Raw genomic sequence first — 57138 nt, 5'->3', positions numbered from 1 at the left:
TAACTGTCGCTTCCATCTCAAGAGGATTGTTTTTTAAGGAGTTAACTTTTTCCTTACTAAAAACAAGCTCCATTTCCTCATCAGCTCGTTCTACATAGTCGAGTTTTTCATATTGTTCAGCTGAAATCCCTAAACGGCCGGGGGATGTTTTTTTAATATCCTCGTATTGCTCTCGCCATTCTGCCAATTTTTCATCTGTAATTGTTTCCGGTTGCTGTTGTTCAGTGGATTTTCCAGATTCAATCGGTTGCTCATTCATGGCAAAGCTTGCACCGACAACCGTGGCTAAAAAAATAAAGGCCGCTCCTAGCATAAAACTTGTTTTCTTTCGAATAGGTTGTGGAACAGGACTGAATTCCGAGCTTTTAGAGACCTCTTGCTCCAATGAGGTAGGAACTTCTTTCTCAAGTGGCAAAGGAGGCATAAACCGGTGATAGGATTTCTCGAGCATCGAAAATCGTTGCTTCTGTTGCGCTTGGTTTAAATTGAGTTTTTCTTGAATGGTTTGCATTCCTACAGTTATCAACTCTTCTATTTGTTGTTCAGTTTTTTCTATGATGAGACAAGTAGTTGTTAACGAATAGTGATGGAAATGAATAAACACAATAGAAATTCGTTGATCTATTTCTAGATTTTGCAGCTCCCTATGCAAGTCATTGTCTTCTTTAAAACCAAGAACATTGGGTTCTTCACTGTTTTCAACTTGGAAGTCTCGTTGGTATAGCTGGTCAACCATTAATTGAGACAATCGAACTTCTGCTTGATTTTCCTCAATTTGATGAAGCTCTTTTTGAAATTGTAATAGACAAAGTCGTTGAAATTCCGGTAACTCTCTTACAGGCACGCCTAATTGAAAGGCAAGTCGACCGAAGCTCGGTAATTTATAGTCAATCCATTTACTGAATGCTGCATTATCGCCTTTTGGGGCATTGTTATAGTCATCTTTCGTTAAAGACATGCTTCCACTCCTTCCCGTTGGAATAATCACTTTTTTTTGGTCAATAAATCATAATACGATTCTAGTAGAAGAACGTTTCAAAAACTGCTATTTTTTTTAGTGCTGCTCGTGTAAAATGAGGAAATCTATAAGAAATAGGAGTGATGAGTTTGAAAACACGTGACCAATGGAGCTCTAAGTTTGGATTTATATTAGCGGCAGCAGGAAGTGCTATCGGCTTAGGAGCGATTTGGAAATTTCCATATGAAACCGGTGCCAATGGCGGCAGTGTCTTTATCTTGCTGTTTATCCTTAGTACTGTGTTAATCGGCTTGCCCGTTTTACTTGCTGAATTTGTGATTGGCCGAAGAGGTCAGGCAGATGCAGTTAGTGGCCTCAAAAAACAAGCCCCCGACAAACCGTGGTATTTAATCGGCTGGTCTGGATTTTTCTTTTCATTTTTAATTTTGTCTTTTTACAGCGTTGTTGGGGGTTGGGTATTATCATACTTAGGCCGCTCAATTCTGTTTCAGCTGTCTGGTTTAGAAGACAGTGAATTTGCCGACTTGTTTGTTGGTATCATCACCAATCCATGGGAAGTGCTAATTGCACAAGCTGCGTTTATGGGGCTAACGGTTTGGATAGTAACAGGGGGAATTAAGGGCGGTATCGAGCGTGCGAGCAAAATTATGATGCCAGCTTTACTCATTTTCTTCGTCGTGCTAATGATTCGTTCATTAACACTTGATGGTGCTATGGAAGGCGTACGTTTTATGTTTGTTCCTGATTGGTCTTTCTTTAATTTCGAGACTGCCTTAGTTGCACTTGGCCAAGCGTTCTTCTCGTTGAGCGTAGGTGTTGCGGGAATGATCACTTATGCCTCTTATTTATCAAAATCAGAAAACTTAACACGTTCTTCTGTCAGCGTTGTGTCGTTGAACATCATCATTTCAATTATGGCGGGGTTAATTATCTTCCCAGCAGTGTTCGCTTTAGGCTACACACCTGACCAAGGTCCTGGATTGGTATTCATTATTTTACCAGCCGTTTTTGACCAATTGTTTATGGGTCAATTTTTGATGATTATCTTCTTTGTCCTTTTACTGTTTGCAACCTTGACATCTTCTATTTCTATGTTGGAAATTGCGGTTTCTATCGGCGTTAAAAGTAAATATGACCGTCGTCGTCGTATCGCAATCATTTTCGGCTTAATGATTTTCATCGTAGGAATTCCAAGTGCCTTATCTTTCGGTGTAATGCCGCAAGAAGTTTTCTTTGGAATGACGTTCTTTGATCTAATGGACACATTAACAAGTAGAATCGGCTTACCTCTTGGTGCATTGTTTACTGCATTATTTGCAGGCTATGTGTTAACAAAAGAAGATGCACATAATGAATTGTCTCAACAAAAAGTTTGGGTCGATATTTGGCGCGTATTAGTTCGCTATGTAGCACCAGCTGCTATTCTTGTGGTCTTTATCCGTGGTCTTATCGCTATTTTTTAATCTAAATAGTCCGAAAAACGCCATAACTTAAAGCTACCGTAATGTTTCTCTACATGCTAATATGTATTATAGAAGAAAGTTTCATATGAGAAGGAGTGCATGAATATGAATAAAGAGTTACACGCACAATTAAAAGCGCTTCGCGAAGAACGCAACTTATCACTAGACGAACTTGCATTAAAAACACGCATTGGGATTGCTAGACTTCAAGCTTTTGAAAGTGGTGAAGAAGTTCCTTCAACCCAGAACATTATGATCCTTTCAAACGCTTTAGAAGTACCTGCATCTAATTTAGTGGATGGCTTGTAATCTTAGAAACCCATTAAAAAAGAGCGTCCGGCAAAAATTTGCCGGACGCTCTTTTTGTTTTAAATGATGTGTTTTGCTTCAAATTTAAGTGCGATTAATTTGTAGGAAATGTCTACACATTGTTCTAAAGGAATCCACTTCCCATATGAATACTCATAACTCGTTTGAATGGTTTTTGCCAGTTCTGATGGATGGTCAACAACTTGTAATTGCATGATGACATTACCAATTTCCTGACCATATGATTCGGAGCCTATAGCAAATGGATCCCAATATTTCATGATTTCAACAGCTTTTCTGTTCATTTCATTCATACTCATCGGTTTCACCTAACATTTCTCTAGCGTTAAGGGCTATAATAGCACATAAAGTAAAAATAAAGCTGCAAAGCATCCTACAAGCCTTTTATCTTATTGCTGAAGAATTTCGATAGATTCGATAGTGACCTCTTCTACCGGCTTTTCACTAACTGTTTCAACCTCTGCGATAGCGTCTACTACATCTAGCCCTTCTATTACTTGACCAAAAACAGTATGCCCTCCGTCAAGCCAAGGCGTACCTCCTTGTTCCAAATAAGCATCTCGAAGTTCTTGTGGATACTCTTTTTTGAACATATCTTCTGTAACTTCAGGCGCTTGGACAATGAAAAACTGGCTACCATTTGTTCCTGGTCCTGCGTTTGCCATAGACAAAGCTCCTCGAATATTTACAAGGTGATCGTTAAATTCATCTTCAAAAGGTGCACCGTAAATACTTTCGCCGCCCCCACCCGTGCCAGTCGGGTCTCCTGTTTGTAGCATGAAGTTTTCAATAACGCGGTGGAAAGTCAACCCATCGTAATAGCCTTCTTTTGCATGAGTCAAAAAGTTTTCAACTGCCTTTGGTGCTATCTCTGGAAATAGTTTGATTTTCATCATTCCCATCGATGTGTTGAGTTCAACTAACGCTTCATCTTCAGCAACTTCTTGTGACAACTGCGGATAGCCTTCTACTTGAACCTGACTGTTTTCTGTCGTTGTTTCCGTTTTAGTTTCTTCTTCTTGAGCTGAACATGCGCCAAGTAAAAATGCCACTAAAATTGGTACTATGATTGTTTTTTTCATCTTTTTCACCCCGCCTTATTTTAGCATAAATACAGAAAACTAAAAATCAGCTTTTTCAACTCAAGATAAGACAACTTTCAAACTTACTTTTCCGAATAAATCGATAGTTTTCATTTCTTTCTTCGTGTGACGAAGTAATATATAATAGGAACAATTGCTCCTTTCAGAAAGAAGGGTTCCATATGGATACACAAAAAAAGAATTTCTTTATCATTATGTTCACTAACTTCCTTGTTGCCGGCAGTACCACGATGATTATGCCATTCTTATCTCTTTATATAGAGTCGCTCGGCAATTTTTCGGATGAGTATGTACAACGCTGGTCTGGTTTAGTATTTGGTGTAACTTTTGTTGCGGCTTTAATTATGTCTCCCGTTTGGGGACGTATTGCTGACAAATACGGCTTTAAGCCCATACTAATCATTAATGGTTTTGGTATTGCTATCAGTATTTTTTTGATGGGGACAGCTGATTCTGTTATAGGATTGTTTATGATTCGCTTATTTATGGGTTTGGTTACTGGATTTATCCCTACTTCTTTAGCTTTTGTTAGCTCACAAACTTCTAAAGAAAGCGCAGGAAAAACGCTTGGGACACTTCAAATGGGTAGTGTTTCAGGGACATTATTTGGACCAGTTCTCGGAGGTTTGATGGCTGATGCTTTTGGTTTTAAGTATACGTTCTTAATAACTGCAACCATTATCACCATTGCTGCTTTGTTTGTTGTATTTGGTTTACGAGAAATTAAACGCGTTAAAGTAAAAGGTGCACATGTGTACGCTCCGAAAACTATTATTAACGGCATTTTAAATCACCGGTTAATGCTTAACGTCATGATCATCACAGCGTTAATTCAAATTGGGAACTTTAGCATCCAACCTTTACTTTCACTGTACGTAGCAGAACTAACAGCAGGCAGCGCTCAAGTAGCGTTTCTCGCAGGGGTTACATTTAGTGCCACCGGTGTTGGTAATTTACTGTTTGCCCGGCGTTGGGGACGCTTGGGTGATTCTGTTGGCTACGAAAAAGTACTTGGTTTATTGCTCGTACTAGCATTTGTCTTTATCATCCCTCAAGCTTTTGTTACTGACCTTTGGCAATTAATTGTTTTACGCTTATTCTTCGGAGTAGCAGTTGGTGGAATGATTCCAACTACTACTGCATTAATGCGCCGAGAAGCGCCGATTGAGATTCAAGGTGAAATTATGGGCTATAATACGAGTTTCCGTTTTCTTGGGAATATTATTGGTCCTGTTTTCGGCGGTATTGTTAGTGGATTTATCGGTATTTCTTCTGTCTTTATCGTGACGAGTATTTTATTTATCTTTGCTTTTGTCTTTCTTCGTGTAACACTTGCAAAACCACAGCAAGATTTTGAAGACGTACTGCTTGAGCAAGAATTAAAGAATACGTAAAAACCTGTAGACAACTCGAGTTGTCTACAGGTTTTTTATGCTTTTTTTCGAAATCCAAAATTTTTTTTAATCGGGTTTCTTCCTATTTCTAAAGATTATAAAAAGTGTATGGAATCTGATGGCATTAATTGATGAGCGGTGCAAAACCACGCGATTTGCGTTATAATTTCTAATTAGAAACTCATCACGTTTATGCTGGAAGGAGGATTCATTTGTCATTTGTATTATTAATCTTTTTACCTTTGCTGGCAGCCTTGTTTGTTCCGCTGTTATTTAAGAAAGTTGGAAAGATCCATACTGGCTGGTTTGTTTTAATTATTCCTGTCGTTTTATTCAGTTACTACGTCTCATTGCTTCCTACAACAATTCATGGCGGTAATTTAGTGTCTGAATTCCAATGGATTCCTTCGCTTGATATCGCATTCATCGCGTATATCGATGGACTGAGCCTCTTGTTCACTTTGCTGATTACAGGTATCGGCGCATTAGTGGTGCTATATTCCATTTTTTATTTGGACAAACACCGTGAACAATTACATAATTTTTACGTTTACTTGTTAATGTTCATGACGGCAATGCTTGGTATTGTCCAAAGTGATCACTTAATCACTCTTTATTTATTTTGGGAATTGACATCGATTTCGTCATTCTTATTGATTGGTTATTGGTATACGCGTGACCGCTCACGTTTTGGTGCATTAAAATCAATGATGATTACCGTGTTTGGTGGATTGATGATGCTTGGGGGATTTGTATTACTAAGTATTATGGGTGGTACGTATTCAATACGCGAATTGATTCCGCAGGCAACTGAACTGGTGTCACATGACTTCTTTATTTGGGCGCTCGTCTTAGTGTTGTTCGGTGCGTTTACAAAGTCGGCACAGTTTCCGTTTTACATTTGGTTACCGGATGCAATGGAAGCGCCTACTCCTGTTAGTGCCTATTTGCACTCTGCGACAATGGTTAAAGCCGGATTGTACTTAGTTGCTCGGTTGACACCGATCTTTGCGATATCTGGTACGTGGATGTGGCTGGTCGCAAGTGTCGGACTATTCACTATGTTCTGGGGTTCGTTTTTCGCTTTAAAACAAAAAGACTTAAAAGGAATTTTGGCATTTTCAACCGTGTCACAACTGGGCTTGATTATGTCATTGCTCGGGGCTTCAGCTGCGGGTTACCATATCGACAATATTGCCGAAACAACTTTTAAGTATGCTGGGTTTGCAGCAATTTTCCATTTGATCAACCATGCCGTATTTAAAGGCAGCTTGTTTATGATTGCCGGTATCGTTGATCACGAAACCGGTACGCGAGACATTCGCAAACTCGGTGGCTTGATGAGCTTGATGCCCATCAGTTTTACAGTGGCTGTGATTGGCGCATTTTCGATGGCAGGTTTGCCTCCGTTTGGTGGATTTTTGAGTAAGGAAATGTTTTTGACTGCGATGCTGTCGTTAACAGAATTTGATTTGTTTTCTATGGACGTTTGGGGTATCTTGTTCCCGGTTGTTGCATGGCTTGGATCTGTTTTCACGTTTATTTACAGTTTCTATTTCGTATTCCACACATTTGCGGGCGAACATAAACCAGATCAATTGCCAAAACCTGCTCATGAAGCACCTATTGGTATGCTCATTTCACCTGTATTCTTAGCACTACTTGTTGTCGTGATTTTCTTTATCCCGAATCTTATCGGTGATTGGCTTGTTAAACCAGCCGTTTTGGCTATGCAGCCGTTCCTTTATGATTCACCAGAAGAAATTAAGATCCATGTTTCTGCCTGGCACGGATTTAATCCTGAGTTCTTTATGACACTTGGCATTTTCGCTATCGGATTCCTAATGTTTTGGACATTGCGTAAATGGCAGAAGAGTTACGATCTCTTCCCAGAAGCTATATCATTAAATGCACTTTACGACAATATGGTGTTTTTGAGTGATACCGGTGCAAACCGATTCTCAAGAATTTACATGACTGGTTTTATCCGTTCGTATTTGGTGTATATGTTTAGTTTCGTCATCTTCATTGTTCTTGGAACTCTATTCTTAACGGATGCATTTGCTATAGATTTCACGAATCTTGCACCCGTCGGATTTTATGAGATTGTTATTTTGATCGCATTAGTTGGTTCCACATTTACGATTCTTTTCTCTAAGTCTAGACTCACAGGAATTATTGCACTTGGTGCTGTTGGTTATTCAATTGCCTTGCTCTTTGTTATTTTCCGTGCGCCTGATTTGGCTTTAACACAACTCGTTATCGAAACAATTTCTGTTGCCTTGTTCTTGTTGGCGTTTTATCATTTGCCACAGATCAGCCGAAAAGAAGAACGCATGCGCTTCAGGTTTGGAAACGCACTTGTTGCAATAGGTGTTGGTGTAACAGTAACCTTGGTTGCCTTGTCTTCTCTGTCACAAAAAGCCATGCCTTCTATTTCCGAATTCTATAAAGAAACGGTTTATAAAGAAGCAGGCGGCGGAAATATCGTCAATGTCATTTTAGTTGATTATCGCGGATTTGATACATTGTTTGAAATTGCTGTATTGGCTATTACAGGTATTGGTATTATCACGATGATCAAACTGCGCTTGACGAAAAAGGAGGATCAGCATGAGAACAAATGATGTAATGCTTCAAACGGCCACAAAAGTAGTGACCTTCATCATTTTGATGTTTGCTGTCCATATATTCTTTGCAGGACATTATACACCCGGTGGAGGCTTTGTTGGCGGGTTATTGACTACTAGTGCCATTGTGCTGTTGATGCTATCTTTTGATATTTCAACAGTGAAAAAAATATTGCCTATCAATTACGTGACGATGACAGCTATTGGTTTATTAATAGCTCTTGCAACAGCATCTGGGGCAATTATCTTTGATGTTCCTTTTTTCACACATGCTTTTGGTTATTTTGATTTACCGCTTTTCGGTAAAACTTCCCTGCACTCAGCAATGTTGTTTGACGCAGGAGTTTACTTGGTTGTTGTTGGAGTTACGATGACCATTATTCAAACGATTGGAGAGGATGAATAATGGAAATAATTATGTCGGTTGCTATTGGGTTTCTCTTTATGGCAGCTGTTTACTTAATGCTTTCAAAAAGCTTAATCCGTATCATTATCGGTACAGGGTTATTGAGCCACGGTGCTCACCTTTTACTATTAACGATGGGTGGACTTGGTGGAAACTCTCCTCCTGTTGTAGCCCATGGAGTGAGTGTCAGCGATTACGCAGATCCTCTTCCTCAAGCATTGATATTGACAGCGATTGTCATTTCTTTTGCTGTAACATCATTTTTCTTAGTGCTCGCCTACCGGTCTTATCAGGAGCTTGGTACCGACAATATGAATTTGCTGAGAGGAACTGAAGACTATGAGTAATTTACTTTTGTTTCCAATCATCATTCCTTTGTTTTTTGCTGCTATCCTGATGATGTTCCCGAAGAACGTAAAGCTTCAGCGCGTGTTAGCTGTGGTTGGAGCTGGAGCCGCTTTACTTTCTGCTCTTGTACTTCTGGCAAAAGTTAATACAGACGGTGTCCAAGCCGTAACACTTGGTAGCTGGCCTGCACCTTTTGGTATTTCCATGGTGTCGGATCCACTTTCCGCTTTACTAGTTGTCACAGCATCCATTCTCGTGTTGCTTGTTATTTTTTATAGCATCCCAACTATTGGTTTGAGACGCGAACAATCATACTACTATCCTGCAGTACTCTTTTTGATGGTGGGTGTTAACGGTGCCTTTACAACAGGCGATATTTTCAACTTATTCGTTTTTGTTGAAGTGTTGTTAATGGCTTCTTACACATTGATCGTCCACGGTGGCGAAAAGCCCCAGTTACGTGAATCCATCAAATACTTGCTTGTGAATATCATTTCATCTGCTTTATTTGTTGCCGCTGTCGCTTTTCTTTACTCGGTTACGGGTACATTGAATATGGCGGATTTGGCAGTAAAGATTCCGCAAATTGAAGAAACCGGTATTTTAACGGTTATCGCCGTCATGTTCCTCGTGGTTTTCGGTTTTAAAGCCGCTATCTTCCCTTTGTATTTCTGGTTACCTGGATCGTATTATGCACCACCGATTCCGATACTTGCACTGTTTGGCGCGTTGCTGACGAAAGTCGGTGTTTATGCGATCATGCGTACATACACATTGTTCTTTACGATGAATGTTGGATTTACTCATGAATTGCTAGGAATTATCGCGATTCTCACAATTTTTGCTGGTTGTGTTGGTGCTCTTGCTTACTTTGATGTCAAAAAAATTATTATCTACAATATTATTATTGCAGTTGGAGTTATTTTGTTCGGAGTTGCTCAATTAAACCAACCGGGCATTGATGGATCTATTATGTATTTAATTCATGATATGATGATCAAAGCTGCATTGTTTTTCTTAGTTGGGATTATTGCTGTATTATTTGGTACAACAGATCTTCGCAAAATGGGCGGATTAATCAAAACTTATCCGGTTCTAGGGTGGGTTTATCTATTGACTGCCTTTGGCTTAGCGGGTATTCCCCCACTTAGCGGGTTCCCAGGAAAGCTACTTATTATCCAAGGAGGATTTGAAGGTCCGCAGTTTTGGGGTAGTATTGTCGTCTTGGCAACTAGCTTAATCGTGCTACTTAGTTCTGTTCGTATCTTCGTCTATGCTTTCTGGGGACAGCCAGTTGAAACGGTTCCTTTGAAAAAATCAACTTTCAATCAAATGTTTATTCCAACGGTCATCCTTGTTGCCATGACAGTGGTATTCGGGGTCGGTGCGGAACTCTTCATGCCCCTTATTTCAGGTGCGGGTGAAGTGCTGCTGAATCCATCCATCTATATTGATGCGGTCTTAAAGGAGTAGGTGACATATGGCTTTACAAATTTTATTGAATTTCTTCTTGGCCTTTGTCTGGATGTTCATGACCGTTTCCTTTAGCCCATCAGGATTCGCGATTGGTTTTCTAGTTGGCCTTGGTATCATTATTTTAATGCGCCGGTTCTTTTCATACCGGCTTTATACTTCAAGAGTTTGGGCAGTAATTTCGTTGTTTTTCTTGTTTCTTAAAGAATTATTCAAATCGAGTATGCAGGTTTTGTTTATTGTGATTAAACCGAAGATGAATTTAAAGCCTGCTATTTTCGAATTAGAAACTGAGTTAAAAGAAGACTGGGAAATTACATTGTTATCTGCGTTAATCACGTTAACGCCAGGGACACTTGTAGTCGGTATTTCAGATGACCAGAAAAGACTATATATTCACGCGCTAGACTTTGATGACATTGAAGATGCCGTCAATTCCATTAAAGATACATTCGAACGTGCGATTTTGGAGGTGAGCCGCCCATGATGACGTTTTACTGGGTTTCGCTAATTCTTGTTAGCCTAGGCTTTACTGGCCTTCTTTTCCGACTTGTTAAAGGTCCAACAATTGCCGACCGTGTCGTAGCACTCGATGCAATCGGTATTGCACTGGTATCGATTATCGCTTTGTTGTCTTTAATCATCGAGACAGAATTCTTTCTCGAAGTCATCTTGTTATTAAGCATCTTGTCCTTTATCGGAACGACCGCTTTTGCGAAATTCCTTGAGAGAGGAGAGATTTTCGATCGAAACGACCATAATTAACATTGTCATCATTGTATTAATGAGCACAGGGGTCATATTTAGCTTGGTTACGGCTCTTGGTCTTATCCGCCTGCCAGATGTTTATACACGCACACACGCGGCTTCTAAGAGCTCTACGCTTGGTGTCCTATGTGTATTGCTTGCTGCCTTTATCCACTTTTGGTTAATCGAAGGTATATTCAATACACAGCTAATTATTGCGATTGCGTTCTTGTTTATTACCGCTCCTGTAGGTGGACATTTAATCGGACGCGCTGCATATATGTCCGGCATCAGTGTTGCTGACGAAACAGTACGTGATGATATGAAAGTCGCAATCAAAAACAAAAAGGATAAACTGTTAAATAACAAAACGCCTGAAGAATAAAAAATAGCCAGCGAAAAGTATGTTACTTTTCGCTGGCTATTTTATTTCAATTTTTTATTGCTCATCTGCCATTTTTTCAACTAGCATCGCGAGTGTACGTACCATCGCGCCCGTACCACCTTTTGGTCCAAGATCGTGAGCGCTGTCTGCATCTGAAGTTCCTGCGATATCTAAATGAATCCAAGGCGTGTCCCCTGCAAATTCCCCAACAAATCCGCCGCCAAAAATCATATGACCATCGCGCCCAGGTGAGTTGTTCAAATCTGCTACATTGCTTGTGCGAATGCGTTTTTTATCACTTTCTGTTAATGGCAAGCGCCAAACAAATTCGCCACTTTCCATAGAGGCTTCTAAGAAAGTTTCAAAAAAGGCTTCGTCGTTTGTTAAGGCGCCTGTTTTGTCTTTACCTAACGCAACAATAACTCCACCTGTTAACGTTGCAACATCAACGATTTTTGTTGCTCCCAGTTGTTTCGCATAGCTAACAGAATCTGCCAATACTAAACGACCTTCAGCATCGGTATTTAAAATTTCAATCGTTTTACCACTCATGGAGGTAATAACATCATCCGGTTTGAAAGCATTGCCTGAAATCATATTGTCTGTCGAAGCAATAACAGCGATAACGTTTTGTTTTGGCTGAAGTTCACCAATGATTTTCATAGCACCTAGTACTGCCGCAGCTCCACCCATATCGCCTTTCATGCCTACAATGCCGTCTTTAGGCTTGATTGAGTAACCACCAGTATCAAAGGTTATACCTTTACCAACAAGCGCTAGTGGGTCTTCAAAGCCTTCTGATGCTTTGTATTTTAAGACAATAAGACGCGGTTCTTCGGTTGAACCTTGGTTGACAGCAAGAATTGCTCCCATACCGAGTTCTTCAAGTTCTGCTTTTCCTAAAATATCTGTTTCAAAGCCATACGTTTCCCCAAGTTCTCTTGCGTATTCGCCCATTGCTGTTGCCGTTAAAATATTTGCAGGCATATTAACAAGTGTTCGAGCATCGTTAACAGACTGGCCAAAAATAGCCCCTACTGTTGCTGCTGCTTCCACATCTTCTTGCACTTCTTCTGCTAGGAAAGTTAAGGTTTCCAATTTTACTTGGGTTTCATTTGATGTTGTTTTGTAATCATCAAAGCTATAGCCTCCCAATGTAATCGCTTCAGAAGCTAAATAAGCAACATCTTCACTGTTAATCGAGTCGTTTTCAAATGACTCCATATAAACCGCTGCGTGTTTAATTTTTTTCTTCGCTAGTTCTTTGCCGACTAAACCAAAGCAAGAACGGAGATCTTCTTCAGTTAACTTTTTCCGGTCGTTTAATCCGATAAACAATACGCGTGGAATTGCGCCAGAAAGTGTAGGATACGTAATGACAGATTTTAAATCATATGATAAATCTTGTTTTGTCCAACTTTCCAATTTGCCATCAAATCGTTTCGCGAAATCGTCCCATCCTTTGCTGTTCTCAGGATGACGGCTTAAACCGACAACGAGGATTTCTGCTCCATTGTCATATGAATGTTGGTGTAATTCGATTTGCATAAAACTCCTCCTTTTATACGTTCTCTGTAAGTGTAGCACTTAATCCGGCATTCGAGTAGTTCGTGTTACGAAGGAATAAAACAGTCCTGACATTTTCTTGTCTATGATATACTAAGAGAACATATTTAGACAGAAAGGCTGTGACACCACATGGAAATTTTCTCAAACCTCCCTCTTATGATTGCGTTATTTGCAATTGTCTTTGCTCAATTTATCAAAATTCCGATTCAGTACGCTGTAACAAGAGAACTTGATTGGAAGCTTTTTTCTTCAACTGGAGGCATGCCGAGTTCCCATTCAGCTGCGGTTACCTCTTTAACAACTGCAGTCGCTTTTGAACACGGCGTATCTTCAACGATTTTTGCGGTTTCTACTATGTTTGCAGTTATCACTATGTATGATGCTACTGGTGTCCGGTTCCAAGCAGGTCAACAAGCCTTGACTATCAACAAAATGCGACAAGACATCTATATTTTCATGGAAGAGACGAGAAAATGGCCACAGAAAAAAGAAGAAGAAAAAATTCAAGAACTTAAAACTTTGCTCGGTCATAAACCAAGTGAAGTGTTTATGGGTGCTTTAACAGGAATTGCCATTTCCTTTATCGTTTACGGCATACTTAGATAACCATTACATTAACGTAAAAATCGCCGATCCGTTTTACCGGATCGGCGATTTTTTTAAAACATTTGATAACCCATTTTGCGTAAAATTTTCATAACAAAACCTGACGTGATCGCGCCTGCCCAACCAGCAAGCAAAACAGCAATGTCACTGCCAGTCATAGATGTAATGGTGTCTCCAAGCATTGCGAAAGATTCACCTGGATTAGTGAAATAATCAAATATGCCCACATCATCCACAACCAATAAAATGACTACCGGATAAACAACAGCCATTAGCCAAGTCATCCGAAGTAACATATTCAATAAAAAACCAATTCCGAAGAACATAACATAAAAAAGCAACATCGAAATAATCAATTGCACAATCGTAAATGAACTGTTCATGAATTCTAACCTCCGTTATTCCTTTCATCAGTTTAACCGAAAAAACAAAGGCTTTCAATCCAACTGTACAGAGTTCATTGCTTTGTCACTTATGATACATAGCAGAAGCCAACTCCTTTGCAAAATTTCCACAAACAAAAAAGCGAACGGAATCTTTCTCTCCATTCGCCATCATCAAACAATTATTTTTTCCCTGAACCCGAACAGCAGGAGCACGTTTCTGAACCACCCAGTCGTAATTGAAAGTAGCCTTGTCCTGAACAATATGGGCAATTTTTGACATTTTTATCCTTTTTAAAGATTGTCATTTGAAACACCTCCTTCTATTCTTGTTTGTAATATTCTGATAATATAGCACGACTTTATCCAGAGCGCAATAGATAAAGCTTGTATGTAAACGCTATCATCAATATTTTCTTGATTTTTTTAATTTTATTTGGTTAGCTGCTATTTTCTAAAAAATAATTTGTAGTCTGAATAACCAAAAACTTTTCCTGGATCTACATGACTTATAGGTGTTAACCCTTTTTCTAATGAATAGGAAGCCATTTCAACAAGCATTACAGATGCTTCTCCACCAGTGGATAGTTCTTTAGGGGATAACCAATCTGCTGAATACAACTCAGATAATTGTGCCACTACAGGCTGTTTCTCATTTATCGCTTTCAATAAGAATATGGCCATGTTATCGCTAATTTTTTCTTGAAGAACTCCAGAACGAAATCCAATCAGTTCGATCATCTCGCAGTCAATTCCGGTTTCTTCTTTAACTTCTCTCAAAGCCGCCTGATCAATTGTTTCATTGCCTTGCACAAACCCGGCAGGCAATGACCACTTCCCATGCAGACCGCCATATCTCTTTTTTACAACGAGCCACTCGCCTTTTGAATTTACGACAAGTCCGGCTGCACCTAACCAAACATTTCCGCGCTTATTAGTTGCCACAAACATCCCTCTTTCTGCTAAAAATCGTTTAATGAAGATGCTCTAAAATTACAAAAAAAAGCTCCCCGCAAAGGGAGCTTTTGAATGTACAGCTTATAGAACGTTGAATTTACCTTTTTTCATCACGAGCATCGGTCCGCCAATCATAAATAACGCACGGTTATCAATCATTTTTTTCATGAATGAAGCTCGTTTGCCAGTTACTTTTTTGCCAAAAACAACGCCGATCGCATCATCTTCACCAAGTGAGCAAACCGTTCCTTTAAGATCTGGAACAAATTCAACTGTTGTGTCATTGCTCATTAACGCTTTTAAGTTTTTCGCCACAACTTCCCCTTGCTGCATAGCAATCTGTGCAGTTGGTGGATACGGACGATTTGTTTCTTCGTTGATCATCAATGCACAATCACCAATGATGAATACATCATCGTAACCTGGAGCACGTAGATCTTTTTCAACTTTAACGCGAGCGCGCATGTTTTCAATAGCTGTAGCTTCAATTAATTTGTTGCCACGAATACCTGCAGCCCAAACAACTGTACCAGCTTTGATGAATTCAAACTCATCTTCGCCTTTTTTGATTTTAACGCCTTCTGGAGTTGCTTCTACAACCGGCGTACCAATTGAGAATTCAATGCCTTTAGACTCTAAATGGCCGACTGCATAGTTTACTAGTTCTGGATCAAACCCAGGTAATACCATTGGTGCAGCTTCTACACATACAACACGAACTTTTTCATTTGGAACATCGTACTCTTTGCAAAGTTCAGGTACACGGTTAGCCAATTCACCAAGGAATTCGATGCCCGTAAATCCAGCTCCTCCAACGATAATCGTTAAACGGCTGTCGTCTTTTACTGGCTCTGCAGACCACGTCGCAAATTGGAATTCAATGTGCTCACGGATGTAACGTGCAGCTTTTACGTTAGCAATTGATAATGCATATTTATCAAGACCTTCAATTCCGAAAGTTTCACCTTCGAAGCCAAGAGCGATGACAATATAGTCATATGTAAATTCGCCATTATCTGTCGTAACTTTTTTGCCGACTACGTCAATTGCTTCAACAGTCGCTTGCACAAATTTTACTTTGACACTATCGATTACATCTTTAATGTCGTAGCGCACTTGCTCAGGAAGTAATGTACCTGCAGCTGCTTCGTGAAGCCATGTGCTTTCGTAATGATATTCGTTTTTGTTAATCAATGTTATGTCTGCAGCATCTGTATCCAGAACTTTTTGCAAGTTTACTACAGTAGTTAATCCACCGTAACCTGCACCTAATACTAATATTGACGGTCTTTTCAACACAATCGCAACCACCTTCAAGTCATTTTTTAATCGAATATTGTCAAAACGGTAAAACCTTGACGCATCGATAAACATCTATCCTCTATATTAGACCTATTACTCGATGATTTCAACCGAATAATACGTTTAACCTAGACTTATCCACAAGAAAAAAGCCGGTTTGTGACCGACTTTTAACAATTTTCAGGAGTACCTTCTTTTTTAGCTGTACGGAATGATGTTCCACAACCGCAAGATGCAATGGCATTTGGGTTTTCAATTGTAAATCCGCCACCCATTAAGGACTGCTTGTAATCGACCACAGTACCTTGAAGAATCGGAGCATCTTCTTTCGCAATTAAAATCGGAATATCAAATTGTTCGTAACGGTCATCTTCATTCGTTTTTTCTTTTTCAAACCCCATACCATATGTTAATCCACTACATCCGCCACCTTTAACGGCAACGCGCAAATAGGAACCTTCTTCTTCGTTGTGACGCATCATTTCTTTAATCTGGAATGAGGCTGCTTCTGTAATTTCAACTACTTCTGACAATCTGATCACCTTCCTCTGTCTCTATCATAGCAATCATTTCCATCATTTTTCAAGCCGTTGACCTTAAATTAAAAGGCTATCGAACTAAGAATAATTACTTCCATTTATATATATTGAAAAAGAGACCTAAAAGGTCCCTTAGCATTTAAAATACTTGTTCTACTTCTACGATTCCAGGAACTTCTTCCACTAACGCGCGTTCAATTCCTGCTTTTAATGTAATGGTCGAACTTGGGCAGCTTCCGCATGCGCCGAGTAAACGAAGTTTTACGATACCATCCTCTATATCAACAAGTTCACAGTCTCCCCCATCACGCAAAAGGAATGGACGTAATTTATCTAAGACTTCCATTACTTGATCTTCTAGCAAAGCTTCAGTCATTTATATCGACTCCTTTCATTATAATCATTATAATGTGATTAGCGGGAAAAAGCCACTAATGAATTCACAGGGGGTCCAAATTATGAAGAAGAAATTATCTATAGAAGTCTACGGAACCGATGTTATTTGTGCAAGTTGTGTCAATGCACCTTCGTCAATTGATACTTATGAGTGGCTAGAAGCCGCCATCTCAAGAAAATACAAAGATCAACCATTTTCAATTACCTATATCGATATTGAGAAACCGATTGAAATTGATCATCAAAAAGATTATGCACAACGTATTATGGACGATGAATTTTTCTATCCTTTAGTTTTAGTTGAAGGTGAAGTTGTTGGAGAAGGTTATGTACAGTTAAAACCTGTTTATCGCGAACTTGAAAAACATGGTTTTTCAGAAGTTGAATAAAAGCGAAGAAAGGTTTTGGAATAGACATATTCCAAAACCTTTTAGCAATCTACTTACATAAAAAACTGTAGACAACTTGAGTAAATCAAGTTTGCCTACAGTCTACGTGCTTTAAATTAACCATTATGCCATTTGTACATCCACAATACGCCAGATTTCATCAAACGGGCAATGCGGCCTGTAACTGTACGATCTGCTAAATAAGCAAATCCTTGCTTTTTCCCTAATGAACCGAGGAATCCTTTTAACTTAATTTCAGGCATTGTTTCAGGTAGTGGTTCTTCTTTCCAAATTGCTTTTAATATTTTGACGATTTGCTCTGCTTGTTCCTCTGCTAACTGTGCAGAAGGAGCCATAGGTAAAGCAGCACAATCTCCTACCACATAAACATGATCATCATTTGGTAATTGATGATATTGGTTGATTACTACTCGTCCAGTAGTGTCACATTCAAGACCCAAATCACGAACCGGTTTAACAGGCTGAATACCAGCTGTCCAAACAACTGCATCTACAGGAATCGTTTCTTCATGATTGTGGAGCAGTTTCGGTTCAACTTGCGTAATATTTGAATTTGATACCACGTCAACATTATGGTTTTCGAACCAGTTTTTCACAAAATTACTTAAGCGTTCAGGGAAATCACGTAAAATCCGAGGACTGCGGTCAAACAACTTAATGTTCAAGTCTTTTCGGCTTTCACGCAATTCACTAGCTAACTCAATCCCACTTAAACCTGCTCCTACGACACCTACTACTGCACCTGCAGGCAAGCCAAGCAAAGCTTGATAAGTCGCACGCGATTTACCGATTGTTTGAATACTGTACGTAAATTCATCAGCTCCTGGAACGTTATGATATTTATCTTCACAACCTAAACCAATAACTAAATCATCATATGCAATACGGTCACCATTTTCCATAAAAATGCACTTTTCTTGAAGACCGATTTCCAATATTTCACCATTAACAAGCGTTAAGCGCTCGTGTTCTGGAAAAGGTACACGGACTTCATGGTCCGACTCTGTCCCGGCCGCTAACGCATAAAATTCTGTCTTCATACTGTGGAAAGGGGTACGGTCAATCAGAATGATTTCGGTATCTTGTGGTAAGCTGGTTGGCAATAAACGAAGTAAGATTCGCATATTGCCGTATCCGCCTCCAAGTAAGACTAGTTTTCGCATAAAAATCTCCTTTAAATTTCGTCTGTCAGATCAATTTCTCACATATGAGTATAGCTGATTGTGATAACTTTCACAATGCTTTCGCTAGAAATCAATTAATTGACTCTAGTCGCTAAAAAAGGTAGGATTTCGTTGTAGTGAGGTGACTTAGAATGAAACCAATTGTAGAATTTTGTATTAGTAATATCGTCAATGGCGCGCAAGGTTCTTTTGAAAAACTCGAACGAGATCCCAATCTCGATGTTTTGGAATACGGCTGTTTAAGCTATTGCACAAAATGTTCCGAGTCTTTATATGCCCTGGTCAATGGCGAAATTGTGGAAGCTGAATCTCCAGATGAATTGACTAAAAAGGTCTATGAATTCATAGATGAAAATCCATTATTTTAAAACGTTAATGGTTTTTAATGCAAAGAAAATCACAGACGCACTGTGTATTTACAAAATGCACCGCAGCCCAGCAAAACGACGTTATGTCGCTAGCCGGGCTTTTTTGTCTTCACATATTCCAGTAACTAAGGTTTTCAATTGTATAAGTTGGTGGATGTTCCTTTCCTTCTACTTCCTGTGTACTACTGACACCTGTATTGACATGAATCGTATCGATTCCAAAACGGATTCCTGCTTGAATATCAGTATCGTAGTTATCTCCAATCATCACCATTTCACTTTTTTTAAATCCAGTTTCATGTTGAATCGTTTCTAGCATATGAATTTCCGGTTTGCCGATAAAAACTGGCTCGACTCCAGTTGATGCCGAAACAAGACGTGTGATTGCACCATTCCCCGGCAAAAAACCTTCTTCAGATGGAAAGGCTAAATCTTTATTGGTAGATAAAAAAACAGCACCTTTTCGAACCTCTAAACAGGCAGTTGCGAGCTTGTCGTATGTAATACTTCGATCAAGTCCGATTAATACGATATCTGCCTCTTCTTCTACTCGTTCAAGTCCTTCTTGACGCAAAGCTTGGTCTAAGCCATCCGAACCTATCATATAGACGGTTTTTTCAGGGTACCAACGTTTAATATATTTTGCTGCCGCAATTGCAGAAGACATAATGCGCTCTTTTTTAGCTGCAATACCAAACCCAGCCAGTTTATCTTGTAATTGTTGTTGGGTCTTCGATGCATTGTTTGTGATGTAAAAAGGTTCGATTTCTTGTTGCTGTAGCTGCTCGATAAACTCTGCTGCCTCTTCAACTATTTCTGATCCACGATAAACCGTTCCGTCTAAATCAAGACAATATGCTCGATACGTTTTTCTAGTTCCCATTTTTTGTCTCCGGTATAAATGCTGAAACTGGTCCAAGCTCATGAACTAAATAATATTCAACTTTTGGGCCAAATGCTTTTAACGATTCAATGTTTTCATCTAATGCTTTCACAATTGCTTGATGATTTACTTTCATAAATTCACGAACTAGCATTTTCCGCAAAGCAATTACTCGTTTAAGCGGTTGGTCCATCTCTTTAGTGATCACTTTTTCATCAACTAAGATATCGATAATATCATCGTAACTTCCAGGATCACGCATAATAAATCCGTCAATCATTGAATTTCCGACATCGATAATCGACTCGATAATGTTTGCACCTAGACGCTCTAAAGCGAGCTGCTCGCCAAATGATGTCCATTGTTGTTGCGCTTCATAAAATTCCAATAAAGCATTCATATACTGAATCGTTTCAGTGATTTTGTTACGGTCAATAAAATACATAAAAATACCCTCCAATAGGCGTTTGAAAATCTATCTTTTCTTTCTTTATCATATCATATTGCATAAAAAAAACCCTCAAGCGGATTATTCATCCGCTTCGAGAGTTTGCTCTACAACTTCTTCTGTTGGAGGAATTGCTTTTCCAACTTTTTTTATGACAAAATAGGCGCAACCAAAATTGCAGTATTCGTAAAGATAGTCCTGCAAAGTACTTATTTTTGTGTCGTAAGTCGCCTTATGGTTCGTATCTTCAAAAAAGCCTTTTAACCGTAATTGTCCATAGCCCCAGTCACCTAATATATAATCATATTTCGATAAAATTTCGCTGTAACGGGTAGTGATAGCCTCTTCTTTGAAACCTTCCCGATGGTCAATTAATATATCATATTGCCATTGATCCAATGTAATCATTTTTTCACCATCCATTAGCTGTTTATAGCAGCTGCTTGTATATCGCCTAGACGCTGACGCTCTTTAGCAGCTGCATTGACTTGCTCATCCGCATGGTAGCTGCTTCGAACTAACGGACCTGCCTGGCAATGCGAAAATCCTTTAGTCATCGCAATTTCCCATAAGTCCTTAAATTCCTTAGGCGAATAATATTTTTGTACACTTAAATGTTTTTTCGATGGCTGTAAATATTGACCAATCGTCATGATGTCGACATCGTTCGCACGCAAGTCATCCATCACTTCAATAATTTCTTCTTTTGTTTCTCCCAAGCCAATCATCAAAGAAGATTTTGTTGGAATTTCTGGATGCATTTCTTTAGAACGCTTTAATAACTCAAGTGAGCGGTCATACTTAGCACGTGCACGAACTCTTGGAGTAAGACGACGTACTGTTTCGATATTGTGATTTAAAATATCCGGTTTTGCATCCATTAGCCGTTCTAGATTTTCATAGACTCCACCCATATCAGACGGCAAGACTTCGATTGTTGTAAACGGGTTAGCACGTTTGATCGCTCGGATCGTTTCAGCAAATACCGCTGAACCACCATCCTTCAAATCGTCCCTTGCAACAGCTGTGATAACTGCATGCTTTAAATTCATCATCTTTATAGATGCTGCTACACGTTCTGGCTCCTGTAAATCCAACTCATTTGGCAATCCTGTTTTGACTGCACAAAAACGACAGGCTCTCGTACAAATAGCACCTAAAATCATAAAAGTTGCAGTTCTCCGTGTTCCCCAGCATTCATGGATGTTTGGACATTTCGCTTCTTCACAAACCGTATTCAAGTTATTTTCTCGCATCATTTTTTTTAAATCGGTATAGTTTTCATTGGTGTTTAATTTAATTTTTAACCAATCAGGCTTTCTGAGATGTTCTTTTTTATCGGTCATGTACATCTTCCCCTGTCTATCTGATTTGAATCGGAATCTAGTTCTATTCCAAATGTATCATAAAGGTGTGTTCCTCACAAGTTGCCATAGTGCCCCAACTCCATAGAAAAGCCCGGAAACTTTTCGTTTCCGGGCTACTATTTTATAGGTTATTTGTAGCGTTTGAACTACGTTTCTTTCTGCCGGTGTTAACTGCGTGAAAAATACTAGCAGCTAAGCCTCCCCAAACTAAAACCATTCCGATAACCATGACTAAAATTGAACTCGCTGACATTTGCTACTCCCCCTTTTAACTACGCTCATCGTATTCGTTTTGGTTTTTATGCCATTTAGCGATAGAGAACAAAATACCAAATACTATTGCGGCAGAAGCTACTGCTACGCCTCCAGATAAGGTGAACATATTCGAATATCCTTCATAGTTTCCAGTTTCTGTGTCAAACTCTTGAAGAATATTCATTTTCAGTAGTCCAAACATCATGTAGCCTAAAACAATCGGCGTAATGATTCCAAGGCTGACTTTCCACCATGCGCCTAGGTTGATATCTGAAATTTCGTTTGCGTGTGCTTTGAGCAAATCAGCTTTGCGGAATACCCATACTACTAGAATAACTTCTACTAGTCCTACTGCAGCAACACCAAATTGGTTGATAAAGTAATCTGCAAGATCTAGGAAGAACAAACCACCTTGAGTTGCAAATAAGATTGAAATCAATGCCGCAAGTCCACCACCAAAAAGAACCGCTTTTCTGCGTGAAATACCAAATTTTTCAGTAAAACCTGCAACGTACGTCTCTGTGATTGACATTAATGACGTTAATCCTGCAAGCGTTAAAGAAAGGAAGAATAAGAATCCAAACAATCCGTTAAAACTTGGGAACTCATTAATGATTTGTGGGAAGACCACAAATGCAAGTCCAACACCACCTGCAGCAACATCTGCAACTGCAACGCCTTCTTGCGTTGCCATAAAGCCAAGTGCTGCGAAAACACCGATACCTGCTAATAATTCAAAGCTTGAGTTTGCAAACCCTGTAATAAAAGCATTGTTTGTGATATCCGATTTTTTCGGTAAATAACTTGAGTATGTGATCATGATTGCAAATGCTACAGATAAACTAAAGAAGATATGCCCATAAGCTGCAACCCATACTGACGGCTCCATAATAGCACTAAAATCCGGTTGGAAAAATGCTTCCAATCCTAGCGCAGCTCCATCAAGCGTAACCGCACGAATAACAACAGCTAGGAAAATAATAACCAATGTTGGAATGAAAATACGGTTGGCCATTTCAATTCCTTTTTGAACTCCTGCAAGTAAAATACCAAGTGTAATGATCCACACTAATACAAGTGGGATAAAGACGCCCCAAACAACTCCACCCGTTTGACCTGGGCTCACAGTTAGTTGTAAAAATTCGTTAAACAAGAAATCTTGCGTATCTGTACCCCATGCTTGGTTGAAAGAAAATATAGTATAGCGCATAGCCCAAGCGATAATAACCGCATAGTACACAGATATAACAAAGGATACAAATACTGCCCACCAACCAAGCCATTCTAACTTTTTACCGCCCATTCGGAAAAATGACAACGGCGCTGATCCTCTATACTTATGGCCGATCGTGAATTCTAAAATTAAAATTGGTATCCCGGCAGTTAACAATGCAAATAGATACGGTATGAAAAAGGCACCCCCACCATTATCAAAGGCAACATACGGAAAACGCCAAATGTTACCTAACCCTACTGCAGAGCCGACAGCTGCCATGATAAAACCAGCACGTGTACCCCATTGCGAACGTTCCATCTCTCTTCCCCCTTAGTTTTCCCATTCTTTTTACATAAAAATAGGAATTTTGTTTGTTTTCAGATTATTAACTAATCTAAAATTAGTATACCGAGAGAGCGCTTTAATGTAAAGACACTTTCGCAATATAATTGAAAAAAACTATTGCCGCAAAAGTAAAAAGGCAGAGGATAAGCTCCTCTGCCTTACTTCTATTAATTATTTTGTTGTTTTTCAATAATAGTTGTTCGTTGCGACCAAACAACGAATAACACGACTAAAACGATTAGGACAACTCCTAATGACAACAGTAAAGAACCCGTAAACCCTATGACAATATACCCGATAGCAGCGATACCAGCAGCTGTTAATGCATAAGGTATCTGCGTTAAGACATGGTCCATATGGTTACTTCCCGCTCCTGTTGATGACAAGATTGTCGTATCAGAAATCGGTGAACAATGGTCGCCAAATACAGCACCTGCTAAAACTGCGGATAACGCTGGCAATAATAACGCAGGTTCTGCTTCAATCATAATTGTCCCGGCAATCGGTAAAAGAATACCGAATGAGCCCCATGAAGTTCCTGTAGAGAAAGCCATAACTCCAGCTAACACAAACAAAAGAACTGGCAAGATCGCTGTAGGAACATTACCGTCAGAAACAACGCCTGCTAAGTATGCGCCTGTTTCTAATGACCCAATTAAAGAAGTCAATGACCACGCAAATACTAGTATTAATACGGCGCCCATCATAGACTTGATACCGGCCCAAATACCTTTACCGATCCAGCCAACGTTGGCTGTTTTATTTGTTTTCATTTGTAGCATGTAAAGAATAATAGATGTTAAAGCACCTAATAATCCACCTATCAATAACGAAGCTGGTACATCTGTATTTTCAAAGATTAACCAAATATCGAATACTTGGCCAGCATTTTGGTAGCCAGTCCAAATCATTGCGACTACTGTTCCGACAATCAACAGTAAAATAGGAAGCAATAAATCTCTCACATGTCCATGCGAATGAGTCGGAAATTCTTCTTTCATTTCACCAGGAATCGTTTTTTCAGGATCGAAAAGCTGTCCTTTTGAAATTGCTAATACTTCATGTTTTTTCATTTCGCCAAAATCAACATCACGGATTGCAACAAAAAAGACAATGGCAAGAGAAGCAACAACATAAAAATTCATTGGTGCCATCCAAAGAAACGCTTCAAGTGCAGAATATTCTACAAAAGTTTGACCAGCTAAAATGGTGGCAATAATACCAATAATTGCTGCTCCCCAACTTGATACAGGAGAGACTACACAAACAGGTGCTGCAGTCGAATCGATAAAGTAAGCAAGTTTTGCGCGTGAAACTTTGTATTTGTCTGTAATCGGACGTGCAACTTGCCCAACAGCCAATGCATTAAAATAATCATCGATAAAGATTACCATTCCAAGAACGACTGTTAATACCTTGGCACCACGACGAGATTTAATGTGGTTTGATGCCCATTCAGCGAAAGCATGGCTACCTCCTGAAAGACTAACAAATGCTGTAATAACACCTAGTAGTAAAAGAAACAGAATGATAAAGACGTTATAGGCGTTAAAGCCACCGTCCCAAAAAATAATTGCGAATGATGTAGCAAGTTCCTGCAAGGCCTCTAGTGGTGAAAACCATGTTAGGATAATAGCTGCTGCCACAATACCTGTACCTAATGACAATAGGACACGTCGTGTTAATAAGACCATAACGATGGCAATAATCGGTGGCAAAATCGAAAAAATCGTATTCTCCAAAATAACTCCTCCTTGTTTTTGATGGGTGAAATTGAGACAAAAAAGGCTGACCTCTCCAGTTGGATTAAGTCAGCCTTCTACAATTCGTCTGTGCGATAAAACATCAAACAACCCTGTAGCCCTCCATTTAAGCAGTTGCTTAAATGACAGTGACATTCCTGTTCAGAATGACCCCAATCCACTTCCTATGACCATAAGAAATAAATTTCGGCAAAACTTCCTTTCAGATACGTTCAACGCGGTCATACTCGCGCACCCTACTGATCAGTCCTGCAGCCTCTACCCACCATTATAACTTTCCTTTTTAGCATAGCCCAAAATCACTACAAAATCAACTGAATATATATTCTACCTGTCATTGCTACTTTATCGCCTTGTTATGAAAATATTGACCAAATACATCCCGAAGAAATTCTGGCATAAAATATGTTTTCGTTGCTCTTTTCAAACTCGGAAAAAAATAGCCAAATGTCAGCATATCTAACGTAACCAATTGATACATTTGATCATGCACAACTCGTTGATTTCCGATATATAATCGGCGATCGATAAGCTCCATATTCAAATGAATCATTTTGCCAAACACCACTCCTCGAAAACCCATTCCTTTTAGCTCAAGTTGTGGCCATTCTGAATTCAAGGATTGCAAATAAATCTCTTTTAACTCTGCTCCACTTAACTCAACTACACATGGATTAATCGGATGTGGCAACATCTTATGAAAATTATAACGAGTCATCGCTCCTTCACGTATATCTTCCATGAATATTCCAGCATTGAACAATGCACAATCTGCTCCTGTAAATTCAATCATCGCTTGACCAAACAAAGTGGCAAGCTCTGAATCCTTAAACCACTCTGCTTTCAACTTTTTATCGCTATAAAATACAAGTTCATTCATTTGAATTTTTCCTTGTTCAACTAGATGTTCATCAAATCCCTCTTGTACTTCGCACAGCCCAGATACTTCAATCAACCGAGCTGAAGTTTTTTCAAATTCTTTCTCAACTGCAATATGTCCAACAAAAAAACCGAACTTCCCAGCAGCTCCGAGTAGTGTATCACCTTGCCATTTCCCATCATGAAAAACATGGTGAGTGTGTGCACCTAAAATAATATTAATCTGCGGACAAAGCTCTGCTAGTAGCTCATCGTCTTTAATGCCCAAATGTGATAAACAAACAATCAAATCGGTATCATCTTGAATTTCTTTTACTGTTTGAATAATGGACTCTTTTGCATCTGTGATTTCCCACCCCAGCTTGCGATAAAACGGAGTGAACTCGGCTGTTGCTCCAACTAAACCAATACGTGTGCCACTTGCTGTCCGAATAATTCGGTGAGACTTGGCCCATTTTGGTCGGTTACCATGCAAATCAAATAAATTCGATACCACTACATCAAATTCAGCTTGAATATATAATTCATCAAGTTCTTCTTTAGACAATGTGATGCCCTCGTTATTGCCGATTGTCACTGCATCATAATTTGCTTCGTTAAGTAATTGAACATTGCCTTTACCCGCTGTGCCTTCCGTATAAGGGTGCGAACGATCAACATGGTCGCCAATATCTAAAATCAGACAAACGTCCCCTTCTCCTTCATGCCATCTTTTTCGTTCTGCTAAAAACGATTTAATGCGAGGCCAGTTTGCAAAATGACTGTGTAAATCATTCGTATGATAAATATGAATAGTTTCGCTCATGAAAACACCTCTTTAGTTGCTAAATATTCCTTCATAGATTGAACGTAGCCCGAGCACTAGAAGCACAATTCGCAAAATGGTGACTAACATTTCCGAATTGAGACGTTTGTTTAACGCTGCTCCTATTTTTGCACCAATATAAGCACCTGGTACGACCGCGAGCGTATATATCCACGGGACGTTACCCAGTGAAATATGCGTAACCGAATTGACAAGTGCTGATAGAAAAACCATTAACATCGATGTCCCAACGGCTACATGAGGAGGAAACAAAAACAGAAGAATCATTGCCGGCACAATAATTGAACCGCCGCCGATTCCAAATAACCCGGAAGCAATTCCGACAAAGAATGTTAAGAGCAAAGCAAACCAAATCGGATAACCATAAATGTATTGTTTGTTTTCTCTGTCAATAAAAGTGGTCTTCCGACCGTTATCTACAAACCAATGGACTGCCTTGAGGTGGTCGCGCAACAACAAAAGTACCGAAAGAAACACAAGGAGAATACCAAAATACAAATTAAATGATGGCAAATCTAAATTTTTATTAATAAAAGCACCGACGATTGTCCCCGGTGCACTTCCCGCAAAAAAAATAAATCCACTTTTGTAATCCACTGTACGAACTTTCATATAGGCCAAGGTCGATGAAAGACCTGTAAAAATCATCATGATGACCGATAATCCCACAATTTTTTGTGGTGAAAGTTCAGGAAAAAAAGCAAAGCTAGTACCCATAAACAACAAGGCGGGCACTAGTATAACGCCCCCCCCTAAACCAATAAGAGCACCCAGTATGCCAGACATTACTCCGACAACTGCCATAACAACGAAAACCATTAAAATCCTCCTTCAAATAAGTCCATTTGTTTTGGTGAAAGCCCATCAAATGATAAATCATTCATCTTTTGAAACTGCTTGGCGTCACCTGCTGCATGCCCCCCTGAATTATTATTAAAAATCACGTAAACATTTTCAGTAGTCTTAGCTAATGACTTTACGGCATCACTAATATCTTCGAGCTCATCTTTATTGTAATCATATAAATAGCGAACTTCTCGCCAGTTTTGCCCATGGCCAGGGTTTAACCAGCCATGAACGTTACGACCATGAATGCGCATTAACACTTTATCATTCCTAGTAGCTATTGGTACAAGCGGAATTGATCCCTCACCCGCTTGTGGTTCATCACAAACCGAGTGGATTAAGTTGTGGTCACGTAGAAAATCCAAGGTTTTTTCGCTCATGCCATTCGCATACCAGGATTGATGGCGAAACTCAATCGCTAAGTCAAAATCTTTGAGACGCCCAATAATTTCCCGAAGCTGATCGACATTGTCTTTTTGACAATCAAACCATGGTGGAAATTGCAGTAACACCATTGCCAATTTCCCTTCTTCTTTTAAAGGTTGTACAGACTTACAAAATGCATCAAACATGGCATCACGTGACTCAAACGGATTTTCACCACGCAAATGACCAGTCATGCCTTGATAAGCTTTGACGATAAATTGGAATTGCGCAGGTGTTTCCGCAATCCATTTCCGAATATTGCGTTCCGGTTGAACTGCATAGAAAGAAGAATCCAGTTCAACAATTGGAAAATGAGCACCATAATCACTTAGTTTATCTGTTTTCTTTGAGCCCGGGCTATAGACATCCGGATGGTCTCCCCAACCCGTCAACCCTACATAAATCATTGTCCCGCCTCCATTTTCGTTATTATTTTATGATAACATAGAAAAAATAGAACGTCTTTTTTTAATAAGTATCCTATATGTCAAATGCTTTTTAACTTGAGGAGATGCGACAACCGCGAAAAAAATATGGGACCATCAAGGGATAATCAATAGTTTTGAAGCGAATCGTAATCCTGAACTGGCTATGCCGATGTCAGCATATATGCGGTATCAATTTGACTTTTTAGGTATCAAAAATCCATTGCGAAATGAACTATTAAAAAAACACTTATCAGCGTACCAATTACCTTCTCGAGAGAAATTAACAGAAGCAGTTTGGAAACTATATGAACTGCCGGAAAGAGAATATCAATACGCAGCGATTGCCTTACTAGACAGAATGAGAAAGGAGTTAATGCTTGAAGATTTGTCCTTTGTTAGGCAATTAATAGAAAACAAGTCCTGGTGGGACAGTGTAGATTCAATTGCTATACGAACTCTAGGTCATGTTGTTCGAAAAGAAAGAACTGCTGGAACACTTTTGATGGTGGAATGGTCCCAAGCAGAAAATATGTGGACAATTCGTGCTGCGATTCTTCATCAACTGAAATACAAAAAGCAAACAGATACAGCGGTACTCTCTCAAATTATTTTACAACATGTAGAATCACCTGAATTTTTTATCCAAAAATCCATTGGCTGGGCATTACGTGAATATGCCAAAACAGATGCTGAATGTGTAGAAACGTTTGTCTCTACACATGAGTTAATGCCTCTTAGTAAACGAGAAGCGTTGAAAAACATTAAAAAATAAGCTTAGGCGTACATTAAAGTATGCCTAAGCTTATTTATAAGTAATGATTTCAAGGTTTTAGAATAACCCACCAATCCCTTTTTTCGCAATTAAGGATTTTGCAGAATCCATCAATTCTTTCTTTTCGGTTTCATCAATTTTTCCATCATCATAAGCTTCTTTCGCTTGTACTAATACTTCTTTTGCTTCACTTAAGTCTGCGTTGCTTAATTTCTCTTTTAAAGCTTCGAATTTCTGACTCATGTTCCACATACCTCCTAAAGATTTATATACTGTAATGCTATACCCATTAAGCAATAATTCAAACTATAAGAACAAGCTAGTTAAATTTTTAAACAAGTCAATAAAAATAACCCTTGGCGTGAGCATTGTCACACCAAGAGTTACAGGTAAATTTATTAACCGATCGAGCCTTCCATTTCGAACTTGATTAAACGGTTCATTTCAACCGCATATTCCATTGGAAGTTCTTTTGTAAATGGTTCGATAAAGCCCATTACGATCATTTCTGTAGCTTCTTGCTCAGAAACGCCACGGCTCATCAAGTAGAATAACTGCTCTTCAGATACTTTTGAAACTTTCGCTTCATGTTCCAAAGAAACGTTATCGTTTAAGATTTCGTTGTATGGAATTGTATCAGAAGTTGATTGGTTATCCATGATTAACGTGTCGCATTCGATGTTCGAACGTGCGCCGTCAGCTTTACGTCCAAAATGAACGATTCCGCGATACGATACTTTCCCGCCTTGTTTTGAAATTGATTTCGAAACAATCGAAGAAGACGTATTTGGAGCCAAGTGAATCATTTTTGCACCAGCATCTTGGTGTTGTCCTTTACCAGCGATAGCGATTGACAATGTCATGCCACGTGCGCCTTCACCTTTCAAGTAAACCGCTGGATATTTCATCGTCAATTTCGAACCAATGTTGCCATCAATCCATTCCATTGTCCCGTTTTCGTACACAAATGCACGTTTCGTTACAAGGTTAAAGACGTTGTTTGCCCAGTTTTGAATTGTTGTATAACGGCAATAAGCATCTTTTTTCACGATAATTTCAACAACAGCTGAGTGAAGTGAATTTGTCGTGTAAACAGGAGCTGTACAACCTTCTACATAATGAACGCTTGCGCCTTCATCTACAATGATCAACGTACGTTCAAATTGACCCATGTTTTCTGAGTTAATACGGAAATAAGCTTGAAGTGGTGATTCCACTTTAATGCCTTTAGGAACATAGATAAATGATCCACCAGACCAAACAGCTGTATTCAATGCAGCAAATTTATTGTCTGCTGCTGGAATTACAGACTGCCAATATTCTTTGAAAAGGTCTTCGTTTTCACGAAGTGCAGAACCAGTATCTTTAAAGACGATACCCATGTCTTCCAATTCTACTTTCATGTTGTGGTAAACAACTTCAGATTCATATTGAGCTGATACACCAGCTAAATACTTTTGCTCTGCTTCTGGAATTCCTAATTTATCAAACGTACGTTTGATTTCTTCAGGAACTTCATCCCATGAAGTTTGGCTTGCTTCTGAAGGTTTTACGTAATACGTAATTTCATCAAAGTTTAATGAAGCCAAATCGCCGCCCCATTGTGGCATCGGCATTGAATAAAACAGTTTCAATGCTTTCAAACGAGACTTAAGCATCCATTCTGGTTCTTCCTTAATACTTGAAATTTCTCTTACGATGTCTTCAGTCAGACCTCTTTTTGATCTAAATACTGAAACATCTTTGTCGTGGAACCCATATTTATAATCACCGATTTCCGGCATTTTTTTCGCCATCGTCGTTCCTCCGTTCTATGTTACGATTTTTCTTCGTTTTGCACGCCTTTTTCCATCGCTTTCCAAGCCAAAGTCGCACATTTTATACGGGCTGGAAACTGAGAGACGCCTTGTAGCGCTTCAATATCACCAAGATCAATCGAATCATCATACTCTTTGCCAAGCATCATATCTGAAAAGATACCGGAAAGTTTTAATGCCGTATCAACTTCCTGCCCTTTGACAGCTTGCGTCATCATTGAAGCAGAAGCCATTGAAATCGAACATCCTTCACCATCAAACTTCGCATCTTTGACAATGCCGTCTTCGACCTGCAAAGTCAGTTGGATGCGGTCTCCACAGGTCGGATTGTTCATCTCGATATTAACGCTATTGTTTTCAAGTGCCCCTTTGTTGCGAGGCGTCTTATAGTGATCCATAATAACACGTCTGTATAATTGGTCTAAGTTATTAGAAGACATCGTTGAAATACTCCTTTGCCGAACGCAATCCTTCTACTAAACGGTCAACATCTGACTCGTCATTGTATAAATAGAAGCTAGCGCGTGCTGTAGCTGAAACTTCCAGCCATTTCATTAAAGGTTGTGCACAGTGATGACCTGCACGAACCGCGATTCCGCTCATGTCTAAGACAGTAGCGACATCATGCGGATGAACATCGTTCAAGTTGAATGTCACAATACCCGCACGTTTTTGTGGATCGGTTGGTCCATAAATATCTAATCCTTCGATTAAGTTCATTTTTTCCATTGCGTAAGCAGCCATTTGGTGTTCATGCTTTTCAATTTCATCTAAACCAATCTCGTTAAGAAAATCTATAGCTGCGCCTAATCCAACAGCACCTGCAATAATTGGTGTCCCACCTTCAAATTTCCAAGGCAACTCTTTCCATGTCGAATCGTATAAACCAACAAAATCGATCATTTCTCCACCAAATTCTACAGGTTCCATATTGTTTAATAATTCTTTTTTGCCGTAAAGAACGCCGATACCAGTTGGTCCACACATTTTGTGGCCAGAAAATGCAAAGAAATCACAGTCTAATTGTTGAACATCTATTTTAAGATGAGGTGCTGCTTGAGCACCGTCAACTACCATAACTGCTCCATTTTCATGCGCAATCTGTGCTACTTCTTTTACTGGATTCATCGTGCCGAGAACATTCGAGACATAAACCATTGAGACGATTTTAGTTCGTTCCGTCACGACTGCGCGGACTTGTTCTAACGAAATCGTGCCGTCTTTTTCAAGCTCAACATATTTTAAAATGGCTCCACGTTCTTTAGCTAATTGTTGCCATGGAATAATATTGGAATGATGTTCCATATAGGTAATGACAATTTCGTCGCCTTCTTGAACATTGGCTCGGCCGTAGCTTTGCGCAATGAGGTTCATGGCAGTTGTCGTTCCCCGCAAGAAAATAATTTCTTCCATTGAATTAGCATTGATGAATTTCCGAACTTTTTCACGTGCACCTTCATAATGTTCAGTAGCACGGTTCCCGAGCGTATGAACGCCTCGGTGTACGTTAGCATTATCTAATTCATAATAAGATTTTAATGCCTCAATGACCTGAACTGGCTTTTGTGAAGTAGCGGCACTGTCCAAATAAACCAGTGGGTGACCATTTATTTCTTGGTTGAGTATTGGAAAATAGCTTTTTATCTCTTTGTTGATCATTAGCGGACTTTCCTTTCGATAACCTCCGTCAATTGCTTTTTAACGCCTTCGATTGGCAACACTCGAACTACTGGTGCCAAGAAACCGTGAATAACAAGACGTTCAGCTTCCTGTTTTGTAATACCGCGGCTCATCAAATAATACAATTGAAGTGGATCTACGCGACCAACTGATGCCGCATGTCCTGCTGTTACATCATCTTCATCGATTAAAAGAATCGGGTTTGCATCTCCACGTGCTTTTTCACTCAACATCAGTACGCGTGATTCTTGTACTGCGTTAGATCTAGTTGCGCCGTGTTCGATTTTACCAATCCCATTAAAAATCGCAGAAGATGAGTCTTTCATAACACCATGCTTCAAAATAAATCCTTCTGAATCTTTACCCCAATGAACGACTTGAGTTGTAAAGTTTTGTTTTTGCGATCCCCGTCCAACTACTACACTTTTCGTATCGCCAAAAGAATTATCGCCGATCAAATGCGTTGTGTTTTCAGAAATTGTATCGCTATCATTCATCATGCCTAAAGCCCATTCAATACGTGCATCACGTGCTACAATGCCACGGCGGTTTACATACGTAATAAAACCTTCTGCTAATGTATCTACCGCACCGTAAGTAATTTGTGCGTTATCTTCAGCAAAAACTTCTGACACGATGTTTGCCAAGCCATTCGCATGTGGAACTGTTGAATAATAGTTTTCCACATAAGTTACTTTACTGCTCGTATCAGCAACAACAATTACGTGGTTAAACAATGATGCGTCAGCGTCGTCATGATAAAAGACCACTTGAACCGGCTCTTCTACAACAACGTTTTTCGGAACATAAAGGAAAGCTCCACCATTCATCAATGCAGCGTTTAACGCTGTCAATTTATGCTCATCCGTTTTCACGCCATTTGTCATAAAGTATTTTTTGACCAAATCGCCATGTTCACGTAGAGCTGTGAAAATATCCGTCAAAATAACACCTTGTGCTGCAAGGTCCTCAGAAACACGAGAAAATGCAGGTGTATTATTGTGTTGGATATAAAGGTTTTTTTGTTCTAAATCTACAATAGCTTTAACATCTTCTGTTAAATCTTCAAGCGATTCGAACTTCGCACTTTCAACAGCATGAACTGGGAAATCTGTAAAGTTCCAGCTAAGAATTTTTGTTTTATCTGGCTTTGGTAGTGGCAAGCTTTGCGCTTCCCCAAACGAACGAAGACGAAGCTCAGTAAACCATGAAGGTTCACCATTCATTTCTGAAAAAGAGCGCACGTCCTGCTCGGTCATTTTTAAATTTGTTTCAACCGTCATGCTAGTCTCTCCCTTCAATTATGCTTGTCCTACAGTCTCGTCTTCAATACCAAGTTCAACTTTGATCCAGTCATAACCTTCAGATTCAAGTTTAAGAGAAAGTTCTTCTCCACCTGATTTAACAACGCGTCCTTGCATCATTACGTGAACGTGGTCAGGCGTAATATAGTTCAACAGACGCTGATAATGGGTAATGATTAAGCAACCGAAGTTTTCGCTCTTCATTTGGTTGATACCGTCTGAAACAACTTTCAAAGCATCGATATCCAAACCAGAGTCAATTTCATCCAAAATAGCGATTGTCGGTTTGATCATCATTAGCTGAAGAATTTCATTACGTTTCTTTTCTCCGCCTGAGAAGCCTTCGTTTAAGTAGCGCTGCGCCATTTCTTGTTCCATGTCGAGCACTTCCATTTTGTTGTCCAATTCACGAATGAATTTCATCAATGAAATTTCATCGCCTTCTTCGCGACGTGCATTCATTGCAGAACGCATAAAGTCAGCATTTGTGACGCCTGAAATTTCACTTGGATATTGCATACCTAGGAAAAGACCAGCGCGTGCGCGTTCGTCTACTTCCATTTCAAGAACGTCTTCGCCGTCCAAAGTGATAGATCCTTGTGTGATTTCGTATTTAGGGTGTCCCATAATTGCGGATGCTAAAGTAGATTTACCAGTACCGTTAGGCCCCATGATTGCGTGAATTTCACCTGTATTAATTGTTAAGTCTACACCCTTTAAAATCTCTTTGTCTTCGATTTTAACGTGTAAATCTTTAATGACTAAAGTTGACATGTATATACCTCCATAAAGTTAATATTCGAATGGCGAACCATCCTTAATTAGTATCATTCTAATCTTAACTCATATTCACCTTACTGGCAAATCATTAAACCACATCTAAAATGAAGGTAAATCAATTTAGATTGCTGGATTTCTCACTTATTTACAAAAGCTGGACCTGATAACTGTCATGCTTTTATATTTTCAATAAAAGAACACTAATTGAGAATCCATATCAATAAAAAACCAGCATCCGAGGATGCTGGTTTTACACTCTTATATGCTAAATTCAGTCTCTATGAACTTGCCGTTCGATCTGGCCGGCTACTTTTTGGCCTAGCTGATAGTCTTGTTCGCGGCGCTGTTCTACTTCAACAATTTTTTCAGTATTATTTTGATATTCATCAATTCCGAAGCCATGTGCATTTCTAAATGCTTGTTCCATTTTCTCCGTCTTGTCTATTCCGTTCGATTCAATAATGAACCATTCCTTTCAAACTTGTTTTTTTAATATTTACTTTGTTATTATACCCCATTAATTATCAAATAAACACCCGAATAATCTAATTAATCTGAAAATAGAACTATTGTCTTAGATTTATTTAATAAAAAAAACCCTTTAACAATTGCTCGTTAAAGGGTTAACTATTTATTGTGATACTTCGTTATAAATACTAGAAGCAGCTAGACCTAGTTCTTCAAGTATTTCATTTAACTGAGCATCCGCCTCATTAAATTTCTCATTTGCCGCTTCAAAAGAAGGCGTTTCTTTTGATAATTCTTCAGCTTTTAGTTCATATGATTCACCCATAACAGAAAATGCTGAAGTGATTTGTTCTTCTTGATCTTTTAATGTTTCTGGAATTTCTAATGAGTCAACAGCTTTTGCTGCTTCGTTGCTAGCAGAAATTGCTGCGTCTTTCATTTGTTGAAGTTCTTCACCTTCTGGTAAAGATTCTTCTGCTTGGCCCATTTCAAACGTATTCAAGTCTGCATCTACAGCATTGATTGTGTTTGGAATTGCCATGTAAAATTTCATCATTTCTCTTTTTACTTCTGACGTGTCATCAGAAGTGTCAGTGCTAGTAGTTGTTTCTTTTGGTTCCGTTGACTCTTCTTCAGAACAAGCCGTTAATAAAAATGTTGCTGATAGTCCAATTGCCCACAATTTCTTCATGATGGTTCCTCCTATTGTGTAATATCATCGTTATAATAACACAAAAATTACCAATAGAACAGCATTTGGAAATAGTCGCAATCGCCAGACTTTCTTTTATTACCCTAAACTTTTACGCCCATTTGTAAAACGGTCAACGATATGCGCTAATGCACCATCTCCTGTAACGTTAGCCGCAGTACCAAAGCTATCTTGCGCTAAATAAAGTGCGATCATTAACGCTACCATTGTTTCGTCAAATCCAAGCATACTTTGTAGCAAACCGATTGCTGCCATGACAGCTCCACCCGGAACACCTGGTGCCGCAATCATCGTAACGCCTAGCATTAAAATAAATGGGAAGAAACTACCGAATGATGGTACTCCACCTGTTAATAGCACAACACCAATCGCACAAGATACTAATGTGATTGTGCTACCCGATAAATGAATTGTCGCAAACAATGGAACGGTAAAATCAGTTACTCGCTCGTTTGCTCCAGATTTGCGAGCTTGGCGCAAAGTAACCGGAATTGTTGCTGCTGAAGACTGAGTTCCTAATGCCGTAAAATAGGCGGGCATCATTGTTTTTAAAATGGAGAATGGGTTTCTTCCTTTTAACGCACCAGCTGCTGAATATTGAAGCATTAGCATTGTCCAGTGAAGAATGATAATCATTAAGAAGACAATCCCGAATAACGACAAGATTTCAAATACAGCTCCACCATATGCCATATTGGCGAATATTCCCAAAATATGGAATGGTAAAAGTGGAATAATGATATACGAAATTGTTTTTTCGATAATTGCTTGGAATTCATCGAAAAACGATACCATGGTTTTGCTTCCTGTTGATGCCATACCGATACCTAATAGAAAAGCCAAGATCAAGGCAGCCATTACACCAAATAAAGGTGTCATCTCAAGTGCAATAAACGAAGATGCTAATGCATGTTCCGGATCTTCCAAATTGCTCAACGATCCTTGCTTCATAAAATTAGGCAATACAGTTGTCGCTACAAAAAATGCTAATACACCAGCCGTAACTGTTGACGCATAAGCGATACCAGTAGCGACTCCTAATAATTTACCAGACCCTTTTCCTAATTTCGCAATTCCTGGAGCAATAAATCCAAGAATAATTAGTGGTACAACAAAGTTTAAGAAATTACCAAAAATCGATGTGAATGTTGCAAAAACACGCACTAGCCATTCTGGTGCAACTAAACCAACAAGTACTCCTAAAACAATCGCCACTACTATACGTGGCAATAAACCAAAATTGAACTTCATCCACCTGTCCCCCTCATATGAACAATTGTTTCTTTTTTTATTATTCAAAAATAGCACAGACCTTATTAGATTGTAAGCTCTAAAAGAAAACACGCAATATTTTTATTGTTTTGAAAACAAATAAAAAAGCACCCTTTCGGATGCTTTCTACTTATCAATCTACTGGTACTACTGAGCCGCCCCATTCTTCCAAAATGAAATCTTGAATTTCCTGAGATGTTAACACTTCAACTAATGCTTTCACATTTTCGTTATCTTCATCACCTGCACGCACAGTAATAATATTTACATATGGCGAGTCAGATGATTCTATTGCAATTGAATCTTCTAGAGGGCTGATGCCAGCATCAATTGCATAGTTGGAGTTGATCAAGACTGCATCTCCTTCACCTGATTCATACAATTGAACAAGTAAAGCTGCTTCATAGTCTGGCTCAAGCTGTAAATTTTTAGGATTATCAACAATATCACTCACTTCAGCCGATGTTTTATCTACACCTTCTGCCAATGTGATTAAGCCTTCTACCTCAAGCAGCGATAAAATACGACCCTGCTCCGATACCGAGTTGCTCATCAAAATGGTTGCATCTTGTGGTAGTTCATCTAGAGAAGCATATTTTTGTGAATAAACACCGATTGGTTCAATATGAATCCCTCCAGCATTTTCAAACTCATAACCATTATCAGCTATTTGAGTTTCTAAGTAAGGCACCGTTTGGAAATAGTTGGCATCAATTTCACCAGACTCTAAATCTTTATTTGGCAGGATATAATCCTGATACGTTTCGATTTCTAAGTCAATTCCTTTTTCTTCAAGCATAGGCTTCGCTTTTTCTAAAATTTCAGCGTGAGGCACGTTAGAAGCCCCTACCCGTAATGTTGCAGATTCTTCTTCGCTCGCTCCACCATTTCCGCATCCTGCTAGTACTAATGCTGTTAACGCTGTTCCTACTACAAATTTCTTCATCTCAATCTCTCCCTTTAGTGTGTTATTTATAGAACGGAAAATCCGTTTTTACCGTTTGTCAGCTTTAATTGTGACTAAATCACCAATATACTGAATGATAAAGACAATAATTAAAATTAAGATTGTTGCCATCATTGTGACGTCTTCACGACTTCGTTGGAAGCCATCTAGGAAAGCAAGTGTACCAAGACCACCTGCTCCGATAATTCCTGCCATGGCTGTATAGCCAACTAATGCGATAGCCGTAACTGTAATACCAGAGATTAACGCGGGTTTCGATTCTGGTAATAATACTTTCCAAATAATTGTGCCAGTTGTCGCGCCCATTGACCGAGCTGCTTCAATGACGCCTTTATCGATTTCTTTTAACGCGATCAAGACCATTCGTGCATAAAATGGAGCAGAACCAATAATCAATGCCGGTAAAGCCGCATTTGGACCTCGTATTGTTCCCATTAGCAATAAAGTTAATGGGATCAATAAAATGATTAAGATAATAAATGGAATAGAACGGAATATGTTGACGAATGCACCGGTCAACCAATTGACCACTTTGTTTGCCCATAACTGCTTAGGCGCTGTCAAAAATAAGAGAATCCCAAGTCCCAACCCAATAATAAATGTAAATAAAGTCGATATCGTCGTCATATATAGCGTTTCAAGTGTCGCTTCCCACATGCTTTCCCAGTCAACGTTTGGAAATAAAGACTCAATCATTTTGCATCACCTCCGCTTGAATATCTTCTGCACGAAGAAATGCTAATGCTTCTTCAATTTCTGCTGGGGAACCTTTTAACTGCAAAATCAATGTTCCGTACGCTCCTCGCTGTGTATGGGAAATGTTACCTTGAACAATATTGACGTCAACCGAATGGCTGCGAATCAATTTTGTTAAAAGAGGCTTTTCAGTTTGTTCACCAAGAAAGACCAATTTCACTAATTCACCTGTGGGATATAATTCCCGCAAGTTTTTAATAGTTTCTTGTGAATCTCCACTGTCGGCTACTTGTGCAACAAAGCGCTTCGTAATTTCAGCTTGTGGTGATTGGAAAACATTTAAGACATCTCCAAGTTCAACCACTCGACCGCCTTCCATTACAGCTACGCGATGACATATCTTCCGAATAACATGCATTTCATGGGTGATTAACACAATGGTTAATCCTAGACGTTTGTTAATGTCTACGAGTAAATCTAAAATAGCATCTGTCGTTTCTGGATCAAGTGCTGATGTTGCTTCATCACACAACAACACTTCTGGGTCATTTGCTAACGCACGAGCAATACCAACGCGTTGCTTTTGTCCGCCAGACAGTTCGGAAGGATATGCGTTTTCACGACCAGCTAATCCAACAAGCTCGATAAGTTCTTGTACTCGCTTTCCTCGTTGTGATTTGGCCACTCCGGCAATTTCTAGTGGGAATTCAATATTTTCTTTTACAGTACGAGACCAAAGTAAATTGAAATGTTGGAAAATCATACTGACTTTTTGGCGGGCTTTGCGTAATTCTCCACCTTTAATTGCTGTGATCATTTGACCGTTTATTTCTACAGTTCCTGATGTCGGTTTTTCCAAACCATTCAACAAACGGATCAATGTACTTTTTCCTGCTCCGCTATATCCGATGATCCCGAAAATTTCTCCATCGGAAATGGAGAATTCGACTTCGTCAACGGCTGTAAGAATCGCTTTGCCCGTATCGAATTTCTTTGTTACCTTCTTTAACTCAATCATTCTTCTAACACCCCTAAATCCTAAAATAAAAAGCCCTTCTGCGCATAAATGAGCAGAAGGGCAAACGTATATTATACGGAAACCAATCTCTCATCTGTCAAAGCTTTCGCTCTGAGTGAATTGGCACCATTTCATTTTCATGACGGTTGCCGGGCTTCATAGGGCACTTCCCTCCACCGCTCTTAATAAGAGTTCAATATGAAATTATTTAACAAGTAAACCTGTAATAAGCGCTCTCGCTTTCTTATCAGAAAACTAATTTACCATGACCGACTGTATTCGTCAACAGCTTTTAACTTATTATATAAATAAGGCACCGAATGAAAAGCATAAACTTTTTCTTTTAGTTTGCCACCTTCTGTAATTAATAGGCAAGGTACGCTTTCCACTTCATAAAGATCCGCAATTTCTTGAACATAATTCAAGTTGGCTTTGCCCATTGGTAAGTCTGGCAACAATTCCGTGATGACCGATAACATTTTAGAAGCTACTTGGCACGTTCCACACATCGGTGTATATAAATAATAGGCGGTTACGTCTTGCGTATTTTTTTCTTTTGACCATTCTTTATGTGTCCATTCTTTCATATTCTTCATCCCTCTATTAATAGCTTTTTAACTTGAATATTCGCTGTGATGAGTAAATCCTTTAATATCCTAAGCGGCGTTGCGGCGACTTCTTTATAGCACCGGTCGATATAAAAATGACTAGCTTCAGGAAACTCACGCTTTACTAGCTTCCGCAGCTTTTCTCCAGAGGAGTCTGCATCCACCAAGATGATGATATCCTGACCTTCATATGGTAGCAACAGTTCTTCAAGTCTTGTTGCACTAACTGTACCATTTGTACAAAGAATCGTCACGGGTTCTGCAATGAGTGGTGCGATTCTTAACTTATCGCTAATCCCCTCTACAACAATCACCTTCATAACCCTCACCCCATCGAATCAAGAATATGATAAGTCCTATTTTCTAGTCACCACATATTAATGCTCCAAAAACTAATTGACACAGAAAATAAATCTCTTTATCAATTTGCTTACTTTAAAAATACCAATGATAGAGGTCATAGTCCATTTTCAAGCTCAGAAGAAATCCAGCTTCTAAAACCCAATAAAAAAAGCGCCAAGATGCTGGCGCTTTTCGGAAATTACTCGTTTGTCATTTCTTTGTATTGATCTGCAGTCATCAATTCATTAACTTCTTCTTCAGAAGGGGCTTCGATAACGACCATCCAAGCCTGTTCGTAAGGCGATTCGTTAACAAATTCCGGGCTGTCTTCAAGCTCAGAGTTAACTTCAATCACTTTACCGCTAATTGGTGCATACAATTCCGAAACCGTTTTAACGGATTCAACGCTACCGAAAGGTTGATCTTTTTTCAGCTCGTCTCCAACTTGCGGAAGTTCAACAAAAACGATGTCTCCCAATTCAGCTTGTGCGAAATGAGTAATGCCGATACGTGCATTGCCATCTTCGATTTTAACCCATTCATGTTCTTTTGAATAACGAAGTTCTGCCGGTGTGCTCATCTTGACCCCTCCAAATTATGTAGTTCATTCAAATTTAGTTTGACATAAACAGCGGTGAAATACAAGTTGCCGCTATGCCCTTATAGCCACGTATTTTGATATTCTGCTTCTTTAAAGCCAAGTAACGCTTTTTCGCCATCCCATGCTAGTGGACGTTTAATCAACATCCCATTAGAAGCAAGTAGCTCTAACTGCTGATCTTCGCTCATCTCAGACAACTTATCTTTCAAACTAAGCGAGCGATAAACCAAACCACTCGTATTGAAAAACTTCTTTAATTCCAAGCCGCTAGCTTTATGAATTTCCGCAAGTTGTTCTTTCGTTGGTGGATTTTCTGATATATGTATTTCATTGTACTCTACACCATTTTTCTCTAGCCAGCTTTTCGCTTTACGGCAAGTCATACATTTAGGATATGCGTAATAGGTAATCAAGTTAGAACCTCCCTTTTTTCTTAGCTTACCAAAAAGAAAGACATTGGTCGATGAATAAAAATAGGCAACCCCACTATAAGCGGGATTGCCATATCATAGATTGTCTTACACGACGTATTTTTCAACGTCGATCAACTTAACAGCAGCTTCACGTTTTTTCGCAATTACATTATATGGCGTAGAACGTGTTAATTTGCGTAAAGCCGATAACATCATGCGTTGGTTATCACCTTCGATTGCAGCGATTAATGTTTCTTTTGCATCTCGTTCAATTTGATCAAATGCTTCTTGGCAATAAATTTGTGTATAAAGAAGTTTTTGCTTCGCTTTTTCTTCACCTGAAGCGGCAATTGCTTTCTCCGTACGAAGCACAACTGACTCCATAGCAAAGACATTACTTACGATATCTGCAATGTTGACAAGCACTTCTTGCTCAGCTTCTAGTTTAGAGCCATACGTTTGTGCAGCTAATCCTGCAGCTAATAAAGCAATTTTCTTGGCATTTTTCACCAAGTATTTTTCTTGGTCTAACGCTTCTGTTCCTACTTCTTCTGGCATCATCATTAATAGCTCTTCTTGCAATTTTTGAGCATGTTGCAATAACGGCAATTCGCCTTTCATTGCTTTACGTAATAATGTACCTGGTACGAGCAAGCGGTTAATTTCATTTGTTCCTTCAAAAATACGGTTAATTCGAGAATCGCGGTAAATCCGCTCAATTTCGTATTCTTGCATAAAGCCGTAACCACCATGCAATTGAACGCCTTCGTCTACGATATAGTCCAATGTTTCCGTACCGAAGAATTTGTTTAACGAACATTCTACTGCAAATTCTGCGATTGAATCGGCTACTAGTTTGCCATCTGCTTGCTGCTCATCTGTAAATCCGCTCATGCGATCTTCAAACAATCCAACTGTACGATAAACCGAACTTTCAACTGCATATAATTTAGATGCCATTGTCGCTAATTTTTCGCGTGTTAAATTAAACGATGAAATAGGTGTTTTAAACTGTTGACGCTGGTTTGTATAAGGAATCGTCAATTCCATTGCACGTTTAGAAGCACCAATTGTGCCTACCCCTAATTTATAACGACCGATGTTCAAAATGTTGAACGCGATAATATGTCCACGTCCTGCTTCGCCTAGTAGGTTTTCCACAGGTACTTCTGCATCTTCAAGAATTAACGTACGTGTTGAAGATGATTTAATGCCCATTTTCTTTTCTTCTGGTCCAACAGACACGCCCGGGAATTCACGTTCAACGATAAAGGCAGAGAATTTGTCCCCATCAATTTTTGCATATACAACGAACACATCCGCAAATCCAGCATTGGTGATCCATTGCTTTTCACCGTTTAGTACGTAATGCGTACCTGCTTCATTTAACTTCGCGACTGTTTTAGCGCCTAATGCGTCAGACCCTGAACTCGGCTCAGTTAATGCGTAAGCTGCAATCATTTCACCAGTTGCTAAACGCGGCAAATAGCTTTGTTTTTGCTCTTCGTTACCAAATAAAACGATTGGTAATGATCCAATTCCTACGTGTGCTCCGTGAGTAATCGAAAAACCACCTGCTTTAGACATTTTTTCAGCAATTAAAGCCGAAGCGATTTTGTCTAATCCAAGACCACCGTATTGTTCTGGAACATCCGCACCTAAAAGACCAAGCTCACCAGCCGTTTTCAATAAACGAACTGAATGTTCAAATTCATGATTTTCTAACTTTTCAACGACTGGCATTACTTCAGTGTTGACGTAATCCTCTGTAGATTTCGCGATCATTTTTTGCTCTTCAGTAAAGTCTTCTGGTGTGAACACGCGTGATAGGTCTGCATCTTCGATTAAAAAGCTTCCGCCTTTGATCAATGTTTTTTCTTGTTCCACGTTAAATTCCTCCTAGTTTTTACTTGCTTATATAGATTGTAGGCTAAAGAATTCGCTGCAGGCGGACGCTTTCCTGGGGGGCCGGCTAAAGCCGCTTCCCTCGCTTTGCTCAGTCCAGGGTCTTCACCTCGGCCTGATCCCCAAGGAGTCGCCGCCTTCCGCTCATTCTTTTAAATTTTATTGGTGAACTTTCGCTTCAATTAATAACAATCGAGTTTTAATATCTTTTCAAAAGACAGCTAATAGCGCAGGCGCGTCCACGGGCTAGGCGAAGCTATGAGACGAGTGCTCTTCTCGGCTCATGGCGGGAGCCATGCCCAAAGCGGCCGAAGCGACTATTACTCTACACTTATTCTCTATAGCATTTCAAAGACGCCTGCTGCGCCCATTCCTCCGCCGATACACATCGTTACGACACCAAATTGTTTGCCTTGACGTTTTAACTCACTCATCATGCGGATGGTTAAAATTGAGCCTGTTGCACCAAGTGGGTGACCGAGTGCGATGGCACCGCCGTTAAAGTTTACTTTGTCGATATCCAGACCAAGTTCCCGAATAACGCTGAGTGATTGAGAAGCGAATGCTTCGTTTAGTTCCCAAACATCGATGTCGTCAATCGTTAGTCCAGCTAATTTTAATGCTTTTGGAATTGCGACAATCGGTCCGATCCCCATAATTTCTGGTGGAACGCCACCTGTTGCGAATGAACGGAATTTCGCAATTGGTTTGAGTCCAAGTGCTTCTGCTTTTTCACGGTCCATAACCAGCAATGCACCGGCTCCGTCTGAAGTTTGAGATGAGTTCCCAGCCGTAACCGATCCGCGTGCTGAGAAAGCTGGACGCAACTTACCGAGTCCGTCTGAATTCGTTCCGTGACGAACGCCTTCGTCCATTGAGAACATAGAGTTTTTTTCTTGGTATTTATTGTTTTCGTCGACGTAACGCTTTGTTACTTCAACTGGTACGATTTCATCATCAAAGTGTCCAGCTGCGATGGCTGCTGCCGCTTTTTCATGAGAGCGAACTGCAAATGCATCTTGGTCCTCACGGCTCACACCGTATTTCGTCGCAACTTGTTCTGCTGTGTGACCCATGCTCATATAATATTGAGGAGCTGTTTCAGCTAATTTAGAGTTTGGGCGAATAACGTTACCCATCATTGGCACCATGCTCATTGATTCTACACCGCCTGCGATAATCGCTTCGGCTGATCCGAGCATAATCCGTTCTGCCGCATAAGCGATTGTTTGAAGGCCTGAAGAACAGAAACGGTTTACGGTGACAGCGGGAACTGTGTCCGGCAATCCTGCAAGTGCTCCGATGTTACGAGCAATGTTCATGCCCTGTTCGGCTTCTGGCATCGCGCACCCCATGATTAAATCATCAATTGGTCCGTCATAACCGCCAGCTCGCTGTAGCGCTTCTCTAACAACTAATGCACCGAAATCATCCGGTCGCACAGTTGCTAAAGAACCTTTTGTCGCTTTTCCGACCGGTGTTCGAGCACTGGCCACAATTACTGCTTCACGCATGTGTATTTCCTCCTTTTATGATCAACGATTAATTACGTAATGGTTTTCCTTTAACCAGCATATGTTGCATACGTTGCTGGGTTTTTGGTTCTGCTACTAGGCTTAAGAACGCTTGGCGCTCAAGGTCAAGTAAATATTGCTCATCTACTTTTGTGCCGTATGGAACTTTGCCGCCCGCTAGAACAAATGCTAGTTTTTTAGCAATTTTCAAGTCGTGTTCGCTAATATAACCAGAAATGAACATGCCTTCTGCGCCTAAAAGAAGCGTTGCATAGCCTGGCTCACCTGGAACTGGAACTTTTTCGCGTAATGGTGCTTGGTAACCATTTTCATACAATGAAAGAGCTGCTTGCTTTGCATCGTATAGGAGATGGTCGTTATTAACGCTGATGCCATCTACAAAGTTTAAGAAGTTGTTTTCACGTGCTTCTTCTGCTGAAGTTGACACTTTAGCCATCGCGATTGATTCGAATACTTTCGTAGCGATATTCAAGTAATCAATCGTGACGCCATTTGGCAAGCCTTTCAACTGTTTCATATAAAGCTCTTTGTTACCGCCACCGCCTGGAATTAACCCAACACCCACTTCAACAAGACCCATATATGTTTCCATTGAAGCTTGAATATGAGCTGCTGGTAATGTCACTTCTGCACCGCCTCCAAGAGACATTCCAAATGGTGCTGCAACAACTGGTTTGTTGCTGTATTTGAGTTTCATCATGGCGTTTTGGAACGTTTTGATTGTGAAATCAAGTTCAAAAATATTGTCATCTTGCGCTTCCATTAAGATCATGCCCAAGTTAGCACCGACACAGAAGTTTTTGCCTTGATTGCCGATGACAAGTCCTTTGTAATTTTTATCAACTTCATCAACTGCGAAATTGATCATTTGCATAATGTCTAAACCAATTGCATTTGAACGTGAATGGAATTCTAATAACGCAATTCCGTCGCCTAAATCGATTAAGCTGGCACCCGAGTTAGATTTGATGACACCATGCTTTTTCTTATAGCGTTTTAAATCAATGACTTTTTCATTGACTGGTACTGGCTTATAAGTCGTGCCATCAAAGAAATGTAGATCACCGTCTTGTTCTTTATAGAAATTTTCGTTCCCACTATCTATTAGAGCTTGTACAAATGCTGGAACGGGATGGCCTTCTTGTATCATTTTTTCTACAGATTTTTTAACGCCAATTGCATCCCATGTTTCAAACGGTCCTTGTTGCCAACCAAAGCCCCATTTCATAGCATTATCGATAGCAACAATGTCATCTGAAATTTCCCCGTTTAATTCAGCCGAATAGCGTAATGTTGGAGAAAGTATACTCCAAAGTAATTCGCCGGTACGATCTTCTGCATAAACAAGTGTTTTCATTTTAGCTGCGAGACCTTTTTGTTGTTTCGCCACTTCTTGTGAAGGCGTTTTCAATTTGCCAGCTGGACGATACTCCAATGTTTCGGGATCGAGTTCTAAAATCTCTTTGTCTTTTTTCAAGAAGAAACCTTGGCCCGATTTTGCTCCTAGCCAGCCGTTTTCTACCATTTTCTTCATAAATTCTGGTGCGTCAAACACTTTTTGTTCTTCGCCTGAAGTTTGATCATATACATTTTTAGAAACATGCATAAACGTATCTAGACCTACAACATCTAATGTTCTAAACGTTGCTGATTTTGGACGACCGATTAATGGCCCAGTTACAGAGTCTACTTCGCCGATCGAATAGCCGCGCACCATCATCTCGCGTAACGTGACAAGCAAACCGTAAGTCCCAATTCGGTTAGCAATAAAGTTTGGTGTATCTTTTGCAATAACCACGCCTTTACCCAATTGATTTTCTCCAAATGTTGTCATGAACTCTAATACTTCTGGAGCTGTTGTTTTTGCTGGAATGATTTCGAGCAATTTCAAGTAACGTGGTGGATTAAAGAAATGCGTTCCTAAGAAATATTTGCCAAAGTCTTCTGAACGTCCTTCAACCATTGCGTTAATGCTAATGCCTGATGTATTTGAAGAAATAATTGTTCCCACTTTTCTTACACCGTCAATTTTTTCGTATAATGATTTCTTTACATCAAGATTTTCAACAATGACTTCTATAATCCAATCAACATCTTTTAGTTTTTCTAAATCATCTTCTAAATTTCCTGGTGTGATCAACTGAAGATTCTTTTTAGCTGTTAATGGAGCTGGTTTTTGTTTAAGTAGTTTTTGAATGGATGTTGTTGCCATGCGATTGCGTACCGCTTTGTCTTCAAGCGATAATCCTTTTGCTTGTTCTTCTTTCGACAATTCACGCGGAACAATATCAAGTAACACAACTGGAATTCCTATATTTGCAAGGTGCGCTGCAATTCCTGAACCCATGACACCTGAACCGAGTACAGCCGCTTTTCTAATTTGGTAAGCCACTAGCAAACCCTCCTTGAATTTTTGAATGAATACTCATTCATTTTTAGATTAAAAAAATAGAACGTTCTCCTATGTCTCTTAGTGTAAGTTATTTTCCTTATTTTCGCAATATTTAATCGTTAAAATTCCCTAAAATTTTCAAAGACAAATAATTTGCGATTTACTAAAAGCACGGTAAACTGGAAGAGAACCTATAAGGAGGCACACTAAATGAAATCACTTACTACAACTGAACAATTTAACGAAACTATAAACGGTGAACAACCTGTCATCGTAAAATTCCAAGCTGGTTGGTGCCCAGACTGCAGAAGAATGGATATGTTTATTGATCCAATCGTTGAAGAATACAACCAATACCAATGGGTAGACGTTAACCGCGATGAACTTCCAGAACTTGCTGAAAAATATGATGTAATGGGAATTCCAAGCTTGCTAGTATTTAAAGGCGGAGAAAAAACAGCTCACCTTCACAGTGCAAACGCTAAATCACCTGAATCTGTTACAAACTTTTTAAACGATCAAAACGAGTAGGCCCCCGCCTACTCGTTTTTTTCGCTATACTATAAGAAGTACCAATTCATATAAAAAATGTTATAGTGTGAACAGCTATACGATTGACACTTATAACAACTTTCGGAGGTATAAGAATGGATCCACAACAGGAAATAAAACAATTACAAGAACAGCTAGTGTATTTTAAAAAGCTGATAAAAAATATGTCGGCCCCGATTATTCCATCGGTTGTGCCCAAAACGATTTTAGTGCCAATCGCAGGTTTTATTTTTACGGACCGTTTCGATATGATCCGCACGGCAGTTTTAGAGTATGCAGAAAAACATCGAGATACCGAACGGGTTATCTTCGATTTTACAGGAGTAACTACTGATGACTTGATGGAGTTTGACTATAATGGACTAGCAAGTGAATTAAGCCAATTAAACTCTGCTCTTGGCTTAATGGGCTTACGCGCTATTTATGTCGGCTTTAATCCGCTATTTGTACGTGAAATTGTCCATGCCGGCATTCAAGTTGAATTAGAAGTTTATACGACTTTTAAAGTAGCACTTGAACATTTACTTAATGAAAATAAAAAATTGGTACCCAAAATGTGATTTTATAAATCGTAAGTGATGATGCGGAGGTCTAACCCATGAAAAAACTCATCGCTTTTCAAGGACTTTCCCAATACGATGAACGCATTTCGAAAAAATATCGGTCTTCTGCATGTGGTCCAGTAACTATAGCAGCCATATTGCAACATTATGAGCAGCTTGAAATTGGGGTTAACCAACTTTACCGTTTACTCGGTACGACTCCGATCGGGTTATTTACTTGGAGACTCGTAAAAAACTTCCGAAAAATCGGTGGCATTCGCTATGAAGTAAAAAAAATTAACACTATTCAAGAAGTAAAAGAAGAATTGCTGGCTGGTCGTCCACTTGCGATGAAGTTTGATCGTTATTTCACGTTTCATTGGTTTTCAAAACCGTTATATCGCTATCACTGGGTACCGTTAATTGGCTTTGAGCAAAAGACAAATGACCTTATCCTTTATATTCATGACAACGGACAAAAAAACCGCCCCAGCAAATTGCGGACGGTTTCTTATCAAGAAAATCAGAACGTATTAACTTTTGTTAAAATCATACCCAAGGATCAGTTGTAACACCAATATTTTTCTCGAGCTGTTTAGCGAGCAATGTTAATTGTTGGTCGCGACATAATTGAATATGGTCATTCGTGTAGCTAGGAACGGTAATTTCTTCTAGCGACACGTCCAACTGGATGTCACATTTGATGACAGCCAGTTTTTTTGATAATAATAACATTTCCTTATGCTCATCAATTTTCTTTTTCTGTGCCGGCTTTAATTCGTCGATAGCTTCTAGTACGCCATCCGTTGAACCATAGGTTTGAATAAGTTGAAGAGCCGTTTTTGGTCCAATGCCTTTTACGCCAGGATAACCATCACTCGGGTCGCCCATAAACGCTTTTACATCTGCAAACTGAGAAGGTTGAATGCCGTACTCTTCAATAAACCGTGCTTCTGTATAAACGTCGTAAACGTGAAAGCCTTTTTTCATAAACGCAATATTGACAGAAGGCGTCAACAATTGCAGCATATCTTTGTCCCCTGTGATGATGGTGAAATCTACTTGGTCTTGCCATTGCTTCGTAAAGGAGCCAATAAAGTCATCGGCTTCAATCCCCGCTTCGCCGTAATTTTTCCAACCAAGTTGACTAGAAATTTCTTGCGCCCAGTCAAACTGGTGCACCATGTCTTCTGGAGGTGCTGGTCGATTTGCTTTATAACCGTCGAACAAATCGGTGCGGAAAGTTTTAGATCCCATGTCCCAGCATACTGCCATATGTGTTGGCTTCATCATTGTTTTTGCCGCTAATACGTGACGAGTAAATCCTTGTACGCCATTTGTCGCCAAGCCTTCAGTTGTTCTAAAATACTGATTCACAGCAGATGTCGCAAAAAAAGAGCGAAACAATAACGCCATTCCGTCTACTAATAATACATGTGGTTTCCCCATACTATAAATCCTCCATCTTTTTATTGCGTGAGTTCTATTATAACGCTTATGTATTGAAAAAACCGCCGAAGCGGCGGTTTTAACGTTTACGTTTTATAGCTTTGTATTCGATTGTTACTGCCTTATAGAAGGATGCCATCATTAATAAGATAATGATGGAGAACGGGAATGCCACAATAATTAATACTGTCTGCAATGTATCAAGTCCACCAGTAGACAAAAGAATTACAGCGATTGCTGATTGTGCAACTCCCCATGTCAATTTCACTGAGTTTTGCGGATACAGTGAACCACCTGTTGTTTGCATTCCAAGGACAAATGTCGCAGAGTCGGCAGAAGTAACAAAGAACGTCGTAATTAGGAATACCGCTATAACTGAAAGCAATACACCAAATGGCAACTCATTAAAGACTGCAAACAAAGTTTGCTCTGTCAATAATCCGGTTAAATCTACACCACTTTGTTGAACATCAATTGCCGTTGTACCGAAAGCCGCAAACCAAAGAAAACTAACGAATGCAGGAATCATCAAAACGCCTAGTAGGAATTGACGAATTGTTCGTCCTCTCGAAACACGTGCAATGAATATACCAACAAATGGAGACCATGAAATCCACCAAGCCCAATAAAAGATTGTCCAGCCATCAATCCAAGAACGATTTTCGCCATCAATTGGCGCTGCACGGAAACTCATTTGAATTAGATTTTGGAAATAAGTACCGATTGTATCAGTAAACATATTCATGATTAATAAAGTTGGTCCAAGAATTATCATTGCTCCTAGTAAAGCGATAGCTAGCACCATATTGGCATTTGAAAGGTATTTAATTCCTTTACTTAGCCCACTCCATGCTGAAATCATAAACAATACCGTTACAATCGCAATAATAATTAGTTGAACGAAAAAGTCATCTTCTTGTATCCCGTCAAACAAATACGCAAGTCCACCGTTAATTTGAATAGCGCCAAAGCCTAAAGTCGTCGCAACACCAACTACTGTTGCAAAAACAGCAATAATGTCTACAAACGTTCCCCAAGGACCTTTCATCTTATCTCCAAATATTGGCTTTAACGTAGCGGAGATTAATCCAGGTTCCCCTTTTCGGAACTGAGAATATGCTAGTGCTAATGCCACGACGGCGTATATAGCCCATGCATGGATTCCCCAGTGGAAAAAGCTGAAACGCATTGATTCACGCATAGCTTCAGCGCTTCCAGGTTCAGCAGTTGCCGGATTAATCGCAAAATGCGATATCGGTTCTGCAGCTCCCCAAAATACTAAACCGATTCCCATTCCTGCTGAAAACAGCATGGCAATCCATGTCCCAAATGAAAACTCGGGCTTATCTGAGTCTTTACCTAATTTGATTTGCCCCATCGGACTGACAAGGAAAAACAAACAGAATAGAACAATGATAGAAACGATTAGCAAATAATACCATCCGAACGAAGTTGTTAGGAATGTTTTTATATTTCCTGTAACTTCTGCAAAACTATCGGGTGCAAATGCGCCGAAGCCAATGGCCAGTAATGCCAGTGCAAGAGCAATCCAAAAAACATTGGTTACTTTTTTCATATAATCCCTCTCCTCTTTCTTTTTTTGCCGCTTTAACGGCCAGCAGACCCTATTCATATAAATAGCCGTCCACTGACCGTCAAAGTCCAAACTGATCAACTATAAATCAGCGGAGGAAGAAGAGCCCCCGCTGGCTGAAGTTTCTCTTTATCACAAGTCTAAAGGATACGGAAAATTTCCGGTCCTGTCAAATCCACTGATTGACAATTGGCTATAAAACCCTGGGAAATGGGTTACAAAAATCTTAATACATCTTTGTTTCCTTCTATGATCCTTATAAATAAAAAACCAGATTCACAAGGAATCTGGTTTTTTTTTATAGGTTAATTGTAACTTCTGCTTTTTCACGAAGTTTTGCGATTAACGCTTGTGTTGCTTCGCTTTCTTTTTGCGTTTTCAATTGTTCTTCAATTTGCGGTTTTACTTCTTCAAAAGCTGGAATTTCTTCGCCGCCCGCTTCTTCTTGCTGAACTTTTGCCTCATCATAATATGTCTGTAGTTCTTCATCTGTCAGTTTGATTTCGCCAGTTTCTGAGGCAATCAACTGCTCGATTTTCACTTGTGTCTCTATTTGTTTCATAACTTCTTCTTCAGAAATCTCTTGTTCTTTTAAAGCTGCCAATAATTCATCCGAAGACTTCAAACCATTTTGCTGAGCTAATTCTTCTAGCGCTGTATTTTTTTGTTCTTCTGATGCAGTCAGTTTTTGGTTTTCTGTTTCTTGAACAAGTAATTCCTGCGCAACTAAGCTATCCGCAACCTGCTCTTTTAACTGACTTTGGTCAACTTCCTGTCCAGACATTTGGGCTTGCATCGCCATTTGTTCGAACTGTCCTGTATAAATAGATTCAAAATCCTCTTTTGAGATTTTTTCACCATTTACTTCTGCAACAACTTCTGGAATACCTTCTAAATCAGCTTCTGGTATTTCCGGTTGCTCAGTACTTTCTTGATCTGTTGCAACCTCTTCTTGCGGCGTTTCTTCACCTTCTGTTTCTTTAGCTGTATCATCACCACAAGCAGCTAACGCTACCATGGATCCTCCAAGTACGATTGTTAAAAACCATTTTTTAATCATGGGTATTCTCCCTTCAAACATAATGTCGGTTATTGTAGCACATTGTATAGAGCTGTAAAAACATTAACCATTTTGACGTGCTCGCTCGTTTTCCAATAAGCAAAAAGAGTTTGCTATATTATTTAGTAGAAATAGCATTTTTTATGGGTGCCTAAGATCGATTCAAATTAAATACATCCACAATAATTTCAGCACTTCCTGGCGAAAACATGAACAGTGAGAGCGCTATAAAAAGGATCCCTGTAAATATTAACCCAATCCGAATGGGTAACTTAAATCGCTTTTTCATGAATAGTCCAAAGACAAACAAAATCAGTCCCATTAATAAAATCAAGAAATACCAAAATCCCATTACGCCACCTCTTTCGAAGTCATACGGTAATAGGACGTTCGTAATTGGTAAAGGTTCGATGGTTTTTCATATTTTTACTAGAAGTTAATTTGGCTATGATATGTTGGAAATATATGAGTAAAAGCTCATGAAAAACCTCAGTACGTAAAGATACATTTAAATGACTTTACGTACGAAAAACGCCAAAACCATAAGAAGATTTGACGTTTTGTGCTTACTAAAGTATTTTCGTAGTTTCATGATTAACGAGTAGATATAGTAATGGAGCGGTGATTTTATCAAACTTTTCATAATCATTAATTGAAATCCATGCACTATCAATTATATCGCTATTGGCTTCAATAGAAGAATCTAAGTAAAGCTTACCTCCTACAATTTCCGCAATGAATGTATATTTATAAGACTTCTCAAAAATCAAATGTTTAACTATTACATCGTAACCCGTTTCTTCCTTCACTTCTCTAATACAAGCTTGTTCGGTTGTTTCACCATCTTCTATCCCACCGCCCGGGTAATTCCACACGATATCCCCTCGTTGAACATATTGTTTAACCATTAAAATTTTGTTACCTTCTAGTATAAGAGCCTGTGAAATCATGGGTTCATCTCCATTAATATTTCATAAACGTGTTGCACTGAATATGATTCATATTTAATTGACTACTATAATATTGCAAAAAAGGTTTAAGCAATTTCTTTTTTAACACGGTATTAACTTCGAACTTTATCTTTTAGTTTTTGAAAAACTCCTGTCAGCAATACAATTAACCCAAATAAAAAAATAACAGGAAATAAAATAGCGGAAAGTGCTACAGCTGCCCAACCACTTTTTTCATAAATTCCATATAATTGTGAAACTAACCAACTAAATAACGGAGCAACTACAATCATTAATGTGACGCCCCAAATGATTTTCATGATTTTCTTGTCCTGATTTTTGCTGATGAAAAATGCAGACATTAGACCTACTATCAAAACAAGTAATGCGAAAGTAAAAGTAACTTCAAAATTCATCTGGTTTTTTCCTCCTTTCATTTTTGTATGAGTCCTCTACCAATTGCTATTTTCCATTTAATTACCATACCATATTTTCACATCCTCATACTTCCTAATCTGTCATGCTTGTTCTATTTCTCTTAATGATTCGAAATAGCTTGCTCAATTATCTATTCGAGTACCATTATTAATTTTATAAAAGTAGAACTAAAGCTATGTAGTAAAACAACAGAGACTCGCGCGGGACAGTAAAATGTCGAAATCCACTTTGGTTAGCCAGGCAAGCCCGCAGGAAGGCACAGCTATTTTACCGATATAGCGACTGAAAACGGTTTTAAACCCACAAAAAAACGCCAAAACCAGTAAAGGTTTTGACGTTTTTATCTCACTATGGAGACGGCTCTCCAATGGCCAAAGGCACGTACAGGTCCGATAAAAAATGAGTAAAGGCAGCATAATCTTCCTCACTCGTTGTATTTACATCAGATACGATTGGTAAATTGGTTTGTTTAAGATTTCTTTTTCTAAAGTCAATAAGTTCACGAATAGAAGGGTGATTAAATTTAAAGAAGATTTCTAGAGCCGTATGCTTACTATCCATACGAGTAGCCTCAATTCTATCTACCAACGTATTCACGATAGCCTTAGTAACTTCTACATCTAGGTAGTTAATGTAATCTGGGTTAATAAGGTATTCTTTCTTCACGATTTCTAAGTCAATCGGAAACTTAACTTCTTCTGGGAGCGGTTCGCCAAGATTGTTTAGTTTCATTGTTAATTCTTCAACTTCGTCTTCTAGTTCGTTCAACCTCTGATTATATCTATCAAAAGCACGCATGTTCGCTTCAACACTTATATCAATTTTGGAAACTACTTTCATTAAATTATCAATTGTCTTTTGATTGTCCTTAATGCGTTTGCGGAAGTCACGGTGTTTTTCGTTTTGAACTTTGTTCTTTTCCCCTTCTTCTTTCAAAGCCTTATCAATTTCAGTAGCAATTTGTTCAGGAGTAAGGAACTTACATAGTTGTTCCCAAATAACCATATCTAATTTTTGCATGTTCAGGCTGTTACTGCACTTTTGGTCTTTCGGTAAGTTTTTAGCGGACGGACAACGGAAGTAGTACCCAACTGTTCCACTTCGTTTGCTTGTCGTTCTGGTTGATGTGTAAGCCTTCCCACAAGTAGTGCATTTGATCATTCCAGTAAGAATGTATTTTCCGTAATAGCGGCTATCATGTCTAGTATTCTTGTTCTCGTTCTTTTTCCCTTTTCTTCCTAAACTCTTATTCTTCTTTGCCATTAGATCCTGTACAGCCTTCCAGTCTTCTTCCGAAATAATCGTATCGTGCTCTCCTTCCGCATATATCCATTCTTCTTCCGGCTTTACATATCCATGAACTCTACGACTTTCACTCCGATTCCAGACGCGGGTATAGTAGTTCGGGTTCTTCAAGATAACAGCGATTGAAAATTGAGACCAATCTCCCTTATTAAGTGCTTTTATTTTATTTAGATGAATGGCGATTCTATTGACTCCTTTACCAGATAAGTACATCTGATAGATTAACCTAATAACAGGAGCGGTTTCTTCGTCTACAACTAAAATCTTTTCTTTCTTTCCCGCTAAATTTACTGACTCATGCAGTTTGTAACCAAGAGGAACTCTTCCACCCGTATACAACCCCTTCTTAGCCAGGTCCCCGTGAATCTTCTTTACTTCCATACCTAGATTCATGCTGTAAAATTCGTCAAGAATATCTAGTAAATTATCAATCATTGCTTCTGTTGGTGTGCTTGCTGCACCTGCTAAACCCGGCTGATCTATGTATATAATCTCTACTCTGTGCTTACGACAAAGGCGCTTGATAAACCCTTTTTCTTGCTGATCCCTACCTAAACGATCGTTTTTAGTTATAACAACATAATCAATATTCTTGTTCTTTATTGCATCCAACAAGAGTATTAAACCTGGCCTTCTTTTACTCTCATCATCGCTGATATTGTAACCACTTCTTCCAGCATCCTCTAACATTTCTAGTAGTTTGATATTGTTATCATTACAGTACTTAATAATCTTTGAGCGTTGGTGAGTGAGGCTCAACCCTTCTTCACTTTGCACCGTTGAACTAACTCTCACATATCCTACACCTATTTTTCTTGTCATAAAAAAATCCTCCTCAAATTTGTTTTAAAGTAAAAATTCAACCATAGGAAATAAATATCCTTCACATAAAGAAAGATACTGAAAACCTATTTAGTTAAATTTTTATTTTTTTAAAACAAACCCAAAGAAGAGATAAGGTTTATATTTAAGTATAACTTGCTAGTTTAAATTTAGATGATTCGGTTTAAATGTATATGTTGCTGTATATGTTATAAATATATACTAGCCTACAAATAATTAAATGTAAAGGACCAAAAAAGAAAAAGAGCAGCAGATTTGCCACTCTTCTATATAATAACTTCTGAGGAGGAATGTTATTATTTTTTCCACTTTACTATTTGACTTTTCACTTGGGAACTAAAAGATAATCACCTTATAAAAGATGTCTACATTATATAGAAGAAACTCATAAGATGTCAGCAAGAAAAGCCACTGGAACTTCAAGATCGCTATGAATTTCCTGTACAAGAAATGAGTACTCTAAACCATG

At 39.2% G+C, this 57138-nt stretch carries 64 protein-coding genes and 2 riboswitches (1 of these 66 only partly in view); of the genes, 17 read left to right on the top strand and 47 right to left on the bottom strand.

The annotated features are described in order from the left end of the window. Nucleotides 1-958, bottom strand: partial view of a hypothetical protein gene (locus MLE13_RS15495; RefSeq protein WP_240750632.1) — the beginning only. 1646 nt of this gene lie to the left of the window's left edge; the window shows 958 of its 2604 coding nt (coding positions 1-958); its start codon is at nt 956-958; its stop codon lies beyond the left edge, outside the window. 149 nt (nt 959-1107) lie between these two features. Here MLE13_RS15495 and MLE13_RS15490 point away from each other — a divergent pair, with 149 nt between their 5' ends. Both MLE13_RS15490 and MLE13_RS15485 read left to right on the top strand, forming a co-directional pair. Further along, complete coding sequence (locus MLE13_RS15490) at nt 1108-2442, top strand: sodium-dependent transporter (protein ID WP_240750631.1); 1335 nt, start codon at nt 1108-1110, stop codon at nt 2440-2442. Nucleotides 2443-2547: 105 nt separating this feature from the next. Then, the gene (locus MLE13_RS15485) at nt 2548-2751 is read left to right on the top strand and encodes a helix-turn-helix domain-containing protein (RefSeq protein ID WP_065526783.1); all 204 of its coding nucleotides are present in this window, start codon (nt 2548-2550) and stop codon (nt 2749-2751) included. A 59-nt stretch (nt 2752-2810) separates the two neighbouring features. Here the strand turns inward: MLE13_RS15485 and MLE13_RS15480 are convergent, their stop codons facing one another. Together MLE13_RS15480 and MLE13_RS15475 are read right to left on the bottom strand one after the other, a co-directional pair. Beyond that, the gene (locus tag MLE13_RS15480) at nt 2811-3071 is read right to left on the bottom strand and encodes a DUF1871 family protein (protein ID WP_240750630.1); all 261 of its coding nucleotides are present in this window, start codon (nt 3069-3071) and stop codon (nt 2811-2813) included. A gap of 90 nt (nt 3072-3161) precedes the next feature. After that, on the bottom strand, nt 3162-3854 hold the full coding sequence (locus MLE13_RS15475; protein ID WP_240750628.1) for a peptidylprolyl isomerase: 693 nt from the start codon (nt 3852-3854) through the stop codon (nt 3162-3164). 182 nt (nt 3855-4036) lie between these two features. Here MLE13_RS15475 and MLE13_RS15470 point away from each other — a divergent pair, with 182 nt between their 5' ends. The 8 genes from MLE13_RS15470 to mnhG all read left to right on the top strand — a co-directional run bounded on the left by MLE13_RS15470 (nt 4037) and on the right by mnhG (nt 11258). Then, complete coding sequence (locus MLE13_RS15470) at nt 4037-5269, top strand: MFS transporter (protein WP_240750626.1); 1233 nt, start codon at nt 4037-4039, stop codon at nt 5267-5269. 212 nt (nt 5270-5481) lie between these two features. Beyond that, on the top strand, nt 5482-7896 hold the full coding sequence (locus MLE13_RS15465) for a Na+/H+ antiporter subunit A (protein ID WP_240750624.1): 2415 nt from the start codon (nt 5482-5484) through the stop codon (nt 7894-7896). Continuing rightward, a complete protein-coding gene (locus MLE13_RS15460; protein WP_008497684.1) occupies nt 7883-8305 on the top strand; it encodes a Na(+)/H(+) antiporter subunit B in 423 nt (140 codons plus the stop codon). Before MLE13_RS15465 ends, MLE13_RS15460 begins: the two co-directional genes overlap by 14 nt. Further along, nucleotides 8305-8652 carry a Na(+)/H(+) antiporter subunit C gene (locus tag MLE13_RS15455; RefSeq protein ID WP_008497686.1) on the top strand — a complete coding sequence of 116 codons (348 nt, stop codon included), beginning with the start codon at nt 8305-8307 and terminating at the stop codon, nt 8650-8652. Before MLE13_RS15460 ends, MLE13_RS15455 begins: the two co-directional genes overlap by 1 nt. Beyond that, entirely contained in the window at nt 8645-10126 is a 1482-nt protein-coding gene (locus MLE13_RS15450) for a Na+/H+ antiporter subunit D (protein WP_240750623.1), read from the top strand. Before MLE13_RS15455 ends, MLE13_RS15450 begins: the two co-directional genes overlap by 8 nt. A gap of 7 nt (nt 10127-10133) precedes the next feature. Further along, complete coding sequence (locus MLE13_RS15445) at nt 10134-10613, top strand: Na+/H+ antiporter subunit E (protein WP_240750622.1); 480 nt, start codon at nt 10134-10136, stop codon at nt 10611-10613. Continuing rightward, complete coding sequence (locus MLE13_RS15440) at nt 10610-10891, top strand: Na(+)/H(+) antiporter subunit F1 (protein WP_240750621.1); 282 nt, start codon at nt 10610-10612, stop codon at nt 10889-10891. The genes MLE13_RS15445 and MLE13_RS15440 overlap by 4 nt, the downstream gene beginning before the upstream one ends. Nucleotides 10892-10910: 19 nt before the next feature. Continuing rightward, complete coding sequence (mnhG, locus tag MLE13_RS15435) at nt 10911-11258, top strand: monovalent cation/H(+) antiporter subunit G (RefSeq protein ID WP_240750648.1); 348 nt, start codon at nt 10911-10913, stop codon at nt 11256-11258. A gap of 54 nt (nt 11259-11312) precedes the next feature. On the opposite strand, the gene MLE13_RS15430 is transcribed toward mnhG, so the two are convergent. Continuing rightward, nucleotides 11313-12806 (bottom strand): leucyl aminopeptidase, encoded by a 1494-nt coding sequence (locus MLE13_RS15430; RefSeq protein WP_240750620.1) that lies wholly within the window; start codon nt 12804-12806, stop codon nt 11313-11315. A gap of 150 nt (nt 12807-12956) precedes the next feature. Here MLE13_RS15430 and MLE13_RS15425 point away from each other — a divergent pair, with 150 nt between their 5' ends. Continuing rightward, nucleotides 12957-13433 carry a divergent PAP2 family protein gene (locus MLE13_RS15425; RefSeq protein WP_240750619.1) on the top strand — a complete coding sequence of 159 codons (477 nt, stop codon included), beginning with the start codon at nt 12957-12959 and terminating at the stop codon, nt 13431-13433. A 53-nt stretch (nt 13434-13486) separates the two neighbouring features. Here MLE13_RS15425 and MLE13_RS15420 read toward each other — a convergent pair whose 3' ends face one another. From MLE13_RS15420 to MLE13_RS15395, 6 genes are all read right to left on the bottom strand, one after another. Beyond that, nucleotides 13487-13816: a YuiB family protein gene (locus tag MLE13_RS15420; protein ID WP_240750618.1), complete on the bottom strand. Its 330-nt coding sequence runs from the start codon at nt 13814-13816 to the stop codon at nt 13487-13489. Between the two features lie 182 nt (nt 13817-13998). Then, nucleotides 13999-14124, bottom strand: a complete 126-nt coding sequence (locus MLE13_RS15415; protein ID WP_162138558.1) for a YuiA family protein — start codon at nt 14122-14124, stop codon at nt 13999-14001. A gap of 139 nt (nt 14125-14263) precedes the next feature. Continuing rightward, nucleotides 14264-14761, bottom strand: a complete 498-nt coding sequence (locus MLE13_RS15410; RefSeq protein WP_240750617.1) for an NUDIX domain-containing protein — start codon at nt 14759-14761, stop codon at nt 14264-14266. Between the two features lie 93 nt (nt 14762-14854). Continuing rightward, on the bottom strand, nt 14855-16069 hold the full coding sequence (locus MLE13_RS15405) for an NAD(P)/FAD-dependent oxidoreductase (RefSeq protein WP_240750646.1): 1215 nt from the start codon (nt 16067-16069) through the stop codon (nt 14855-14857). A 176-nt stretch (nt 16070-16245) separates the two neighbouring features. Continuing rightward, nucleotides 16246-16608 (bottom strand): HesB/IscA family protein, encoded by a 363-nt coding sequence (locus MLE13_RS15400; RefSeq protein WP_240750615.1) that lies wholly within the window; start codon nt 16606-16608, stop codon nt 16246-16248. A 145-nt stretch (nt 16609-16753) separates the two neighbouring features. After that, a complete protein-coding gene (locus MLE13_RS15395; RefSeq protein ID WP_008429467.1) occupies nt 16754-16990 on the bottom strand; it encodes a NifU family protein in 237 nt (78 codons plus the stop codon). A gap of 82 nt (nt 16991-17072) precedes the next feature. Between MLE13_RS15395 and MLE13_RS15390 the strand changes: the two genes are divergently transcribed. Next, entirely contained in the window at nt 17073-17399 is a 327-nt protein-coding gene (locus MLE13_RS15390) for a YuzD family protein (protein WP_240750613.1), read from the top strand. A gap of 116 nt (nt 17400-17515) precedes the next feature. Here the strand turns inward: MLE13_RS15390 and MLE13_RS15385 are convergent, their stop codons facing one another. Then, nucleotides 17516-18583, bottom strand: a complete 1068-nt coding sequence (locus MLE13_RS15385) for an NAD(P)/FAD-dependent oxidoreductase (protein WP_240750612.1) — start codon at nt 18581-18583, stop codon at nt 17516-17518. Between the two features lie 152 nt (nt 18584-18735). Between MLE13_RS15385 and MLE13_RS15380 the strand changes: the two genes are divergently transcribed. Continuing rightward, nucleotides 18736-18972: a YuzB family protein gene (locus MLE13_RS15380; RefSeq protein WP_008429472.1), complete on the top strand. Its 237-nt coding sequence runs from the start codon at nt 18736-18738 to the stop codon at nt 18970-18972. 109 nt (nt 18973-19081) lie between these two features. Here MLE13_RS15380 and MLE13_RS15375 read toward each other — a convergent pair whose 3' ends face one another. The 10 genes from MLE13_RS15375 to MLE13_RS15330 form a co-directional block, all read right to left on the bottom strand. Continuing rightward, nucleotides 19082-19855 (bottom strand): TIGR01457 family HAD-type hydrolase, encoded by a 774-nt coding sequence (locus MLE13_RS15375; protein WP_240750610.1) that lies wholly within the window; start codon nt 19853-19855, stop codon nt 19082-19084. Next, complete coding sequence (locus tag MLE13_RS15370) at nt 19845-20300, bottom strand: DUF86 domain-containing protein (protein WP_240750608.1); 456 nt, start codon at nt 20298-20300, stop codon at nt 19845-19847. Before MLE13_RS15370 ends, MLE13_RS15375 begins: the two co-directional genes overlap by 11 nt. An 84-nt stretch (nt 20301-20384) precedes the next feature. After that, nucleotides 20385-20711 carry a YutD family protein gene (locus MLE13_RS15365; protein WP_240750606.1) on the bottom strand — a complete coding sequence of 109 codons (327 nt, stop codon included), beginning with the start codon at nt 20709-20711 and terminating at the stop codon, nt 20385-20387. 14 nt (nt 20712-20725) lie between these two features. Beyond that, nucleotides 20726-21649, bottom strand: coding sequence for a lipoyl synthase (gene lipA, locus MLE13_RS15360; RefSeq protein ID WP_240750604.1), 924 nt, complete (start codon nt 21647-21649; stop codon nt 20726-20728). Between the two features lie 142 nt (nt 21650-21791). Then, entirely contained in the window at nt 21792-21923 is a 132-nt protein-coding gene (locus MLE13_RS15355) for a MetS family NSS transporter small subunit (protein WP_240750602.1), read from the bottom strand. A 15-nt stretch (nt 21924-21938) separates the two neighbouring features. Then, entirely contained in the window at nt 21939-23459 is a 1521-nt protein-coding gene (locus MLE13_RS15350) for a sodium-dependent transporter (protein WP_240750600.1), read from the bottom strand. 194 nt (nt 23460-23653) lie between these two features. Beyond that, nucleotides 23654-25228: a Na+/H+ antiporter NhaC family protein gene (locus MLE13_RS15345; RefSeq protein WP_240750599.1), complete on the bottom strand. Its 1575-nt coding sequence runs from the start codon at nt 25226-25228 to the stop codon at nt 23654-23656. 108 nt (nt 25229-25336) lie between these two features. Next, nucleotides 25337-25518, bottom strand: a riboswitch (Lysine riboswitch). 71 nt (nt 25519-25589) lie between these two features. Beyond that, nucleotides 25590-26933, bottom strand: coding sequence for a bifunctional metallophosphatase/5'-nucleotidase (locus tag MLE13_RS15340; protein ID WP_240750597.1), 1344 nt, complete (start codon nt 26931-26933; stop codon nt 25590-25592). Nucleotides 26934-26945: 12 nt separating this feature from the next. Then, nucleotides 26946-27773 (bottom strand): sulfite exporter TauE/SafE family protein, encoded by an 828-nt coding sequence (locus MLE13_RS15335; protein ID WP_240750595.1) that lies wholly within the window; start codon nt 27771-27773, stop codon nt 26946-26948. Continuing rightward, nucleotides 27773-28633 (bottom strand): DUF72 domain-containing protein, encoded by an 861-nt coding sequence (locus MLE13_RS15330; protein ID WP_240750594.1) that lies wholly within the window; start codon nt 28631-28633, stop codon nt 27773-27775. Before MLE13_RS15330 ends, MLE13_RS15335 begins: the two co-directional genes overlap by 1 nt. A gap of 124 nt (nt 28634-28757) precedes the next feature. Here MLE13_RS15330 and MLE13_RS15325 point away from each other — a divergent pair, with 124 nt between their 5' ends. After that, complete coding sequence (locus tag MLE13_RS15325) at nt 28758-29426, top strand: DNA alkylation repair protein (protein WP_346429178.1); 669 nt, start codon at nt 28758-28760, stop codon at nt 29424-29426. A 57-nt stretch (nt 29427-29483) separates the two neighbouring features. Here the strand turns inward: MLE13_RS15325 and MLE13_RS15320 are convergent, their stop codons facing one another. From MLE13_RS15320 to MLE13_RS15230, 19 genes are all read right to left on the bottom strand, one after another. Next, nucleotides 29484-29669 (bottom strand): hypothetical protein, encoded by a 186-nt coding sequence (locus MLE13_RS15320; protein ID WP_240750591.1) that lies wholly within the window; start codon nt 29667-29669, stop codon nt 29484-29486. A gap of 155 nt (nt 29670-29824) precedes the next feature. Then, nucleotides 29825-31222 carry a Fe-S cluster assembly protein SufB gene (gene sufB / locus MLE13_RS15315; RefSeq protein WP_240750589.1) on the bottom strand — a complete coding sequence of 466 codons (1398 nt, stop codon included), beginning with the start codon at nt 31220-31222 and terminating at the stop codon, nt 29825-29827. Between the two features lie 20 nt (nt 31223-31242). After that, nucleotides 31243-31683: a Fe-S cluster assembly sulfur transfer protein SufU gene (sufU, locus tag MLE13_RS15310; protein ID WP_008429496.1), complete on the bottom strand. Its 441-nt coding sequence runs from the start codon at nt 31681-31683 to the stop codon at nt 31243-31245. Further along, nucleotides 31673-32902 carry a cysteine desulfurase gene (locus tag MLE13_RS15305; RefSeq protein ID WP_240750587.1) on the bottom strand — a complete coding sequence of 410 codons (1230 nt, stop codon included), beginning with the start codon at nt 32900-32902 and terminating at the stop codon, nt 31673-31675. The genes sufU and MLE13_RS15305 overlap by 11 nt, the downstream gene beginning before the upstream one ends. Then, nucleotides 32902-34206, bottom strand: a complete 1305-nt coding sequence (sufD, locus tag MLE13_RS15300; RefSeq protein WP_240750586.1) for a Fe-S cluster assembly protein SufD — start codon at nt 34204-34206, stop codon at nt 32902-32904. The genes MLE13_RS15305 and sufD overlap by 1 nt, the downstream gene beginning before the upstream one ends. Before the next feature lie 18 nt (nt 34207-34224). Continuing rightward, nucleotides 34225-35007, bottom strand: a complete 783-nt coding sequence (gene sufC / locus MLE13_RS15295; protein ID WP_330217548.1) for a Fe-S cluster assembly ATPase SufC — start codon at nt 35005-35007, stop codon at nt 34225-34227. Nucleotides 35008-35278: 271 nt separating this feature from the next. After that, the gene (locus MLE13_RS15290) at nt 35279-35434 is read right to left on the bottom strand and encodes a hypothetical protein (RefSeq protein ID WP_240750585.1); all 156 of its coding nucleotides are present in this window, start codon (nt 35432-35434) and stop codon (nt 35279-35281) included. Between the two features lie 204 nt (nt 35435-35638). Beyond that, entirely contained in the window at nt 35639-36166 is a 528-nt protein-coding gene (locus MLE13_RS15285; protein ID WP_240750584.1) for a hypothetical protein, read from the bottom strand. 99 nt (nt 36167-36265) lie between these two features. Next, entirely contained in the window at nt 36266-37438 is a 1173-nt protein-coding gene (locus MLE13_RS15280) for a dicarboxylate/amino acid:cation symporter (protein ID WP_240750583.1), read from the bottom strand. Between the two features lie 154 nt (nt 37439-37592). Then, nucleotides 37593-38405, bottom strand: coding sequence for a MetQ/NlpA family ABC transporter substrate-binding protein (locus tag MLE13_RS15275; RefSeq protein WP_240750581.1), 813 nt, complete (start codon nt 38403-38405; stop codon nt 37593-37595). Nucleotides 38406-38453: 48 nt separating this feature from the next. Beyond that, nucleotides 38454-39122 carry a methionine ABC transporter permease gene (locus MLE13_RS15270; RefSeq protein WP_240750579.1) on the bottom strand — a complete coding sequence of 223 codons (669 nt, stop codon included), beginning with the start codon at nt 39120-39122 and terminating at the stop codon, nt 38454-38456. Next, nucleotides 39115-40140 carry a methionine ABC transporter ATP-binding protein gene (locus MLE13_RS15265; protein ID WP_240750577.1) on the bottom strand — a complete coding sequence of 342 codons (1026 nt, stop codon included), beginning with the start codon at nt 40138-40140 and terminating at the stop codon, nt 39115-39117. The genes MLE13_RS15270 and MLE13_RS15265 overlap by 8 nt, the downstream gene beginning before the upstream one ends. Nucleotides 40141-40227: 87 nt before the next feature. After that, nucleotides 40228-40332, bottom strand: a riboswitch (SAM riboswitch). 68 nt (nt 40333-40400) lie between these two features. Then, nucleotides 40401-40727: a thioredoxin family protein gene (locus MLE13_RS15260; RefSeq protein ID WP_065527834.1), complete on the bottom strand. Its 327-nt coding sequence runs from the start codon at nt 40725-40727 to the stop codon at nt 40401-40403. A gap of 5 nt (nt 40728-40732) precedes the next feature. After that, nucleotides 40733-41068: a toprim domain-containing protein gene (locus MLE13_RS15255; RefSeq protein ID WP_240750576.1), complete on the bottom strand. Its 336-nt coding sequence runs from the start codon at nt 41066-41068 to the stop codon at nt 40733-40735. 221 nt (nt 41069-41289) lie between these two features. Next, a complete protein-coding gene (gcvH, locus tag MLE13_RS15250; protein WP_008429509.1) occupies nt 41290-41670 on the bottom strand; it encodes a glycine cleavage system protein GcvH in 381 nt (126 codons plus the stop codon). An 80-nt stretch (nt 41671-41750) separates the two neighbouring features. Then, a complete protein-coding gene (locus MLE13_RS15245; protein WP_276323963.1) occupies nt 41751-42104 on the bottom strand; it encodes an arsenate reductase family protein in 354 nt (117 codons plus the stop codon). Nucleotides 42105-42209: 105 nt separating this feature from the next. Further along, on the bottom strand, nt 42210-43991 hold the full coding sequence (locus MLE13_RS15240) for an acyl-CoA dehydrogenase family protein (RefSeq protein ID WP_240750575.1): 1782 nt from the start codon (nt 43989-43991) through the stop codon (nt 42210-42212). 356 nt (nt 43992-44347) lie between these two features. After that, a complete protein-coding gene (locus MLE13_RS15235) occupies nt 44348-45523 on the bottom strand; it encodes an acetyl-CoA C-acetyltransferase (RefSeq protein ID WP_240750574.1) in 1176 nt (391 codons plus the stop codon). Between the two features lie 28 nt (nt 45524-45551). Further along, complete coding sequence (locus tag MLE13_RS15230) at nt 45552-47936, bottom strand: 3-hydroxyacyl-CoA dehydrogenase/enoyl-CoA hydratase family protein (RefSeq protein WP_240750573.1); 2385 nt, start codon at nt 47934-47936, stop codon at nt 45552-45554. Between the two features lie 210 nt (nt 47937-48146). Here MLE13_RS15230 and MLE13_RS15225 point away from each other — a divergent pair, with 210 nt between their 5' ends. The 3 genes from MLE13_RS15225 to MLE13_RS15215 all read left to right on the top strand — a co-directional run bounded on the left by MLE13_RS15225 (nt 48147) and on the right by MLE13_RS15215 (nt 49602). Next, nucleotides 48147-48467 (top strand): thioredoxin family protein, encoded by a 321-nt coding sequence (locus MLE13_RS15225; RefSeq protein ID WP_240750572.1) that lies wholly within the window; start codon nt 48147-48149, stop codon nt 48465-48467. 116 nt (nt 48468-48583) lie between these two features. Next, nucleotides 48584-49048 carry an STAS domain-containing protein gene (locus MLE13_RS15220; protein ID WP_240750571.1) on the top strand — a complete coding sequence of 155 codons (465 nt, stop codon included), beginning with the start codon at nt 48584-48586 and terminating at the stop codon, nt 49046-49048. A 38-nt stretch (nt 49049-49086) separates the two neighbouring features. Next, nucleotides 49087-49602 (top strand): C39 family peptidase, encoded by a 516-nt coding sequence (locus tag MLE13_RS15215; protein WP_240750569.1) that lies wholly within the window; start codon nt 49087-49089, stop codon nt 49600-49602. Here MLE13_RS15215 and MLE13_RS15210 read toward each other — a convergent pair. The 7 genes from MLE13_RS15210 to MLE13_RS15180 all read right to left on the bottom strand — a co-directional run bounded on the left by MLE13_RS15210 (nt 49580) and on the right by MLE13_RS15180 (nt 56648). Then, nucleotides 49580-50479 carry a 5'-3' exonuclease gene (locus MLE13_RS15210; RefSeq protein ID WP_240750567.1) on the bottom strand — a complete coding sequence of 300 codons (900 nt, stop codon included), beginning with the start codon at nt 50477-50479 and terminating at the stop codon, nt 49580-49582. The genes MLE13_RS15215 and MLE13_RS15210 overlap by 23 nt on opposite strands. Before the next feature lie 79 nt (nt 50480-50558). Beyond that, nucleotides 50559-52055 carry a glycine betaine uptake BCCT transporter gene (locus tag MLE13_RS15205; RefSeq protein WP_240750565.1) on the bottom strand — a complete coding sequence of 499 codons (1497 nt, stop codon included), beginning with the start codon at nt 52053-52055 and terminating at the stop codon, nt 50559-50561. Between the two features lie 316 nt (nt 52056-52371). Beyond that, nucleotides 52372-53133, bottom strand: a complete 762-nt coding sequence (locus tag MLE13_RS15200; protein ID WP_240750564.1) for a SurA N-terminal domain-containing protein — start codon at nt 53131-53133, stop codon at nt 52372-52374. A gap of 151 nt (nt 53134-53284) precedes the next feature. Next, nucleotides 53285-53485 (bottom strand): hypothetical protein, encoded by a 201-nt coding sequence (locus MLE13_RS15195; RefSeq protein ID WP_240750563.1) that lies wholly within the window; start codon nt 53483-53485, stop codon nt 53285-53287. 217 nt (nt 53486-53702) lie between these two features. Next, complete coding sequence (locus MLE13_RS15190; protein WP_240750562.1) at nt 53703-54083, bottom strand: NUDIX hydrolase; 381 nt, start codon at nt 54081-54083, stop codon at nt 53703-53705. Nucleotides 54084-54196: 113 nt separating this feature from the next. After that, nucleotides 54197-54499 (bottom strand): hypothetical protein, encoded by a 303-nt coding sequence (locus tag MLE13_RS15185; protein WP_240750561.1) that lies wholly within the window; start codon nt 54497-54499, stop codon nt 54197-54199. A gap of 370 nt (nt 54500-54869) precedes the next feature. Then, entirely contained in the window at nt 54870-56648 is a 1779-nt protein-coding gene (locus MLE13_RS15180; RefSeq protein WP_240750560.1) for a recombinase family protein, read from the bottom strand. Between the last annotated feature and the right edge of the window lie 490 nt (nt 56649-57138).

The organism is Planococcus halocryophilus, assembly GCF_022489025.1.
In the GTDB taxonomy this organism is placed as follows: domain Bacteria; phylum Bacillota; class Bacilli; order Bacillales_A; family Planococcaceae; genus Planococcus; species Planococcus halocryophilus_A.
Note: the sequence above shows the minus strand (reverse complement) of the source record. Positions and strands in the feature narration are given on the sequence as shown.

What these genes read in the sequence shown, in the direction of transcription:
- MLE13_RS15440 (WP_240750621.1), top strand. Translation starts at nt 10,610, where the DNA reads ATGATGACGTTTTACTGGGTTTCGCTAATTCTTGTTAGCCTAGGCTTT.
- MLE13_RS15460 (WP_008497684.1), top strand. Translation starts at nt 7,883, where the DNA reads ATGAGAACAAATGATGTAATGCTTCAAACGGCCACAAAAGTAGTGACC.
- MLE13_RS15200 (WP_240750564.1), bottom strand. Translation starts at nt 53,133, where the DNA reads ATGATTAAAAAATGGTTTTTAACAATCGTACTTGGAGGATCCATGGTA.
- MLE13_RS15255 (WP_240750576.1), bottom strand. Translation starts at nt 41,068, where the DNA reads ATGAAGGTGATTGTTGTAGAGGGGATTAGCGATAAGTTAAGAATCGCA.
- MLE13_RS15425 (WP_240750619.1), top strand. Translation starts at nt 12,957, where the DNA reads ATGGAAATTTTCTCAAACCTCCCTCTTATGATTGCGTTATTTGCAATT.
- MLE13_RS15220 (WP_240750571.1), top strand. Translation starts at nt 48,584, where the DNA reads ATGGATCCACAACAGGAAATAAAACAATTACAAGAACAGCTAGTGTAT.
- MLE13_RS15340 (WP_240750597.1), bottom strand. Translation starts at nt 26,933, where the DNA reads ATGAGCGAAACTATTCATATTTATCATACGAATGATTTACACAGTCAT.
- MLE13_RS15420 (WP_240750618.1), bottom strand. Translation starts at nt 13,816, where the DNA reads ATGAACAGTTCATTTACGATTGTGCAATTGATTATTTCGATGTTGCTT.
- sufB (WP_240750589.1), bottom strand. Translation starts at nt 31,222, where the DNA reads ATGGCGAAAAAAATGCCGGAAATCGGTGATTATAAATATGGGTTCCAC.
- sufD (WP_240750586.1), bottom strand. Translation starts at nt 34,206, where the DNA reads ATGACGGTTGAAACAAATTTAAAAATGACCGAGCAGGACGTGCGCTCT.
- MLE13_RS15445 (WP_240750622.1), top strand. Translation starts at nt 10,134, where the DNA reads ATGGCTTTACAAATTTTATTGAATTTCTTCTTGGCCTTTGTCTGGATG.
- MLE13_RS15450 (WP_240750623.1), top strand. Translation starts at nt 8,645, where the DNA reads ATGAGTAATTTACTTTTGTTTCCAATCATCATTCCTTTGTTTTTTGCT.
- MLE13_RS15395 (WP_008429467.1), bottom strand. Translation starts at nt 16,990, where the DNA reads ATGACTGAAGCTTTGCTAGAAGATCAAGTAATGGAAGTCTTAGATAAA.
- MLE13_RS15430 (WP_240750620.1), bottom strand. Translation starts at nt 12,806, where the DNA reads ATGCAAATCGAATTACACCAACATTCATATGACAATGGAGCAGAAATC.
- MLE13_RS15180 (WP_240750560.1), bottom strand. Translation starts at nt 56,648, where the DNA reads ATGACAAGAAAAATAGGTGTAGGATATGTGAGAGTTAGTTCAACGGTG.
- MLE13_RS15290 (WP_240750585.1), bottom strand. Translation starts at nt 35,434, where the DNA reads ATGGAACAAGCATTTAGAAATGCACATGGCTTCGGAATTGATGAATAT.
- MLE13_RS15350 (WP_240750600.1), bottom strand. Translation starts at nt 23,459, where the DNA reads ATGGAACGTTCGCAATGGGGTACACGTGCTGGTTTTATCATGGCAGCT.
- MLE13_RS15235 (WP_240750574.1), bottom strand. Translation starts at nt 45,523, where the DNA reads ATGCGTGAAGCAGTAATTGTGGCCAGTGCTCGAACACCGGTCGGAAAA.
- MLE13_RS15375 (WP_240750610.1), bottom strand. Translation starts at nt 19,855, where the DNA reads ATGGGAACTAGAAAAACGTATCGAGCATATTGTCTTGATTTAGACGGA.
- gcvH (WP_008429509.1), bottom strand. Translation starts at nt 41,670, where the DNA reads ATGAGCACACCGGCAGAACTTCGTTATTCAAAAGAACATGAATGGGTT.
- MLE13_RS15485 (WP_065526783.1), top strand. Translation starts at nt 2,548, where the DNA reads ATGAATAAAGAGTTACACGCACAATTAAAAGCGCTTCGCGAAGAACGC.
- MLE13_RS15305 (WP_240750587.1), bottom strand. Translation starts at nt 32,902, where the DNA reads ATGATCAACAAAGAGATAAAAAGCTATTTTCCAATACTCAACCAAGAA.
- MLE13_RS15370 (WP_240750608.1), bottom strand. Translation starts at nt 20,300, where the DNA reads ATGTATTTTATTGACCGTAACAAAATCACTGAAACGATTCAGTATATG.
- MLE13_RS15415 (WP_162138558.1), bottom strand. Translation starts at nt 14,124, where the DNA reads ATGACAATCTTTAAAAAGGATAAAAATGTCAAAAATTGCCCATATTGT.
- sufU (WP_008429496.1), bottom strand. Translation starts at nt 31,683, where the DNA reads ATGTCTTCTAATAACTTAGACCAATTATACAGACGTGTTATTATGGAT.
- MLE13_RS15285 (WP_240750584.1), bottom strand. Translation starts at nt 36,166, where the DNA reads ATGAAGAAATTGTGGGCAATTGGACTATCAGCAACATTTTTATTAACG.
- MLE13_RS15225 (WP_240750572.1), top strand. Translation starts at nt 48,147, where the DNA reads ATGAAATCACTTACTACAACTGAACAATTTAACGAAACTATAAACGGT.
- MLE13_RS15455 (WP_008497686.1), top strand. Translation starts at nt 8,305, where the DNA reads ATGGAAATAATTATGTCGGTTGCTATTGGGTTTCTCTTTATGGCAGCT.
- MLE13_RS15265 (WP_240750577.1), bottom strand. Translation starts at nt 40,140, where the DNA reads ATGATTGAGTTAAAGAAGGTAACAAAGAAATTCGATACGGGCAAAGCG.
- mnhG (WP_240750648.1), top strand. Translation starts at nt 10,911, where the DNA reads ATGAGCACAGGGGTCATATTTAGCTTGGTTACGGCTCTTGGTCTTATC.
- MLE13_RS15330 (WP_240750594.1), bottom strand. Translation starts at nt 28,633, where the DNA reads ATGATTTATGTAGGGTTGACGGGTTGGGGAGACCATCCGGATGTCTAT.
- MLE13_RS15215 (WP_240750569.1), top strand. Translation starts at nt 49,087, where the DNA reads ATGAAAAAACTCATCGCTTTTCAAGGACTTTCCCAATACGATGAACGC.
- MLE13_RS15390 (WP_240750613.1), top strand. Translation starts at nt 17,073, where the DNA reads ATGAAGAAGAAATTATCTATAGAAGTCTACGGAACCGATGTTATTTGT.
- lipA (WP_240750604.1), bottom strand. Translation starts at nt 21,649, where the DNA reads ATGACCGATAAAAAAGAACATCTCAGAAAGCCTGATTGGTTAAAAATT.
- MLE13_RS15480 (WP_240750630.1), bottom strand. Translation starts at nt 3,071, where the DNA reads ATGAGTATGAATGAAATGAACAGAAAAGCTGTTGAAATCATGAAATAT.
- MLE13_RS15470 (WP_240750626.1), top strand. Translation starts at nt 4,037, where the DNA reads ATGGATACACAAAAAAAGAATTTCTTTATCATTATGTTCACTAACTTC.
- MLE13_RS15260 (WP_065527834.1), bottom strand. Translation starts at nt 40,727, where the DNA reads ATGAAAGAATGGACACATAAAGAATGGTCAAAAGAAAAAAATACGCAA.
- MLE13_RS15210 (WP_240750567.1), bottom strand. Translation starts at nt 50,479, where the DNA reads ATGGGGAAACCACATGTATTATTAGTAGACGGAATGGCGTTATTGTTT.
- MLE13_RS15275 (WP_240750581.1), bottom strand. Translation starts at nt 38,405, where the DNA reads ATGAAGAAATTTGTAGTAGGAACAGCGTTAACAGCATTAGTACTAGCA.
- MLE13_RS15280 (WP_240750583.1), bottom strand. Translation starts at nt 37,438, where the DNA reads ATGAAGTTCAATTTTGGTTTATTGCCACGTATAGTAGTGGCGATTGTT.
- MLE13_RS15185 (WP_240750561.1), bottom strand. Translation starts at nt 54,499, where the DNA reads ATGAATTTTGAAGTTACTTTTACTTTCGCATTACTTGTTTTGATAGTA.
- MLE13_RS15380 (WP_008429472.1), top strand. Translation starts at nt 18,736, where the DNA reads ATGAAACCAATTGTAGAATTTTGTATTAGTAATATCGTCAATGGCGCG.
- MLE13_RS15205 (WP_240750565.1), bottom strand. Translation starts at nt 52,055, where the DNA reads ATGAAAAAAGTAACCAATGTTTTTTGGATTGCTCTTGCACTGGCATTA.
- MLE13_RS15320 (WP_240750591.1), bottom strand. Translation starts at nt 29,669, where the DNA reads ATGAGTCAGAAATTCGAAGCTTTAAAAGAGAAATTAAGCAACGCAGAC.
- MLE13_RS15355 (WP_240750602.1), bottom strand. Translation starts at nt 21,923, where the DNA reads ATGTCAGCGAGTTCAATTTTAGTCATGGTTATCGGAATGGTTTTAGTT.
- MLE13_RS15270 (WP_240750579.1), bottom strand. Translation starts at nt 39,122, where the DNA reads ATGATTGAGTCTTTATTTCCAAACGTTGACTGGGAAAGCATGTGGGAA.
- MLE13_RS15335 (WP_240750595.1), bottom strand. Translation starts at nt 27,773, where the DNA reads ATGGTTTTCGTTGTTATGGCAGTTGTCGGAGTAATGTCTGGCATACTG.
- MLE13_RS15475 (WP_240750628.1), bottom strand. Translation starts at nt 3,854, where the DNA reads ATGAAAAAAACAATCATAGTACCAATTTTAGTGGCATTTTTACTTGGC.
- MLE13_RS15385 (WP_240750612.1), bottom strand. Translation starts at nt 18,583, where the DNA reads ATGCGAAAACTAGTCTTACTTGGAGGCGGATACGGCAATATGCGAATC.
- MLE13_RS15195 (WP_240750563.1), bottom strand. Translation starts at nt 53,485, where the DNA reads ATGGGATTTTGGTATTTCTTGATTTTATTAATGGGACTGATTTTGTTT.
- MLE13_RS15365 (WP_240750606.1), bottom strand. Translation starts at nt 20,711, where the DNA reads ATGATTACATTGGATCAATGGCAATATGATATATTAATTGACCATCGG.
- MLE13_RS15190 (WP_240750562.1), bottom strand. Translation starts at nt 54,083, where the DNA reads ATGATTTCACAGGCTCTTATACTAGAAGGTAACAAAATTTTAATGGTT.